Genomic DNA, 55448 nt, shown 5'->3' on the forward strand with positions numbered 1-55448 from the left:
GAAGCTAAGCCTTACAGCGCCGATGGTACTGCAGGGGGGACCCTGTGGGAGAGTAGGACGCCGCCGAACAATTATTCAGAAGAACCCCCATCCGGATCCCGGATGGGGGTTCTTCGCGTTTCCGGAAGTTTCCGGAAGTCTCCGGAACTCAGTTTCCGGGGAATCAGTTGCCCCGGCGGGACAGCCAGCTTCGTCGGCGCGGTGCCGCCACCGTGCCGACGGGCGGCAGGTGGAGGGTGGCCACGGCGCTGCGGATCAGGATGCGGACCCCCTCGGCGGCCGTCTCGGCCGACATCGAGGCGCTCTGCTCCCGGCCGGAGGCCTGGCTCGGCAGGTACGGAAGGCGCGCGAACCCGCCGCGCAGCTCCGGGCGTTCGGTGGCGATCAGGTGCGCCAGCCCGTAGAAGACGTGGTTGCAGAGGTGGGTGCCGGCGGTGTGCGAGACGGTGGCCGGGATCCCGGCCTGCTGGACCGCCTCCACGCAGGCCTTCACCGGCAGGGAGGAGAAGTACGCGGCCGGGCCGTCCGGCACGACCGGCTGGTCGAGCGGCTGGTGGCCCTTGCGGTCGGCTGTCCGGACGGCGTCGTCGAGGTTGATCGCCACCCGCTCGACCGTGAGGTCCGGCCGGTTGCCGCCCTGGCCGGTGGCGATGACCAGGTCCGGCTCGAACCGGGCCACCGCCCGGCGCAGTTCGGCGATCGAGTCGCCGAACGCCCAGGGCAGCCCGGCGAACTCCAGGGCCACCCCGGCCGGCGGACCGGCGGCGACCAGTCGGCCCGCCTCCAGGGACGAGTTCAGGGGATCGCGGCCGAACGGTTCGAAGGCGGTCAGCAGGACGCGGATGATGGCGGACCTCCGAGCGTGCGGGAACGTACGGACCCGATTTGTGCCGTTCGAGCGTAGGGCCGTCCCGAATGTCCCGGCAAGCCCCGCCGCTTTCCGGTGGACACGATGACCTGATTCCTCGTCGTGACCTGACCTCTCGTGACCTGAATTCCCGTCATGTGCGGCGCAGTGCGCCGTCCGCGCGGAGGGAGGTGAGGGTGGGGTAGCCGTCGACGGCCATCAGGAGGTCGGCCTCGGCGAGCAGGGAGCGCAGTACGTGGACGATGCCGTCGGTGCCCTCCAGGGCCAGGCCGTAGGCGTACGGGCGGCCGACGCCGACGGCGGTGGCGCCGAGGGCGAGGGCCTTGACGACGTCGGTGCCCGAGCGGACGCCGGAGTCGAAGAGGACGGGCAGGCCGTCGGCGGCTTCGACGACGCCGGGGAGGGCGTCGAGGGCGGCGAGTCCGCCGTTGGCCTGGCGGCCGCCGTGGTTGGAGCAGTAGACGCCGTCGACGCCGCCGTCCCTGGCGCGGCGGACGTCCTCGGGGTGGCAGATGCCCTTGAGGAGGATCGGCAGGTCGGTGAGCGAGCGCAGCCAGGGCAGGTCGTCCCAGGTCAGGGGGTTGCCGAAGACGCCGGCCCACTCCAGGACGGCCGCCTGCGGGTCCTCCTCCGGGGCCTTGGCGAGGCGGGCGCGGAACACCGGGTCGGAGGTGTAGTTGGCCAGGCAGTGGCCGCGCAGCTGGGGGAAGTTGGCGGTCGCCAGGTCGCGCGGGCGCCAGCCGGTGACCCAGGTGTCCAGGGTGACGACGATGCCCCGGTAGCCGGCGGCCTGCGCCCGGTGCACCAGGCTCTCGGCGAGCGCCCGGTCGGTGGGGGTGTAGAGCTGGAAGAAGCCGGGAGTGTCGCCGAACTCGGCGGCCACCCGCTCCAGCGGATCGACGGTCAGGGTGGAGGCGACCATCGGCACACCGGTCCGGGCGGCCGCGCGGGCGGTGGCCAGGTCCCCGTGACCGTCCTGGGCGCACAGGCCGATCACCCCGATCGGAGCCATGAACAGCAGGGTCGGCAGCCGCATCCCGAACAGGTCCACCGAGAGGTCCCGTGCACGCGCGCCGACCATCATCCGCGGCACCAGGCCCCACCGGCCGAAGGCGGCGACGTTCGCCCGCTGGGTGGACTCGTCGCCGGCCCCGCCCGCCACGTAGGAGAGCACGGAGGGCGCCAGCGCGGTGCTCGCCCGCGCCTCCAGTTCGGCGAAGGCCATCGGCATCGTCGGCAGCACGCCGCCGAGCCCGCGCAGATAGATCTCGTTCTGGTAGTCGCCGAACCGCCCCTGGAACGCCGGATCCATCCGCTGGCTGTCCATCCGTCGGCCGTCCTCTCGTCCTCGGCCACCCGGGACCGTCCCGGCCGGCGGTGCCGTCCGCGGCTCCGTCGTACGGACGGACGGGCTGACGGCACCCCGGCATTCTCACCGCGGACGGAGCGGACGGCCAGGGTCCGGCCGGGGGTGTGTCACCGCGTCGGCCGTCTCACGGCGTCGGTTCGGGACGGACCCGGTGGCCGTGCCGCCACACGGCGGCCGCGGCGAGCAGGGCGACCGTCCCGCCGAGCAGCATGACCGTGCCGGGGGAGGAGTGGTCCACCGCCAGGCCGCCGGCCAGCGCGCCGATCGAGAAGGCGGCCTGGAACGCCGAGGTGAAGACCACACCGGCACCCTCCGGGGCGTGCGGGGCCGCGGCGAGGAACCAGCTGAGCGCGCAGACCGGGACGGCCCCGTAGGCGGTGCCCCAGAGCGCCAGCAGGACGGCGGCGCCCGGACCGCCGGTGCCCAGCAGCGGCAGCAGCAGCGCCGCGGCGGCGAGCAGGACGGCCGCCGTGCCGAACACCGGGCGCAGTGCCCCGGCCGCCCGGCCCCCGGCCAGGAGGTTGCCGAGCAGTCCGGCGGCGCCGTAGAGGAGCAGCAGGGCGGTGATCAGGCCGGGGCCGGCGTGGGTGGTGTCGGCGAGGAAGGGGGTGACGTAGGTGTAGCTGCCGAAGTGGGCCGGCACGATCAGGAAGGTCACCAGGATGCCGGTCCGGGTGCCCCGGCCGGCCAGCAGACCGCGCAGCACTCCCAGCCCGGTGACGGTCAGCGGGGGCAGCGGCGGCAGCGACCGCAGGAGGGCGGCCAGGGCGAGCAGGGTCAGCGCGGCCATCGCGAGGAAGGCCGTCCGCCAGCCGGCCAGGGAGGCGAGGAACACCCCTGCCGGGACGCCGAGCACCGAGCCGAGCGGGACGGCGGAGAAGATCACCGTGTTGGCCCTGGCCCGCCGGTGCTCCGGGACGAGGCGCGGGGCGAGCCCGGAACCGATCGACCAGAACGCCCCGATGACCAGGCCGAGGACGATCCGGGCGGTCAGTACCGCCCAGTAGGCGGGGGCGAGGGCGCTGAGCAGGTCCGCCAGGGTCAGCACCAGCAGCAGCGCGCAGAGCATGGTCCGCCGGTCCGCGCGCCGGGTCAGGACGGTCACCAGGGGCGCGGCCACCGCGGCGACGATGCCCGGCAGGGTCATCATCAGCCCGGCCGTGCCGTCGGAGATCCGGAAGGTGGCGCCGATCGGCGTCAGCAGGCCGATCGGGAGGATCTCGGTGGTGACGATGGAGAACACGCCGGTCGTCACGGCGAGGACGGCGAGGGTGCCGCCGTCCCGGGGGCGCGGGCCCGGGGCGGTCGGGCCCGGGGTGGTCGGGGCTGGATGGAGGGTGGTGCCGGTCGGCATGCCGGAGGTCCCGTCGCTGGGTGGTGGGTTCGTGAACCGAAGTCCAGCAGTACGAAGGGGGGTTGGGCTGGCGTGAATCCGACGTCAACGCTTCCTTGCCGGGTCCGCGGCCCGGCCTTCCCCGGCGGCCGGGGGTTCCTCGGCGGGGCGGCCTTCCTCGGCGAGATGGCGGCCTTCGGCAGGAATGGGGCCTTCGGCGAGGCGGCGCTCTTCGGCGAGGCGGCGCTGCTTGGCGCGGTGGGCGAGCACGCCGAGGATGCGCTGCCAGGTCGGCGAGGCCTCGGCGAGCCGGGAGAAGATCACCGCCTGCTTGCCGGGCCGGCTGCTGTCCCGCCCGTGGGCGGCCTCCCAGGCGTCCAGGTCGTCGATCAGCCGGTCCACACGGGGGTCGTCCGGTTCCCAGTCGAGCGACTGGTCGCAGAGCAGGAACAGCCGCATCGTCTCGGCGTCGCCGAAGCTGGCGTTCTTCTCCCGGATGCCCCGGCGCATGGCCTCCGGGTCCAGGGCCTGGTGCAGGATCCAGGTGTCCCGTTCGAGCAGCACCGACCGCTCGCTGACCCCGAGCGCGCGCATCCGGTCCAGGATGGCGACCACCTCGGGCGGCAGCGCGAGCCGCTCGCCGCTCGCCAGGTCGGCGATCCGGCGGCGGTGCTCGGCGAGTTGGTCGATCCGGTGCCGCAGTTCGGCGTCGAGGTCGGTGATGGCGGCGGCGAACTCCTCCGGCTGCGCGTGCAGCAGCGCGTCGATCCGGGCCAGCGGCACCCCGGCGTCGGCGAGCGTCCTGATCCGGATGAGGTCCACGGCGGCCTGGGCGCTGTACCGGCGGTAGCCGGAGCGGTCGCGCTCGGGCTCGGGCAGCAGCCCGACCTGGTGGTAGTGGCGGACGGTGCGCACGGTCACGCCCGCGGTCGCGGCGAGTTGACCGATCGTCAGCACCGTCCGGCTCCGGTTCCGTTGAGGATTCGTGGCTGTGGCTGTGGCTGTGGCTGTGGCTGTGGCTGTGGCTGTGCGTGGCCGTGGCCGAAGTCTAGGCGCGGCCCGCCCGGTCCACGACATCGCGGATCGCCCGGACCACGACATCGGTCCGCTCGAAGACGAACTGGCTGTGGCCGGTGTCGGCGAGGAGGCGCTGCTCGCCGTTCGAGACCCTGGCCACCATGTCCGCGTACAGCCGCGTCTTGCCGTCGTGCATCGCCTGGAGGAGCTCCTCCGACATCAGCGCCTGCTGGCCGGGGTCGACGCCCAGCGGGGTGAGCGCGATCAGCGGGACGTCGGGGAGGTCCGCCCCGGCCCGCAGTTCGACGGCCAGTTCGGGCATCGAGGCGCGTTCGGCGATGCCGGCGTGGATCCAGCGCTCGCTCACGTGGTACTCGGTCACCGCGTCGCGGACGTCCGCCGGGTAGTCCACGAGCAGCTCCTCGCACAGCTGCCGGATGGCGGGGAGCGCCTGCCGCAGCTGCTCCTCGGTGGGCGACAGGCGCCGGGTGGCGGCCAGGCTCGCCTCGGCGGGCATGTAGTCGTCCCAGTCCCGGTGAAAGGCGTCCAGCCAGACCAGTCCGGCCACGTCCTGCGGGTACCGCTGGGCGAACCCGTGGGCGTACGCGCCGCCGAGCGAGTGCGCGACCAGGACGTACGGGCCGGGCACGGCCTGGGCGCGCAGCAGTTCGCGCAGTTCGGCCGCGACCTCGGCGGCGGTGCGGGGCAGCGCGGCCTCGTCGCTGAAGCCGGTGCCGCCGCGGTCGTACACCACGGCGGTGGTGAACTGCGCGACGCCCTGCTGGACACCGAAGTAGTCCAGGCCGATGGCGCTGGCGCCGGGCAGGAGGACGACGGCGGGCCCGCCCGTGCCCTGGCGGTGCAGGTAGAGGCGGCGGCCGTCGACCTCCTGGAAACCGCCGACCGGGGGGTGGAGCGGGGCGGTGGAAGTGCTCTCGTTCGTCATGCGGCAAGCCTCCAACCCTGACGTAGCGTCAAGGTCAAGCGTTCGTCGCGGGGAGTCTGGCGGGTGCTCGGGTGGGCAGGTTCTCGGGTGCTCGGCTGGGCAGGTGCTCAGGGGTCTCGCCTGCTTGAGCGCCGGGGCCGATGGTCGTGGTGAAGCGGTTGCGGTACTCGGTGGGCGTGGTGCCCAGCCGGCGGGCGAAGGCGCGGCGCAGGGTCTCGTCGCTGCCCAGGCCGCTGAGCCGGGCGGCGGCGGTGATGCTGTGGCCGTCGAGGAGCAGCTGTCGGGCGCGGTCGAGGCGGACCCGCTCGACCCAGCGGGCCGGCGTGGTGTGCAGCTCGGCCTGGAAGAGCCGGGTCAGGTGGCGGGTGCTGACGGCGGCGGTGGCGGCCATCGCGGGCAGGCTGTGGTCGGCGCCCGGGTCGGCGAGGACGGCGTCGGTGAGGGTGCGCAGCAGGTCGCCGCGGGCGGGCGGGGTGGCCAGGGCGGTGGAGAACTGCGACTGGCCGCCCGGGCGCTGCATGAAGACGACCAGTTCGCGGGCGATGGTACGGGCGGTCTCGGCTCCGTGGTCGTGCTCGACCAGGGCGAGGGCGAGGTCGATGCCCGCGCTGATGCCGGCGCTGGTGTGGTAGCGGCCGTCCTGGACGTGCAGGGCGTCGGGTTCGACCAGCACCCCGGGGTGGCGGAGCGCGAGGGTGGGGGCGTGGCGCCAGTGGGTGGTGGCCCGGCGCCCGTCGAGCAGCCCCAGCGCGGCGAGCACGAAGGCGCCGCTGCACACCGAGGCGACCCGCCGTGCCGGTCCGGCGAGGCGTTCCGCGGCGGCCAGCAGGTGTGCGTCGGGGCCCCGGGCGGCCAGGTGGTCGGCTCCGGCGACGACCAGGGTGTCGAGGGGTTCCCGGCTGTCCCGGGGTGCGGCGGTGTCCGCCAGGGCCACGCCGTTGGAGGCGGTGACGGTGCCGCCGTCCGGGGAGACCAGGGCGGTCCGGTACGGGTGGCCAAGCCGTCCGGCCTGGTGGAAGACCTCCAGCGGACCGCTGACGTCGAGCAGCGTCACCCCGTCGAACACGAGGAAGGCGACCCGGCGCGTCATGTCCGGATCCGAGGCCCGGCTGTCTGTACCGACATGGCGGCAGCCTACGCCCGGGGGCGAGGGTGGAGGAGTCGACCGAACCGCTCCTGCAGACGGAGGAACCATGACGAACGAGACGATCGCGGGCGTGCGCATCCCGGACAGTGCCCTGGCCCGGGAGGCGACCGAGCTGGTGCGGGAGGCGGCGTCGCCGCTGCTGTTCGACCACTCGCGCCGGGTGTTCCTGTTCGGGGCGTTGCGCGGCGCCGAGCAGGGGCTGGAGTTCGACCCGGAGCTGCTGTACGTGGGCGCGATGTTCCACGACCTCGGCCTCACCGGGCGCTTCGCCAGGACCGACCAGCGGTTCGAGATCGACGGCGCCGACGAGGCCCGTCGCTTCCTGTCGGCCCACGGCATCACCGGGGAGCCGGCGCAGCGGGTCTGGACGGCCATCGCCCTGCACACCACGCCGGAGGTCCCGCTGCACATGGCGCCGGAGATCGCCCTGGTCACCCGGGGCGTGGAGCTGGACGTGCTGGGAATCGGCTACCACACGATCTCCGCCGGGCAGCGGGCCGCCGTGGTCGCGGCCCATCCGCGGCCCGACTTCAAGAACCGCATCCTGGCCGCGTTCACCGAGGGTGTCGAGGGCCGCCCGGAGACGACCTTCGGCAACGTCAAGGCGGATGTGCTCGCCCACTTCGTGCCGGGCTTCGAGCGCGGCGACTTCGTGGAGGTGATCAGGGGCTCCGAGTGGGCGGAGTGAGCCGGATCGGGGGTTCGGAGAGCAGCCCGAAGGCCCGGCCGGCGTCGGCCGGCCGGGTTTGACGGCGGGTCCGGCTTCCACCACCCTTCCACTAATCAAATAGTGAAAGGGTACTTTGCCGATGCCCGCTTCCGTCTCCCCGCCGCGAGCCCTGCTGTCCGCAGCCTCCGCGTCCCCCGTTCCCTCCGCTGCTTCCTCCCCTTCGGCCCCTTCCACCGCTTCCTCCCCTTCGGCCCCGACCACCTCGTCCGCGCTTTCCGCGCCCTCCGCCCGGTTCACGACCCTGCTGGCCCTGCTCGCCCGCCGCCCCGCCGCGCTCGCCTGGGGCCTGGCGGCCGGGTTCGCCGCGCTCTACATCTGCGTCGCCGTCAACCGGCACCGGCGCGGCCTCACCAAGGCCTACGACCTGGGCATCTTCGAGCAGGCCGTCCGGGCGTACGCCCACGGGCAGGCGCCGATCGTGCCGCTCAAGGGGACCGGCTACCACCTGCTCGGGGACCACTTCCACCCGCTGATCGCCGTCCTCGCCCCCGCCTACCGGGCCTTCCCGAGCCCGCTCACCCTCGTCGTCGCCCAGGCGCTGCTGATGGCGCTGGCCGTCGTCCCGCTGACCCGCTGGGCCCACGAGGTGGCCGGGGCGCGGGCGGCACTGGTCGTCGGCTGCGCCACCGGGGCCTCCTGGGGGATCGTCCGGGCGGCGGCCGACGACTTCCACGAGATCGCCTTCGCCGTCCCGCTGCTCGCCTTCGCCGCCACCGCACTCGGCCGGCGCCGGCCGCTCGCCGCCGCGCTCTGGTCGCTGCCGCTGCTACTGGTCAAGGAGGACCTGGGGCTGACGGTGGCCGCCGTCGGTGTCCTGATCGCCTGGCAGGCCCGGCGGGAGCGCCGCCGCAGCCCGCTGCCCGGGCTCACCCTCGCCGTCGTCGGCCTCGCCGCGACCGTGCTCACCGTGCTCGTCGTGCTGCCGGCCTTCAACCCGAGCGGGGGCTTCGACTACTGGCAGCAGCTGGACGGCGGCGGGCAGGGCTGGCAGGCCTCGCTCCGGGCGCTGCCGCTGCGGCTCGGCTGGCCGCCGGTCAAGTGGCTGCTGCTGTTCCTGCTCGCCGCCACCGCCGGCTTCGCGGGTGTGCGCTCGCCGCTCCTCCTGCTCTGCGTGCCCACCCTCGCCTGGCGGCTGCTCTCGGCCAACCCGCACTACTGGGGCGTCAGTTACCACTACAGCGCGGTGCTGATGCCGATCGCGCTGGCGGCCCTGGTCGACGTCCTGCGGCGTTGCGACGCCCGCCGCGTCCGCCGCGCGCTCGCCGTCAGCGCCCTGGTGACCGCCGTGACGCTGCCGCTCTACCCGCTGCACGAGCTGGTGATGCCCGAGGCCTGGCGCACCTCGCCCCGGCTCACCGAGACCCGGGCGATGCTCCACCGGATACCCGACGGCGCCGCCGTGGCCGCCTCCAACCGGCTGGCGGCGCAGCTCACCGGCCGGGCCGAGGTCACCCTGGTCTGCCGGGCGCCGGTGGGCCCCGGACCGCAGTGGGTGGCCGTCGACCTGCGCGACCCGAGCGTGCAGGCCCCGTGCGCCACCGCCGACACCGCCCGGATGCTGGCCCTCTACCGGGAACGCGGCTACCGACCGCTGGTCGAGCAGGACGGCCTGCTCCTGCTGCAACGTCCCTGAAGGACCTCTGTCGGGCACCCTCCGGGGGTCCGGCTTGACCCACGTGCCGCCGTGGGCCACTATTCCACTATTGAACTAGTGAAAGGCCGAAACGCCGGTGATCGAGTACCGCATTGAGCGGCGCAGCGGCGTCTCCACGTACCAGCAGATCGTGCAGCAGACCAAGCAGGCCCTGCGACTCGGACTGCTCCAGCCCGGAGACAAACTGCCGACCGCCCGTGAGGTGGTCGAACTGACCGCGATCAACCCGAACACCGTGCTGAAGGCCTATCGCGAACTCGAACGCGAAGGGCTGGTCGAACCCCGCCCTGGTCTCGGCACCTTCGTCCGGCGCTCGCTCGCCCGGCCGGAGGCGGCCGCGGACGGGCCGCTGCGCGCGGACCTGGTCGGGTGGGTGGACCGGGCCCGGGGGGCCGGCCTGGAGCGCGAGGACATCGCCGCGCTGATGGCCTCCGTCCTGGAGCAGCGCTTCGACACCGGGGTCTCCGGCTCCGACACCGGGGCCTCCGGCTCCGACAACAAGGCCTCCGGCTCCGACACCGGGGTCTGAGGACCCCTCGGCAACACCGAACAGAGAACAGTGGGGGGACCGGGTGGACGACCCGACGACCACGGCGCCCGCGTCGGCGCCGGCCCTGGAGGCCGAAGGCCTCGGCAGGAGGTACCGAGGCGGCTGGGCCCTGCGGGGCTGCGACCTCACCGTCCCGGCCGGGCGGATCTGCGGAGTGGTGGGCCCCAACGGCGCGGGCAAGAGCACCCTGCTCTCCCTGGCCGCCGGCCAACTCGCGCCCACCGAGGGCGGACTGCGGGTGCTGGGCGCCACCGCCGGTGATCCCGGGCTGCGCGCCCGGATCGCCTACGTGCCGCAGGACAAGCCGCTCTACCCGGGCCTCACCGTCGCCGAAACGCTGCGGATGGGCCGCGAGCTCAACCCGGTGTGGGACGCGGACGGGGCCCAACAGATCGTCGACCAGGGCGAGTTGAACCCCAATGCGCGGATCGGCTCGCTCTCCGGCGGCCAGCGCACCCGGGTCTGCCTCGCCCTCGCCCTCGGCAAGCTCCCCGACCTGCTGCTGCTCGACGAGCCGATGGCCGACCTCGACCCGCTCGCCCGGCACCAGCTGATGGGCGCCCTGATGTCGTCCGCCGCCGAGCGCGGCACCAGCATCGTGCTGTCCTCGCACATCCTCCCCGAGCTGGACGGCGTCATCGACCACCTGCTCCTCGTCCAGCGCGGACGCGTCCGGCTGGCCGGCGACCTGGAGGAGATCCTCGACGGGCACCGGCTGCTCACCGGCCCGGCCGCCCAGGAGTCCTCCCTGGCCGCCGAGTCGGTGGTCGAACAGCGCGTCAGCGGCCGCCGGGCCATCGCCCTGGTCCGCACCGACGAGCCGGTGGACGGCGAGTGGGAGAGCGAGCGCCCGAGCCTGGAGGACCTGCTGCTCGGCTACCTCCGCGGACCCGCCGAACCGGCCGACCGCAAGGAACCGAACGAGGTGGCCGCATGAGCACGACCGTCCTGCCCGACCGCACCACCGCTCCCACGGCCTCCACCAAGCCCGCCCTGCGCGGAATCCTCTGGCTGGTGCTCCGCCAGAACCGGCTCCTCCTCTGGACCCTGGGCATCCTGCTGGTCCTGGCGGTCGCCGACCTTCTGTGGATCCACTTCACCAGCAGCCGGATCGTGAGCGAGCTGCACCGGACCGACTGCTACTACCCCGAGAGCTGGGACCGGCGCGAGTGCTGGAACCGCCTGGAGCCGATCGACCGCCCGAACTTCTGGTACCTCCAGGTCCTCCAGCCCGCCGTCACCGCGGTCCCGCTGCTGACCGGAGTGTTCGTCGGCGCCCCGCTGCTGGCCCAGGAGTACGAGCGCGGCACCATCCGCCTGATCCGGGCCCAGTCCGTCAGCCCGGTCCGCTGGCTGGCCGTCCGCCTCGCCGTTCCCGGCCTCGCCGTCCTGGCCGCCGCCGGCGTGCTCGCCTCCCTGATGACCTGGGTGTGGTGGACGGACATCGTGCACGGCCCGGCCGCCTTCGACCCGCCGTTCCAGTTCTTCACCTACCCGGTCCTCGGCCTCGCCCCGATCGCCTGGTCCCTGTTCGCCCTGACCCTCGGCGTCCTGATCGGCCAACTCGTCCGCCGCACCCTGCCCGCGATGTTCCTCACCGGCGCCCTCGTCGCCGCCGCCCACGGCCTCGTCCTCTGGGCCCGCCCCCACTTCTACCCGGCCGTGGAACAGATCGCCGCCGTGGGCACCCCCCAACCCACCAACGCCTGGCTCCTCGGCCGCGGCATCGTCCTGCCCGACGGCACCCACGCCAGCACCGACTCCTGCCTCTTCTCCGCCCGCGCCCCCGGCTGCGACGAGGCCATCGCCTCCTGGGCCCGCTTCCACCCGGCCGACCACCTCGTCCCCATCCAACTCGTCGAGGCCGGCATCCTCCTGGCGCTCACCCTGCTCCTGCTGCTCACCGTCTTCCGCCGCATCCGCGTCTAGGGGCGTGCCTGACACTTCCCGCCGGGTGCGCGGATTGTCAGACACGCCCCGGCGTCACCGCTCCGTCGAGCGGGCGACGACGACCCACGGCCAGGACCCGAGTCACCGACTCGGGTCCTGGCCGATGTGCTCGGAAGGGCTGAGTGCGTCCAGCAGGAGATTCGCGTCCGCCGCGGCCGTCGGTCGGTGGTGGGACCATGGTGCGTCCAGGGGTGTGCGGCGAGGCGGGGGTCGGGCGGTGGGGGAGCGGCGGCGGGGTGGGCGGCGGCCCGGGGTGGTTCTCGCCGAGGCGCGGGGGTTGCTGGCGGCGGCCGGGGCGGTGGTGGCGGACCACCGGGCGGCCGTGGAGCAGGCGCGGTTGGCGTACGTCGGGGAGCGGGACCGGCTGGTGCGGGAGGAGCTGGGGGCCATCGCGGTGGCGCGGCTCCGGGACGTGACCGAGGGCCGGCTGCGGGTCGGGGCGCTGGAGGCGGCCGGGCTGGTGACGGTGCGGCAGGTGGCGGAGGCCTCCGGCTACACCCTGCGGCTGATCCCGGGGGTCGGGGCGCAGACGGCGGCGCAGGCGCTGGCCGCGGCCGGGCAGATCGCCAGGGCGGTCGAGCAGACGGTGGCGGTGCGGCTGGACGTCGAGCGGCAGGACGCGACGAGCACCGCGCTGGTCGTGGCGCTCCAGCGGCTTGTGGCCGCCGGGCCCCAGACGCGGCGGGCCCGGGAGACCGCGGAGCGGGTCCGGGCCGAGGTCGAGCCGCTCGTGGCGGCCGCGCAGCCGGCCGGCGGGCTGCTGCGCGGGCTGTTCGCCGGGCGGGAGCGGCGGGCGCAGGCGCAGGCAGCGGTCGAGCGGCTGGAGAAGGAGCTGGCCGGGTACGCGGCGCTGGAGGTCCCGGTGCTGCTCGCCCAGGCCTCGGTCGACCTGCTGCGTCCGGCGGTCGACCCGGTCGAGGCATGGACGGACTTCGAGCTCCGCTCGGCCGACTACTACGGCGTGCTCGGCGGGATCGTCGAGGAGGCCGGGGCCGAACCCGCCGCCGCCGAGGGGTTCCTGCCGGAGGAGCTGTCGGACCGGGTGCGGGCCGAGCCGCTGGACGACGCCCACTGCCGGGTCTCGCTGCGCGGCTACCAGGCGTTCGGGGCGCGGTTCGCGCTCGCCCAGCGGCGGGTGATCATCGGGGACGAGATGGGCCTCGGCAAGACGGTCCAGGCGATCGCCGTGCTGGCGCACCTGCGGGCGCGGGGGAGCACCCACTTCCTGGTGGTCTGCCCGGCCAGTGTCCTGATCAACTGGATCCGGGAGGTCGAGTCGCGCAGCACTCTGCGGGCGTTGCGGGTGCACGGCCCGGAGCGGGAGGCGGCGCTCGCCGGGTGGCTGCGGGACGGCGGGGTCGCGGTGGTGACCTTCGACGGGCTGCGCCGCCTGGAGGCGGCCGAGGTGGCGGAGGCGGTCACGGTCGGGATGGTCGTGGTGGACGAGGCGCACTTCGTCAAGAACCGTGCCGCGCAGCGCTCCCGGGCGGTGGCCGCCTGGACGGAGCGGGTGGAGCGGGTGCTGTTCCTCACCGGGACGCCGATGGAGAACCGGGTGGAGGAGTTCCGCAGTCTGGTGGAGTACCTCCGGCCCGGGCTGGTGCCGTCGGTCCGGCAGGATTCGGCGGCCGCCGGGCCGGTGGCCTTCCGCAAGGCGGTCGCCCCGGCGTACCTGCGCCGCAACCAGCGGGACGTGCTGACCGAGCTGCCCGAGGTGGTGCACGTGGACGAGTGGGAGGAGTTCTCGCCCGCCGACCTCGCCGCCTACCGCTCGGCCGTCGCGGCGGGCAGCTTCCCGGCGATGCGCCGGGCCGGGTACGCGGACCCGGCGCGGTCGGCGAAGCTGCGCCGGCTGCTGGAGATCGTCCGCGAGGCGGCGGACGGCGGACTGAAGGTGGTGGTCTTCTCGTTCTTCCGGGACGTCCTGGCGGCTGTGCAGGCGGCTCTGGAGCAGCGGGCGTTCGGGCCGGTCGACGGCTCGCTGGACTCGGTGCGGCGGCAGGACGTGGTGGACGGGTTCGCCGCCGCGCCCGGGCACGCGGTGCTGCTCTGCCAGATCCAGGCCGGGGGCGTGGGGCTCAACATCCAGGCCGCCTCGGTGGTGATCCTCTGCGAGCCGCAGGTCAAACCGACCCTGGAGGAGCAGGCGGTGGCCCGGGCGCACCGGATGGGGCAGGTCCGCCGGGTACGGGTGCACCGGCTGCTGGCCGCGGACAGCGTCGACCAGCGGATGCTGGACCTGCTGCGGGTGAAGGGCAGGCTGTTCGACGACTACGCGCGGCGCAGCGAGGTGGCGGAGTCGACCCCGGAGGCGGTGGACGTGTCGGAGCAGTCGCTGGCGGCGCTGATCGTCGAGGAGGAGCAGTTGCGGCTGGCGGTCTCCGACCGATGAGCGACGAGCGACCAGCGATGAGCGACCAGCGATGAACGACGACCGACGAGCGACGACCGACGAGCGACCAGTGGTGAACGGGGCGCCGGGCGCGGGACGGCGGGCGGTCAGCCGTCCGCGAGTGCGCGCAGGTAGGTGAGGACGGCGCGCACCCGGCGGTGTCCGGTGTCGGGGGTGGGCATGCCGAGCTTGCCGAAGATGTTGCCGATGTGCTTGTTCACCGAACTCTCGGCGAGGAAGAGGAGCCGGGCGATGGTCGGGTTGTTGTGGCCCTCGGCCATCAGGGCGAGCACCTCCCGTTCGCGCGCGGTGAGGGCGGCCAGCGGGTCGGGGCCGGTGCGGTGGGCCATCAGCTGGGAGATGACCTCCGGGTCCATCGCGGTGCCGCCCTCGGCGACCCGCCGCAGCGCCTGGAGGAACTCCTCGGCGCGGCCGACCCGGTCCTTGAGCAGGTAGCCGACGCCGGTGGCGCTCTGGGCGAGCAGCTCGGCGGCGTAGGCGCGTTCGACGTACTGGGAGAGGATCAGGACGGGCAGTGCGGGCAGGCGGCGGCGGGCCTCGACGGCGGCGCGCAGTCCCTCGTCGCGGAAGTCCGGCGGCAGCCGGACGTCGACCACGGCGACGTCGGGGCGGTGGTCGAGCAGGGCGGGCAGCAGGTCGTCGCCGTGCTCGACGGTCGCGCACACCTCGTGTCCCTCGCTGTGCAGCAGCAGGACGAGGCCCTCGCGGAGCAGGGCGTTGTCCTCGGCGATCAGGATCCGCACGGGATCTCCACTTCCAGGATGGTCGGGCCCCCGGGCGGGCTGGACAGGCGGGTGGTGCCGTCGAACGCGGCGACCCTGCGGCGCAGGCCGGGCAGGCCGCTTCCGGCGCCCTCGACGGCGCCGCCCCGGCCGTCGTCCTCGACCCGGACGGCGATGGCGGCCGCGGTGATCCGCAGCCGGACCAGGGCGCTGCGGGCTCCGCTGTGCCGGGCGACGTTGGCGAGCGCCTCGGAGACCACGAAGTAGGCCGCGGCCTCGGCGGCGGCCGGTGCGCGCGGTGGCGGGGCGGTCGGGGAGGGGGCGCCCCGGCCGCCCCCGGGGTCCGGCTCGACCCGGGTGGGCACGGCGCAGCGGGCGGCGAGCGACCGTACGGCCTCGGCGAGACCGCGGTCGGCGAGCAGCGGCGGGTGGATGCCGCGGACCAGGGCGCGCAGCGACTCCAGGGCCTGCTCGGCGACGAGTTGGGTGGAGTCCACCAACGCGGCCGCCTGCTCGGGACGTTGGTCCAGCGCGCGGCGGATCATGCCGAGCCGGAGCGAGACGGCCACCAGGTTGGCCTGGGCGCCGTCGTGCAAATCCCGTTCGATCCGGCGCAGTTCGGCGGCATGGGCGTCCAGCGCCTCGGACCGGGTGGTGGTCAGCTCCTGGACGCGCCGGGCCAGCGACGGGCGGGGCCGGGCGACCAGCAGCCGGCGGGAGGCCCGGGCGTGCAGGTCGGCGGCGGGCGCCAGCACGGCCAGGGCGACCAGCGCGTAGCCGACCCCGCCGACCGCCGCCGCGACGGCCACCGGCCAGGAGTCGACGGTCAGCAGGATGATGCTCCCGCGCTCGTCCGGCAGGAGCCGCCACCACACCGGCGCCGTCAGCCAGTTGACGGCGTGGCTGCACAGGGTGAGGGCGGCGGCCGACAGGGCCGTCCCGGCGGTGGCGTGGGCGAGCAGCCACACCAGGTCCTTGCGGACGGCCGGGTCGCGCAGGGACGCCCGGTCGCGGTACGGGGTGCGCGGCCGGTCGCCGCCCAGCCACCGGCCGGCCCGCCGGCGGTGGAACTCGGCGAACCGGCGCAGCAGTCGCAGGGCCGGCGGCAGGAGCGGCAGGCCCGGGCCGACCGGGCAGAGGACGAGGACGGCGAGCAGCAGGCAGAGCCCGACCAGCGCGACCGCCCCGGTGCCGAGGCAGAGCAGGAGGTGGCCGGCGGCGGCGGGGGAGCGGCGCACCGCGGACCGGACGGCCGACCGGGTGGCCGACCGGACCGTGGACACGGCAATCCTGGTTGCCCGCACGATGGTTCAGCCCTCCGAGCCTCCGAGCCGACTGTTCGATCACCCTAACACCGGCCCCGGAACCGGCCCGGAGGCCGTCACGGGGCGCGGCTCTTCCGCCGCCGTGCCGGACACCTCCACAATGGGGCGGGTCGATCGCGGAAGTGGGGGAACCGGGGTGGAGTGGCTGCTGGGGATCGGTGGGGCCCTGCTGCTCGGGGTGGTGACCAATCTGGTGTACGACTTCGCCAAGTTCGGCGGCTCACGGCTCGGTTCCCGGGTGCCGGTGCCGCGGGTCCGGCGGGCGAGCCTGACGGCGGCGGCCCGGGCGCACGACGTGCGGGCGGACGGGCTGGCGCCGCTGATCACCTGGTCGGCGACCCGGCCGCTGGCGCCGAGCACGCTGGTGACGGCGCACCGCGGGAGGGTCGAGCGCCCGCACGTGCTGGACGCGGTCGGGTGGGCCGAGGAGGTGGTGCGCCGGAGGGCGGCCGGTGCGGCGGGCCGCACCGCGTACATCTCGCGGCTGACGGTCGATCACGGCGAGCACGGTGGTGCGCGGGTCTGCGAGGTGGACATCGCGGAGAGCGACTACGCGGAGTGCATGGCCACCACCGGGATGGGCCGGGAGGACCCGGAGGCGGCCCGGCTGCTGCACGAGGCGCTGGACCAGGGCCTGACGAGCTTCGTGGCCGTCGCGCCGCCCACGATGGTCAGCGCCTGCGTCGCGGTGCGGGACCGGCTGGGCCGGCTGCTGCTGCTCCGCCGCTCGCTGGCGGTCCACACCTTCCCGGCGCAGTGGACGGTCGGGATCAACGAGACGATGAAGTACCGCGACGAGCCGGGCGCCGCCGAGGACTTCTACGGGCTGGTCCGGCGGGCGCTGGAGGAGGAGTTGGGGCTGCTGCCGGACGACGTCGGGCCGACCGTGATCACCTGGCTGGGCTGGAGCGAGCCGGCCTCCTGCTACACGCTGGTGGCCACCGTCCGGTCCCGGCTGGACGCGGCCGAGATCGACCGCCGCCGCGAGGCCTGCCACAGCACCTTCGAGCACGACATGGCCGTCTGGGTGCCGTTCACCCGCCGGACGGTCTCCGAGCTGATCGAGGGCGGTACCTGCCCGGACGGCTCGCGGCGCTGGTCGTACCTCGCGCCGCTGGTGGCCTGGGAGGCCTGGCGGGCGGCGCAGCAGGAGCGGGCGTAGGCCGGAACTCGCCTCGCCGGGACGGGCGTTCCGCGCGGAGCGGGCACCGTTGCGCGCGGGGAAGTGCGGGGAAGTGCGGGGAAGTGCGGCCCAGGAGGAACCGGCGTGCCGGGCCCGGCCGCCAGGTCAGCCGACGGCGGTGCGCCAGTCCGCCGGCCCGCTCGCCGGGAGGTGCCCGGGCAGGCCCGGGGTCCAGCGCTTCGAGCCGTCCGGCAGTACGGCCAGGGCCTCGATGCCGGGTCGGCGGGCGGCCCAGGCGAGGGCGCGGTCCGGGCCCATGGCGAAGGCGGCGGTGGCCCAGGCGTCGGTGCGGGCGATGCCGGTGCCCGGGGCGCCGACCAGGGTGAGCGAGGCCAGGGCGCAGGCCGGGCGGCCGGTGTGCGGGTCGAGGATGTGCGCGCCGCGCTCGGCGGTGCCGGAGGTGGCAACGGCCAGGTCGTGGCCGGCCAGGACGGCGGCCAGCAGACCCGGTCGCCGGGGGTCGGCGATGCCGATCCGCCACGGTCCGCCGGCGCTCTGCACGTCTCCGCCGCCGCTGACGCAGTACTGCCGGGAGCCGGAGGAGCGCAGCAGGGCGGCCGCCTGCCCGACCGCCCAGCCCTTGACCCAGCCGCTGGGGTCGAGCCGGCCGCCCGGCCGCTCGGTGAAGTAGCCGTCGGTTTCGGCGGCCACCTCCCGGCAGGCGGCCAGCACGGTGCGGACCTCCGGATCGCAGTCGTCCAGGGCGAGTTCGCCCCGGTCGAGGCGGCTGATGTCGCTGTCCGGCCGGTACGTCGAGAACACCGCGTCGATGCGGTGCAGCCGTTCCGCGATCCGTTCCAGCGCGGCCGGGGTCCCGGGGACGGGGTCGCGCACGGTGACCGAGAAGACGGTGCCCATCACGGGCTCGGCGTGGCGCAGCACGGGCGCCTCAGCCCTTGTCCCGGTCGAGGGCGCTCTGCAGGGACCGGACGTAGCCGTCGCTGGTGTACGTCGCGCCGCTGACCACGTCGATCCGGGCGCTCTGCGCGGCTATCGCCTCCTGGTTGAGGACCGGCAGCGCGGAGGTGTTGATCTCGCGGTCGCGCCGTTCGGCGCTCGGGTACTTGACCACGTCGACGGCGGTGATCCTGCTGCCGGCCAGGGTGACCTGGACCTGCACCGGGCCGTAGCGGGTGTTGACGGTGTCCCCGCTGACCTTCCGGGTGGCGCCCGCGGCGGGTGCGGGTGCGGACGCGGAGGCGGAGGCGGAGGGCGCCGGGGCGTTCGACGGTGCCGAGACCTCGGACCCGGTGCCGGAGTCGGTGCTGGAGCCGGCGCCGGTGCCCGGCCCCGAGCCGATCACCGGGGCGGGCCCGGCGGCCTCGTGCGGTTTGAGGGACAGCAGCAGGACCACCCCGGCCGCGGTGGCGGCGCTGGTGACGACGGCTCGGCGCATGGAATGGACGCTCCTCGGGTGCTCGGGTGCTCGGGTGCTCGGGTGCTCGGGTGCTCGGGTGCTCGGGTGCTCGGGGGCGAGCCGAACGGGCTCAGAAGGAAAGGCTTCAGAAGGAGAAGCTCTCGTGGTGGATGCGCCCCGGCCGCACCCCCGCCGCCCGCAGCGCGCGGACGGCCTCCTCGGTCAGGGCGTCCGGGCCGCACAGGTAGACCTCGTGCTCGGCGAGGTCCGGGACCAGCCGGGCCAGCGCGGCCCCGAGGTCGCCGACCTGCTCGCGCGGGCCGAGCAACTCGTGCACCGCCGCGCCGCGCCGCCGGGCGACCTCGGCCAGTTCCGCCCGGAACAGCACGTCCTGCGGCCGCCGGGCCCGCTGGATCAGCGTCAGCTCGCCCGGCAGGGTTTCGAACAGGGCGCGCAGCGGGGTGATCCCCACCCCGGCGCCGAGCAGCAGCACCCGGCGCTGCCGCAGCCCCCGCCCGGTGAACGCCCCGTACGGGCCCTCGGCGCGCACCCGGGTTCCCGGGCGCAGGGCGGCCACCGCGGCGCTGTGCCCGCCGAGGTCCTTGACGGTGAAGCGCAGGAAGTGCGGGTGCGGCGGCGCGGACAGCGAGTACGGGTTGGCGGCCCAGCGCAGCCCGGGCGCCTGGAACTGGAGCCGGAAGAACTGGCCGGGCTCGGCGCGGAGTTCGTCCAGCCGCCGCCCGCGCAGGAACAGCGACACCACCCCGGGGCCCTCCGGCCGTACCTCGGCGACGGTCAGGCCGTGCCGCCGGTCGAGCAGCCACGGCCGCAGCAGCCGGTACCAGCCGAGCAGCGCCGCGGTGCCGAAGTAGAGCGCGTACCAGGCCGCCCGGCCGGGGCCGCCGCCCAGGTCGGCGCCGGTCGCCAGCTGGTGGGCGAAGGCCAGCGCCACCGCGAGGTAGGTCGCCAGGTGCAGGTAGTACCAGGCCTCGTACGGGAGACGGCGGCGCGCGATCCGGGCGGAGACGGCGCCGGTGCCGAGCAGCAGCAGGGTGCCCAGGGTGGCCTTGAGCATCTCGGGGTAGTGGAGGACGATCTCCACGCCCTCGCCGATCGGCCCGCGTCCGTCGGTCAGCGCGTAGCCCTGGACGACCGTCAGCACGTGCACCGTGACCAGGGCCACCGTCCAGCGCCCGCCGAAGGCGTGCCAGCGCGCCAGCCGGTCGGCGCCGACCCCGCGCTCCACCGGCGGCAGCCGGGCCATCAGCAGGAGCAGCACCGGCGCGGCACCGCCGGCCAGCAGCCCGGTGATCCGGCCGGCGCCGGTCAGCCAGCCGTCCGCGCCGACCACGGCCGGGGTGCCCGTCCACCACAGCGCGAGCACGCCGAGCACGCCCGCGGCGATCAGGCCGAGCGCCGCTCGCGGGTCGAGGGCGAACGGCGGACGCGGCGCCGCCCGGTGGCCCGGGCGTTCGGGTGCCCGCCGGGGCCCGGGCCGCGGCTTCGGGGCGGCGGCAGTGGTCATCGGATCCTCCTCGGAGCCCGGCGGCGAGTGCCGCCGAGGCCGTCCACGATCGCACCGCAAGCTCTGAGCGGGCTCTGAACCGGGCCGGCCCCGGCGCCCGCCGGTCAGGGGAAAAGGGCAGGTCAGGGCAAGTGTGTCGGCTTGCGAACCGTTCTCCGGGGTCTCACCGGTTTCTCATCGGGACCGGCCAGGATGACCACCGCGCAGCACCCGACGCGAGGAGCCCCATGGACGAGACCGCCGACCGCCCGGACTGGCGGGTCCTGGTCGTCGACGACGAACCGGACCTGGTCGAGGTGGTCTGCGGAGCCGTCCGCTACGAGGGCTGGCAGGCCCGCGGCGTGACCACCGGCCTGGCCGCCGTCGAGGCCGCCGCGGCCTGGCAGCCGCACGCCGTGGTGCTCGACGTGATGCTGCCCGACCTGGACGGCCTGGAGGTGCTGCGCCGCGTCCACGCCGAGCAGCCCGAGGTGCGGGTGCTCTTCCTGACCGCCCGGGACGCCGTCGAGGAACGGATCGCCGGCATCGCGGCCGGCGGCGACGACTACGTGACCAAGCCGTTCAGCCTGGCCGAGGTGGTGGTCCGGCTGCGCGGACTGCTGCGCCGGGCCGCCCCGCCCGCCGCGGCCGGGCAGCCGCCGCCGCACGCGCTGGTGCTCGGCGACCTCGTGCTGGACGACCGGGCCCGCGAGGTCACCCGGGGTGGGGAGACGGTCGAGCTGAGCCCGACCGAGTACGCGCTGCTCGCCCACCTGATGCGCCATCCCCGGCAGGTGCTCAGCAAGGCGCAGATCCTGGACGCCGTCTGGTCGTACGACTTCGGCGGGCAGGCGCACATCGTGGAGCTGTACATCAGCTACCTGCGCAAGAAGGTGGACGCGGGCCGCAGCCCGATGATCCACACGGTGCGCGGCGCGGGGTACCTGATCAAGGCCGCGACATGAAGCCCTGCACGGGGCGCTCCCGTCCACGGCCGGCCCGCCGCCCGGGCGAACGCCGTCCACGGTTGACCCCCCGTCCGGGCAGACGCCGTCCACGGATGGCCCCCCGCACCCTGCGCGCCCGGCTGATCGCCGGCCTGCTGGTGCTGCTCGTCGCCACCTGCGCCGCCGTCGGCCTCGCCACCACCGCCGCGCTGCGCCACTTCCTGGTCGACCGCCTGGACCAGCAGCTCGCCGAGTCCGGCGGCCGCTACGCCGCGAGCCTGGAGCACACCGGCCACGGCGCCGGCCCCGACACCCGGGCCCAGACCCCCGGCACCCTCGGCGTACGGCTGCTGGGCGGACGGGTCACCGCCGCGGGCGTGGTCGACGGGGACGCCGACGACGTGGACGACCCCGGGAACGAGGACGACCGGGTCGCCTTCGCCCCCGACCGGGAGCACGCCCTGGCCGCCCTGCCCGCCGACGGCCCGGCCCGCACCCTCGACCTCGGCCGGGCCCTCGGCCACTACCGGGTCCGCGCGGTCGCCGGGCGGGACGGCGACGTGCTGGTCAGCGGCCTGCCGCTGCGCCCGGCCGAGGACACCGTCGAGCGGCTGGAGACCCTGGAACTCACCGTCTTCGCGATCTCCGTCGCCGCGGCGGGCGCGGCCGGGGCCGCCTGGGTCGGCTTCTCGCTGCGCCCGCTGCGGCGGGTGGTGGGCATGGCCGAGCGGGTCAGCGCGCTGCCGCTCGCCAGCGGCGAGGTGCTGCTCGCCGAACGCGTGCCGGACGACGACCCGCGCACCGAGGTCGGCCGGGTCGGCGCCGCGCTCAACCGGATGCTCGGGCACGTCGGCGACGCGCTGGCGCGCCGGCACGCGGTGGAGGAGCGGCTGCGCGGCTTCGCCGCCGACGCCAGCCACGAGCTGCGCACCCCGGTCGCGGCGGTCCGCGGCCACGCCGAGCTGGCGCTGCGCCACCCCGGGCCGGTCCCGGCGCCGGTACGGCACTCGCTGGAGCGGATCGACGCCGAGGCGCTGCGGATGGGGGCGATCGTCGAGGACCTGCTGCTGCTCGCCCGGCTGGACGCCGGCCGCCCGCTGGCCGAGGAGGAGGTGGACCTGACCCGGATCGCCCTCGACGCGGTGGCCGACGCCCGCGCCGCCGGGCCGGAGCACCGCTGGCGGCTCGCCCTGCCCGAGGAGCCGGTGCTGGTGCGCGGGGACGAGCACCGGTTGAGCCAGGTGGTGGCGAATCTGCTGGCCAACGCCCGGACCCACACCCCGCCCGGCAGCGAGGTCCGGCTCTGCCTCGAACAGCCGGACGGTCAGGTGGAGTTGAGCGTCACGGACGACGGTCCGGGGATCGCGCCGGAGCTGGCCGACCGGGTCTTCGAGCGCTTCGTCCGGGGTGACCGGGCCCGCTCCCGCGCCACCGGCTCGACCGGGCTCGGTCTGGCGATCGTCCGGGCCGTGGTCGGGGCGCACGGCGGCACGGTGGCGGTGGCGAGCCGGCCCGGCCGCACCGTGTTCACCGTCCGGCTGCCCTGACGGTCGTCGCCGTCGCTGCGGCCGTTGCCGTTCCCGTCGCTGTTGTCACCGCTGTCGCTGTCGCCGCCGTCGTGGTACGGAAGCGCTGCCGGTAGTCGGTCGGCGTGGTGCCGAGGCGGCGGCGGAAGGCGCGCACCAGGGTGTCGACGGTGCCGAAGCCGCAGGCGGTGGCGATGCGGTCGAGCGTCGCGTCGGTGGACTCCAGCCGGTGGCGGGCGAGTTCGACCCGGGCGGACTCGACGTAGGCGCTCGGGGTGGTGCCCAGCTCGGTCTTGAAGATCCGGGTCAGCTGCCGTTCGCCGACGTGGGCGTGGGCCGCGAGGTCCGGGACGGTCAGCGGCCCGGCGAGATTGCGCAGGATGTGGTGGCGCAGCTCCTCGATCCGCCGGGTGGTTGAGACGGGTTCCAGCGGGACGCTGAACTGGCTCTGGCCGCTGGGGCGTTTGAGGTACATGACGAGCTGGCGGGCGACCCGCAGGGCCAGCTCCTCGCCGAAGTCCTCGGCGACCAGCGCGAGCGACAGGTCCAGGCAGGCGCTGATGCCCGCACCCGTCCAGACCTCGCCCTCGCGGATGAAGATCGGGTCCGGATCGACCTCGATCTCCGGGTGCTCCTCGGCGAGTTGGCCGGCCGTGGACCAGTGGGTGGTGGCGCGCCGCCCGTCCAGCAGCCCGGCGGCGGCGAGCAGGTGCGCGCCGACGCAGACGCTGGCCACCCGGCGCGAGCGGGCGGCCAGCGTGCGGACCCGGTCGACCACCGCCGGGTCGGCGAGCGCGCGGACCCGGCGGCTGTCGTCCACCTCGACCGAGCCGGGCACCAGCAGGGTGTCGATCCGGCTCCGGGCGGCCTCGTCGAAGGTGAGGTCGGGCAGGATGCGCACGCCCGCCGCGGTGGTGACCGGCTCCGCCGTCTCGGCGGCGAGGACGACCCGGTAGCCGGTCGCGTCGCCGGTCTCCCGGCGGACCAGCGAGAACACCTCGGGCGGGCCGGTCACGTCGAGCAGGTCGACGCCCTCGAACAGCACGATGACGATCAGCCGTTGCGCAGCGGGTGCGGACACCGCTTCCCTCCTCGTCGTCCCTGCTCGATGTCGGAATCTGCAGGTTAGCCGACATTGCCGACACCCGAGCGCCGCCCGTAGCGTTCTCAGGGCCGGCCGCACCCGCAGTGGCCCGCGAGATCCCCGACTCCCGACCGTGAAGGCGGTAACCCGTGCCCACCACGACCCTGCGCACCCTCAACGGCCTCGACGAGAAGCCCGCCGTGATCGGCGACTCGACCCTGATCATGATCGACTACCAGAACACCTATGTGCGCGGCGTGATGGAACTGGAGGGCTGGCAGGAAGCGCTGGACGCCGGCGCCGACCTGCTCGCCCGGGCCCGGGAGGCCGGCTCCACCGTGATCCACGTGATCAACGACGGTGGCGAGGGCACCCCGTACGACATCCGGGCCGAGATCGGGCGGATCCACCCGAGCGTGGCCCCGGCCGAGGGCGAGCGGGTGGTGGTCAAGCAGGCCCCGGACGCCTTCGTCGGCACCGACCTGGGCGAACTGCTCGACGCGGCCGGCCACCGGGACGTCGTCGTCGCCGGATTCATGACCCACATGTGCGTCGCCTTCACCACGGCCGGCGCCTTCCTGCGCGGCAACCGCCCGACCGTCGTGGCCGCCGCCTGCGCCACCCGCCCGCTGGAGTCGGCCGGCACCGGGCTGACGGCCGCCCAGGTCCACCGCGCCGCGCTGGCGACGATCGGCGACCTGTACGGCGTGGTGGTGGAGTCCCCGGCCGACCTCGGCTGAGCCCGGGCGGGATCCGGGGCGGATTCGGCGCGGGCCCTCGGCGGGCCCGGGCGGAGCCTCGGCCGGACCGCCCGCCGAAGCGGTCCACCGTGGCGGTCCGCCGTGATGGTCCGGGGCGTCGAGGGCGCCCGGAAACGCCACCGATCCGCCCCCGCCTCGTTGACCAGTCCGCGCACGGTGTCGGCGGAGGGCGGGGAACGGGCATGGCGGGGAACGGGGCGGCGGCCGTGGGCGGCCCGCCGGAGCTGGCGGAGTCGTACCGGGTCTGCGAGCAGGAGGTGGCCGGCCACCAGGCCTCGCTGCGGGCGATCAGCGACACACTGCCGCCCGAGGTGCGGCCGTACTTCCACGCCGTCAACGGCTTCGCCTCCCGGTCCGACCGGATCGCCGACGACGCCGACATCCCTGACGCCGACGCCCGCGACACCGGTGCCCGCGACGGCGAGGCTCAGGCCGCTCCCGCCGAGCGGCTGCGCCGGTTCGCCCGCTGGCGGGACGAGACCCTGGCCGAACTGGCGGCCGGCCGCAGCGAGCACCCGCTGCGCCGGGCCTTCATGGACACCGTGCGCCGGTGGGAGCTGGACCCGGCGCTGGTCGAGGAGTTCCTGGACGCCACCCGGGCCGACGGGGCCCACCCTCCGGTCTTCGAGACCCGTGCGGACCAGCGCCGCCACCTGCGCGGCGTCGCGGGGACGATCACCGAGCTGTGGGCCCCGCTGCTGGGGGCGCGGGGCCCGCGGGCGGCGGAGGCGCTGTCCGCGCTGGGGGAGGCCTGCCAGCTGGCCGACATCCTGGAGGACCTCCCGCTCGACCTCGCGGCCGGCCGCTGCTACCTGCCGCAGCAGGAGCTGCGCCGGCTCGGCCTGACCGTCGCCGACCTCGGCCGACCCGATCCCGGGGGACGCCACCGGGCCGCCCTGGACACGCTGGTCGAGGGTCAGCAGGCACAGCTGCACCGGCTGTTGGAGCAGGCCCTGCCCGTCACCTGGCTCGCCGCCCCCGGCTGCCGCCCGTTCCTGCACACCCTGCTGCTCGGCGCCCAGCTGCAGTACGACGAAGTGACCCTGGCGCGCTCGCGTGTCCTGTCCGAGGGCCTCACTCCGCTGAGCTCCGACGGCGCCACTCCCGGCCGTCGCGCCCGGCCCGTGCCCGCCGAGGGGGCGCCCGCCCACGTCGCCGTGATCATGGACGGCAACCGCCGCTGGGCCGAGGCCCGCCGACTGCCCGCCCGGCACGGCCACCAGGCGGGGCAGCGGGCCGCCCTGCGCCTGGTCAACGCGGCGCTGCGGCTGGGCATCCGCCACCTGAGCCTGTACGCGTTCTCCACCGAGAACTGGGACCGCCCGCCCGAGGAGCTGACCGCGCTGTTCGACTCGCTGGCCGACGGCCTCACCCGCGGCGCGGAGGGCCTGCACGCGCTCGGGGTGCGGATCCGGTGGTGCGGTCGGCGGGACCGGGTGGACGAGTCGCTGGCCTCCGCGATCGCGCTGGTGGAGAGCATGACGTCCAACAACGGCACGCTGACCCTGACGGTCTGCGTGGACTACGGCGGACGGGAGGAACTGGCCGCCGCGGCCCGGGGCCTGGCCGCCGAGGCGGTGGCCGGGAGGATCCGTCCGGAGGCGATCGGCCCGGCCGACCTCGCCCGGCACCTGTACCTTCCGGACCTCCCGGACGTCGACCTGCTGATCCGCACCTCGGGGGAGCAGCGGATCAGCAACTTCCTGCCCTGGCAACTCGCCTACGCCGAGCTGCTGTTCGACCCCGCGCCGTGGCCCGACTACGACCTGGCCCGGCTGCGCGGTGCCGTCCGCGCCTACGCGGCCCGCGAGCGCCGCTTCGGCGGGGGCGTGCCCGCCCAGTCCCGGCAGTCGCAGCAACCCGGGCAGTCGCAGCAACCCGGGCGACCGCAGCCGTCGGGGCAACCGCAGCCGTCCGCGCCGTCCGCGCCGTCCCAACGGTCCCAGCAGTCCCGGAAGCCCCCTACGAGTGCTGCTCCTGCGCTGCCGCCGGGGGAGGAGGGGTGTACGTTCCCTGGGCCGTGACGTACGCCAGCACCGTGTCCACGGTCACGGGGTGCGCGCCGAAGTTCGCGGTGTACGCGTCCACCGCCTCCTGGGTGGGGCGCAGCGGCACCCCGGTGAGCCGGACCTTGATCGGGTGCCCGGCCGGTACCGGATCGGCGGTCAGCTTGCCCTCCGTGAGGCCGCAGCGAAAGGCCGAGCGGTGCCCCATCTCCGCCCCGCCGACCTCGCACCGGCCGGAACCCAGGCCGTCCTTGATCGCGCCGGCCAGGTTCACCACCCGGTAGTCGCCCCGGGAGGTGCGGACGGACACCCCGCCGTCCAGTGCCCCGTCGCCGTGCGCCTTCGGCGGGTTCGCGAGGGACGGGTCGCCCACGGCCGAGCGGATCGGCAGGTGGACGGCCGGGCCGTGGCGGTCCATCACCATGCGGGCCGGGGCGACGACGTCCACCATCGCGTGGAAGCGGTCCAGCTGGGCCTGTGCCTCGGGGGTCCAGCGCACCTCGACCCAGCCGTTGGAGAGCGTTCCCAGGCTTCCGGAGCGGTCGGCGCCGCCGTCAACGGCACCGGCCGCCGTCCCGGTGAGCCACCCCAGTAGCGGGGCGCCCAGCGCCGCGCCCAGCAGCGAACGCCGCGTCGTGCTCATCGTCCCGAACCGTCCTTCCCGGGCCGTCCAGCACGGCCATGGGACGGATCATCCGTCCACCGACCGTCTCCGAGGCCATTCCGGAGAACGAAACCACTCGCACGGGGGGAGCGGGACGCAGCCACGGGTGGTCCGTTCGGGGACATGAGCCCCCCGGGACGGCTGCCCGCCGGGTGTCCGGTCCGGCAGCCGGGCACTCCGTGCGGTCCCGGCCGTTCGCGTACCCCCGCCGTACCGCCCCCACCCTGAGTTGAACGTGTTCAAAGTCGTGCGCCATGATGAGGGCCGCGAGGACACCCCACCGCGGCCTGCGGCGGAAGGCGGTCCCGTGCTGCCCCGTCACGCTCCGAACCCCCCTACCCGACCCCGGAGTCGACCGTGCGACACCTGCTGCAACGCCACCCCTTCGCGATGCGCACCCACTTCGCGCACTCGCTCGTCCTCACCTACGCCCTGCCGCCCCGGCTGCTCGCCCCGCTGGTGCCGCCCGGCCTCGCCCTCGACACCTACACCGACCCCGACGGCACCGAGCACGGCTTCGTCGCCGCCGCCGTCGTGGACACCCGGGCACTGCGCCCGGCCGCGCTGCCCGCCCGCCTCGGCCGGGACTTCATCCTGACCGGCTACCGGGTCTTCACCCGCTTCCCGACCCCCGGCGGCCGCACCATGCGCGGCCTGCGCATCCTGCGCTCGGACACCGACAGCCGGATGATGGCGCTCGGCGGCAACGCCTTCTCCCGCTACCACTACCGGCACGCCCGGATCGGCACCCGGGTGGTCGGCGACACCCTGGAGTTCAAGGTGGTCAGCGGCGACGGCCGCGCCGACCTGCACGTGCGCGCCGACCTCGGCGGCGCCCCCGCCGCCCTCCCGCCGGGCAGCCCGTTCGCGGACGCCCGGGCCGCGCGGCGCTTCGCCGGCCCGCTGCCCTACACCTTCGAGTACGAGCCGCAGACCCGCTCGATGATCGTGGTCAAGGCCACCCGCGCCCACTGGGACCCGGTCCCGGTGGCCGTCGAGGTGCCCCGGCTCACCTTCTTCGACCACGGCCCGCTGGCCGGCAGCCGGCCCCTGCTCGCCAACGCCTTCCACGTCGCCGGCCTCGACTACGGCTGGCACGCCGGAGAGCGCCGCCACCTCACCGGAGCCGCCCGATGACCGCCCCCGCCCCGGCCGGGCCCGGCCGGTCCGCCCCCGGCCCGTCCGCCGCCCGCCCGTTCGCCGTCGGCCCGTTCGCCGCCTGCTCCGCCGTCCTGTGCCCGTCCACGGCCCGGCCCGACGGCCCCCGCCCGTCCGGCGTGCGCGAGGTCGTCCGCTACAACTGGCCGATGTACGCCGCCGGCGCGCTCACCGTCGCCGTCGGCGGGGCGCTGGCCGGCCGGCTGCCGGGCCCCGCCGCCGTGCTCGCCCGGACGGTCGCCGCCACCGCCGCCGGATACCTCGCCGTCAGCACCCTCGCCACCTGGTGCGTCTACGACCGCTCCGCACTCCACCGCTACGACTGGCTGCCGGAGCTGCTGCCCGACGGCCCCGGCGACCACCTGGTGATCAGCACCGGCCTGGACGAGGCCAGCCGCCCGATCGCCGCCCGCCACCCCGGTGCCCGCGGACGGCTCGCCGACCTGTACGACCCCGCGCTGACCGCGAGCGGCTCGATCCGCCGCGCCCGCCGCCACGCCCCGCCCGCCCCCGGCGGGATCCCGGCCCGCCCGGACGCCCTGCCCGCGGCGACCGGCGCCCTGGACACCGTGTTCGCCGTCTTCGCCGCCCACGAGCTGCGCCGGCCCGCCGACCGCACCGCCCTGTTCGCCGAGGCCGCCCGCAGCCTGTGCCCCGGCGGCACCCTGCTGCTGGTCGAGCACCTGCGGGACGCCGCCAACACGGCCGTCTACGGTCCCGGCGCCTGGCACTTCCTGCCCCGCGCCACCTGGCTGCGGCACGCCGCCGAGGCGGGCCTGCATCCGGCCGCCGAGCGCCGGATCGCCGGCCTGGTCACCGCCTTCGCCTTCCGGAAGGCCGCGTCATGACCGGGCTGGTCACCCTGGAGGCCCAGCTGCGCCTGGTCGGCGCCGCCCTCGTGACCCTCGGCCTGGTCCACGCGGTGCTGCCCCGCGCCATCGGCTGGCCCGCCGACCTGTCCGGCACCACCCTGCTGACCCGGCAGGTCTCCTACGCCCACCTCTTCTTCATCGGCCTCGCCTGCGCCCTGCTCGGCCTGCTCCCGCTCTGCCTGGCCCCCGACCTGCTGGCGGGCGGCCGGCTCGGCACCGCCCTGCTGGCGGGCCAGACGCTCTTCTGGGGCCTGCGCTGGCTCTTCGAGTTCGCCTACTTCTCGCCCCGGCTGTGGCGCGGAGACCGCCTGCGCACCGTCGCCCACCTCGGCCTCAGCGTGCTGTGGACCTGGGTGACGGCGGTCTTCGCCGGAGCCCTCTGGCACACGGTCTAGGATCAGTCGCGACCCCAGGAGCCCACACACCCCTCAAGGATCATGCGGTGACCGTTGCTTTCCCCCGTGCTCGCGCCGTGCGGTCGGCCCTGTCGGCCGGCGCCGTCCTGCTGGCGGCCACCTCCTGCTCCGGTTCGTCCGACGCGGCGCTGACCAGCGCCCAGGCCAAGCAGAAGACCGACCAGTACTTCTCCGAGACCTTCCTGGCCTTCCCGAAGCCGATCTCGCCGGTGGTCGACCGCGACGGCGAGGAGAAGTGCTTCAAGAAGGGTGCCCCCTCGGAGCCGGACGGCCGGGTGAAGGCCGTCACCTACCGCTTCCTGCGGGACATTCCGGCCGATCACCACGACACGATCTTCGACGCCTTCCGCGGCCACCTCGTCGTGGCCGGGTTCCGGGTCACCGACAGCAGGCCCGGTGTGATCGTCCTCACCAACCCGGACAACGGCTTCAAGGCCTCCATCTCGGACGGCGACAACTGGCCGGCCACGTTGAAGGTCGGTTTCGAGTCCCCCTGCGTCTCGCCCGACGGGGCCAAGGCTGCCACCGGCTGAGCACGCCGGCACCTCCCCGCCCGGTACCGCCGCTCCGCGGGGCCCGTCCCGTCAGACGTTCGCCGGCAGGGCCGGCGCGCGGCGCGGCTGGGGCGGGAGGGCGAGGGTGAGGGCCTCGCGGGAGGCGGTCGGGAGGGCGAGGGCGGAGGCGGTCTCGGCGGGGAGCGGCTGCAGGCCGAGCAGGGCGGTGGTCAGCCGGGTGGTGGCGCGGTGCCAGTCGGGGATCCGCCGGAGCATGGCGTGGCCGCTGCCGGTGACGGTGTATCCGCAGACCCTGGCGCCCGCGGCGCGGCTGCGGGCGGCGAAGGCGCGGGTGTCGGCGGGCGGGGTGACGGTGTCGCGGTCGCCGTGCAGCATCAGCACGTCGCGTCCGGCGAGCTGCTCGCACGGGTCCTCGGCCGGGCACCACGGTGCGAGGGCGACCAGGCCGGTGACGGACGGGTGCCCGCCGGCCCGGAGCGCGGCGCGCCCGCCCATCGAGTGGCCGACCAGCACCGTCGGCACCGGCCCGAGCAGCGCGGTCAGTTCGTCGAGCGCGGCGGTCGCGTCCTGTGCGGCGTCGGCCCGTTCGCCGTTCCAGCCGCGGTGGCGGTAGCGGACGGTCCCGATGGCGACGCCGGCGTCCGCGGTCGCCCTGGTGAGCCCGCGCAGGAAGCCGTGCATCCGCAGCAGCGGGAGGTTGAGGCGTCCGGGCCGGGAGAAGTTGTGCTCCTCGCCGCCGTGCAGCACCAGGACGGCGGCCCGGGCCGCGTCCGGCCGGACCTGCCAGTGCAGCGCCCGGTGGCCCACCGCGCGCTCCGCCGCCGTACCGCTCACTGCCGCACCGTCCCGTCCGTCCCGCCCGTGGCCCGTCCCCCGGACCGCCACTGTACGCGTGCGGACGGCCGGACCGTTCACCCGAGGGAACCATCCCGGACACCGGGCGCGCGCGGCCGGAGCGGGCGCCTGCTATTCACGAAGGGTGGGGGGCCGCAAGCGCCCGCTCGTGGCGCCGTGTCACCGAGTGGAGGACTCCGTGGCTCAGCAGCTCGCTCTGTCCGTCGACTTCGGGTCGGGCTTCACCCAGGCCTGGTCCAAGATCGCCAAGGTCATCCCGCAGTTCATCGCCTTCCTGGTGATCCTGTTCATCGGCTGGATCGTGGCCAAGGCCATCGCCAAGGTCCTCGACCGGGTGATGCGCAGGCTCGGCTCGGAACGGGTCGCCGAGCGGTCCGGGATGGCCGCCCGGCTGGCCGGCTCCAAGTACGACATGACCGGCATCGTCTGCAAGGTCGTCTACTACATCGTCCTGCTGATGGCCCTGCAGCTGGCGTTCGGAGTCTTCGGCCCGAACCCGATCAGCGTGATGATCCACAGCATCGTCGCCTGGCTGCCCAGGGCCATCGTCGCCGTCGTGATCCTGGTGGTCGCGATGGCCATCGCCAACGGCGTGCGGGACATCGTGGGCAACTCGCTGTCCGGAGCCTCGTACGGCCGGGTGGTCGCCACCGCGGTCTGGGCGTTCATCGTCGGCCTCGGTGTGATCGCCGCGCTGGGCCAGGTCGGGATCGCCACCGCGATCACGACCCCGGTGCTGATCGCCGTGCTCGCCACCATCGCCGGCGTGCTGGTGGTCGGCGTCGGCGGCGGCCTGATCCTGCCGATGCGCCAGCGCTGGGAGCGGTGGCTGGACGGCGCCGAACGGGAGACCGCCCGGCTGCGCGGCAGCGCCTACCAGGCCGGCCGCTCCGACGCGCTGTCCAACCAGCCGGTCCGGCCGACCACCCAGACCGGTCCGGGCACCCCGCCCGCGCCGGGCATCGAGGGCGACCAGAACCGGTAGCCGCCACCACCGGACGCCGGGCAGGGCCTGCCGGGGCTCAGACCTCCAGCAGGCCCTGCTCGCGCACCAGCCAGCAGATCGCGGTGAGCCGCATGACGGCGTAGTCGTAGCCGACCGGCTCCCGCCAGCCGATCTCGTCGAGCGCGTCGACGAAGCCCAGCGCGTAGTCCGACAGCTCCTCACGGTCCAGGGGCCGGGGCGCCAGCTCCGGTCCCTGCGCGTACAGCAGCTCCCGCAGCATCGCCGCGTGCTGGTCGACCGCCGCGACGAAACCGGGCTCGAAGGCGAACTCGGCCAGGCGGGGCGTGAAGGCCGTCACGATGCCGGGCAGCGGACAGCCGGCCGGCTCGTCGGGGGAGCGCCGGAAGGAATCGTCGGAGGTGGCGAACATCCGTCCACGTTAGGCGAGCCCCGGAGCCGGAACGGACGCCCGTGACGGTTCCGTGCTGAGACCTTGGCCACCCCGCCCGCGCCACCGCCCGCCGCGGCGACGGTCCGTGTCCCGTCCGGTTCGCTCTGCCGATCACGGGGTGCTCCGTACCAGAATGGCCGGCATGGACCTCCGCATCTTCACCGAACCCCAGCAGGGCGCGAGCTACGACACCCTCCTCAAGGTGGCCCGCACCGCCGAGGAGCTCGGGGCCTTCAGCGCCTTCTTCCGCTCCGACCACTACCTGAAGATGGGCGACGTCGACGGCCTGCCCGGGCCCACCGACGCCTGGATCACCCTGGCCGGCCTCGCCCGCGACACCAGCACCATCCGCCTGGGCACGCTGATGACCGCCGCCACCTTCCGGCTGCCCGGCGTCACCGCGATCCAGGTCGCCCAGGTGGACGCGATGAGCGGCGGCCGGGTCGAGTTCGGCCTCGGCGCCGGCTGGTACGAGGCCGAGCACACCGCGTACGGCATCCCCTTCCCGAAGGAGAAGTTCGGTCGGCTGGAGGAGCAGCTGGCGATCATCACCGGGCTGTGGCGGACCAAGCTCGGCGACACCTTCGACTTCGCCGGCGAGTACTACACGCTGACCGACTCGCCCGCGCTGCCCAAGCCCGTCCAGGAGCACATCCCGGTGCTGGTCGGCGGGCACGGCCCCCGGCGGACCCCGGCCCTGGCCGCCCGCTTCGCCGACGAGTTCAACGTGCCGTTCGCCTCGGTGGACGACACCGCCGCCCAGTTCGGCCGGGTCCGCGCCGCCGTCGAGCACGCCGGGCGCGCGGCCGACGAGCTGGTCTACTCCAGCGCCCTGGTCGCCTGCGTCGGCCGGGACGACGCCGAGGTCGCCCGCCGCGCCGCCGTGATCGGCCGCGACGTCGACGAGCTCAAGGAGAACGGGCTGGCCGGCACCCCGGACGAGGTCGCCGAGAAGATCGGCCGGTACGCGGCCGTCGGCAGCGAGCGGATCTACCTCCAGATCCTCGACCTGGACGACCTCGACCACCTGGAGCTGATCGCCTCCCGGATCGCCCCGCAGCTCGCCTGAGGCGCGCCCGGGCCCGCCGGCGGCCCGGACGCCCGGCGGCCCGGACCCGGCCGGGGTCGTCCGTACCCGCCCCGACCTCCGCCCTTTACTCGTTCTTGGGAATGCGCCATGCTCCTTGGACGGGAACGGCGGGGGGAGACCGGGTGAGCGGGACGAGAGCGGTGCGGACGGCGGCGGCGCCGAGGGTGCCGCCGCCGCGCACCGCCGGGGAGCGCGTCGTCCTGCCCGCGCCGCACGACCCGCCCGCCCGGCACGAGCTGCGCGGGCCCGGGCCGGCGGTCCTGCGCTACCCCGCCGGGGACCTGCTGGTCGTCACCGGCCTGCCCGGCAGCGGCAAGAGCACCCTGATGCGCCGCTGCGTCCGCGCCCCGCTGATCGACTCCCAGCTGGTCCGAGAGGAGTACGCGGCCAGGCTGCCCGGCCGCCTGCCGTACGCGCTCTACCGCCCGCTGGCCCGGCTCGCCCACTACCGGCGGCTGCGCCGCGCCGTCCTGGACGGCGGGCCGCTCGCCGTGCACGACTGCGGCACCCAGCCCTGGGTGCGGGCCTGGCTGGTCCGCGCCGCCGCCCGGCAGGGCCGCCGGGTGCACCTGCTGCTGCTCGACGCCGACCCGGCCGAGGCCCTGGACGGGCAGCGGCGGCGCCGGCGCGGCGTCTCGCGCTACGCCTTCGCCCGGCACCTGGCCGCGGTCGCCCGGCTGCGCCACCGGATCCTGGAGGCCGGCCGGCTGCCGGCCGGCTGTGCGTCGGCCGTGGTACTCGACCGGGCCGCCGCGCGCGCCCTGCGGGAGATCGACTTCACGGCGTCGTAGTCTCGGCGAGTCCGCGCCGGGCGCCGGCGGGTCCGGCCGGAGCAGGCCCGGCACGCGGCCGAGACCACGTCAACTCCCCCGTCAGGAGCGCTGATGCGCCGTACTGCCCGGGTGCGCTCGCGTGCCCCCCGCCTGTTCCCCTGCGCTGCCGCGCTGGTCGCCGCGGCCGGCCTGAGCCAGTTCGCCGCTCCGGCCGCACACCGCGCCACCGCGGCTCCGGCCGCCGCGGTGGCCGGGTGCGCGGACGGCGGCGCCGATGCGGCCGGGGCGGCCGGTGCCGCCGCCCGGCGGCCCGCCGGCAGCCGGCCGGGCGGGGACCCGAACGCGGTCGGCGCCGGGCAGGCCCGGGCGATGCAGGCCGACCTCGACCGGCGGCTCGCCGAACTGGGCGCCGGCCGGCGCCGGGCCGCCGCCCCGACCACCGTCCCGGTGTTCTTCCACGTGATCCACGACGGCGCCGCCGGACGGCTGGACCGGGCCGCCGTCACCGGCCAGATCGACCACCTCAACGAGAGCTACGGCGGCCGGGGGCAGGGCAACGCCGCGAGCCCGTTCCACTTCGAGCTGGTCGGCGCCGACTGGACCGACAACCCGTCCTGGTACACCGGCATGACCCCGGGCTCGTCGGCCGAGCAGGACATGAAGACCGCCCTGCGCAAGGGCGACCAGGGCGCCCTCAACCTCTACACGGCCCGTCTCGGCGACTCCCTGCTCGGCTGGTCGACGTTCCCGGACGCGTACCGGACGAACCCGACCGACGACGGTGTGGTGGTGCTCGACGCCTCCCTGCCCGGCGGCGCCGCCACCCACTACGACGAGGGCGACACCGCGACCCACGAGATCGGCCACTGGCTCGGCCTCTTCCACACCTTCCAGGGCGGCTGCCGGGCCCCGGGCGACTACGTGGACGACACCCCGCCCGAGCGCACCGCCGCCTCCGGCTGCCCCGAGGGCCGCGACACCTGCGCCGGCCCCGGGCTCGACCCGATCCACAACTTCATGGACTACAGCTACGACTCCTGCATGACCGGGTTCACCCGGGGGCAGGTCCAGCGGATGGCCAACGCCTGGGCCGCCTACCGGAGTTGAGCGGAGGCGGCGCGGCAGGACGGCACGGGGCTCAGCAGAACACCACGAGGTAGAGCAGCGTCCGGCCGCCGGAGGCGCGGAACTCGTAGGCCAGGTGGTCCAGCTCGCAGGCCTCCCGCCAGACGGCCGGACGCTCCTCGGGGGTGAGCAGGGCGGGCACGAAGACCCCCGGGGAGACCTCCTCCAGCTCGCCCCGCAGACCCAGCGTCATCTCGTCCGCGCCGACCGCCAGCCGCTTCGCCAACCGCCGGTCCACCGGGCCGCGGGCGAGCCGCCAGTAGCGCCCCCCGGCGTCCACGAAGCCGCCCGACGCGAGCGGGTCGTCGAGATTCCGGCACTGGCGCTCCTCCTGCGACGGCAGGGCGGCAAGGACGTCGGCGAAGCCGCCCGTGCGGCGGCGGGGCTTGCTCGGCATCCGGGCATCCTCCCAGGCCTGGAACCCCGGCCGCGATCGAATTGAATGCGGCGGGTCGCTTTCGGCGTGGCAATACCGAGCGTTTGTCCGATTTGATCTATGTTCGGAGGGTCGGGACCGATCAGGAGCAACCGAAGGAGCAAGGCCATGAGTGCCAATCCCCGGATCGTCGTCGGCGTGGACGGCTCGCCCGCCTCGGAGCAGGCGCTGCGCTGGGCGATCGACTACGCGCGGGCCGTCGGCGGGACGGTCCACGCGATCGCCGCCTGGGAGTACCCGGCCTTCTACGGGTGGGCCGGGCAGGGCGTGCCGACCGTCGAGGCCTTCAACCCCGAGGAGCTCGCCGGGAAGACCCTCAGCGAGACCATCGCCAAGGTGGCCGGCGACGACGCCGGCGTCGCGATCGCCGAGAGCGTGATGCCCGGCAACGCCGCCCAGGCGCTGCTGGAGGCCGCCAAGGGCGCCGCGCTGCTCGTCGTCGGCAGCCGCGGCCTGGGCGGCTTCTCCGGCGTGCTGCTCGGCTCGGTCAGCCGCCACCTCACCGAGCACGCGCCCTGCCCGGTGGTCGTGGTGCGCGAGGGCCAGGCCGCCCCGGGGCAGTCGGCGTAACGCACCGGGGCCGGTGTCCCGCCGGGCCGCCGCGCGGACCAGAATGGAGACATGCCAGAAGGTGACTCCGTCTACCGCGTGGCGGCCCACTTGCGCGAGGCCCTCGCCGGACAGCCGCTGACCAGCGCCGACCTGCGGGTGCCCGCGCACGCCACCGCCGACCTCACCGGCCGCCGGGTGCTGGAGGTCGCCCCGCGCGGCAAGCACCTGCTCACCCGCCTCGAAGGCGGCCTCACCCTGCACACCCACCTGCGGATGGACGGCCGCTGGGAGGTCTACCGCCCCGGCGAGCGGTGGACCGGCGGCCCCGACCGGCAGATCCGCGCCGTCCTCGGCACCGACCGGGGCACCGCCGTCGGCTACCGGCTGCCCGTCGTCGAACTGCTGCGCACCGCCGACGAACGGCGGATCGTCGGCCACCTCGGCCCCGACCTGCTCGGCCCCGACTGGGACGCGGTCGAGGCCGTCCGCCGGCTCCTCGCCCACCCGGGCCGCCCGGTCGTCGAGGCCCTGCTCGACCAGCGCAACCTCGCCGGGATCGGCAACGTCTACGCCAACGAGCTGTGCTTCGTCGCGGGCGTCACCCCCTGGACCGAGGTCGGCGAACTCCCGCACCCCGACCGGCTGGTGGAGCGCGCCCGGCAGATGCTGGAGGCCAACAAGCTGCGCCCCGGCCACATCACCACCGGCGACACCCGGCCCGGCTACCAGCACTGGGTGTACGGCCGGGCCGGACGGCCCTGCCCGCGCTGCGTGACCCCCGTGGTCGCCGGCCGCCAGGGCTCGCCGCCGCGCGACCGGGCGGTCTTCTGGTGCCCCTATTGCCAGCGCGGCCCGGCCCCGGAGGTCACGGCCGCTCGACCAGCGCGGGGTGGCGCGGGTCGTCCACCCGGACGGTGACGTCGGCGGCCTCGGCGGGGACGGTCTGCGCCTCGTAGCGGGCGAAGGCGGGCAGCGTCCACTGCTGGTCGGCCGGGGTGCGGCGGGCCAGCGCGGCCGGACCGAGCGCCAGGTGGACGGACAGCTCCAGCGGCAGCCAGCGGCCGAGCAGCAGCGCGCCGTCCAGCAACAGCACGCCGCCGGGCGGGAGTTCGGTGTACGGGGCGCGGGTCGAGCGGTCGGTGACCGGGTCGCGCAGCGAGGGCAGGACACGGCCGCTGCCGCCCGGCTCCAAGGGGTCGAGCACCTCGCGCGCCAGGGCGCCGTCGTCCAGCCAGAGGTCGTGGAAGGCGTCCGCGTCCTGGTGGCCGTACTCCAGCCGGACCGAGGCCGGACGCAGGAAGCCGGAGGCCGAGACCCGCAGCGTCGGGTGGCCGCGCAGCCGCAGCGGCTCCACCAGCGCGTCGGCGAGCGCCTCGGGGCGGGCCGCCGCCGCGCCGTCCACGGCCACCCGCAGGCGCCGGTCGCGGGCGCCGGGCAGGGCGGCGATGCGGTCGGCGAGCAGCTCGGCCAGCTTCTCGGGGGAGATCGGGCGTACCTGCATCGGGCCCTCCTGCCGGGTCGTCGGGACGTTCAGTGTCGTCGGGTCGTCGGGACGTTCAGTGTCATCGGGACGTTCAGTTCAGCGGAAGGGCGTGCAGGACGTCGTCGTGGCCCGCGTAGAGGCGGGTTCCGTCGTACTGGTGGGTCGCGTCGGTGGCGAGGGTCCAGACGTCCTTGCCCGGACCGGAGTCGTGGAAGGTCCACCCCAGCTCGCCGGTCGCCGGGTGGATCGCGCTGACCCCGCCGACCGACGTACCCGGGACGAACAGCGTGCCGTTGGCGACCAGCGGACGGCTGCGGCGGTCCAGCGGGAACGGCAGCCGGCAGGACCACAGCTCGGCGCCGTTGGACACGTCGAGGCAGCTGACGACGCCCTGGTCCCACGGGATGTACACCCGGGTGTTCTGCGCGACGGGCGGCAGCGCCCGCCAGGACTCACGCCGGTGGGGCGAGTGGGTCCAGCCCGGCTCGCCGGTGGGGAGCAGCATGCGCACGCCGCCGTTGCCGTCGGGGACGTAGACGCCCGTCGCGCCGGTGACGCACCAGCGCAGGTCCTCCTCGCCGGGGGCGGTCCACAGCTCGCGGCCGGTGGCGGCGGCCCGGGCCACCAGCTCGGTGCGGCCGTCGACGAATCGGATGCAGGCGAGGAGGCTGCCCCCGCCGAAGGTGGCGGGCGTGACGGGCTGCTCCGTCCGCTCGGTGCGGACGGACCAGAGCAGGGCGCGGTCGATGACCCGCAGGGCGAAGAGGCGGTTGTCCGTCGAACTGCCGTCGGCCCGCGGGTGGCCCCAGGAGTAGCCGTAGAGGATGCCGGGGTCGCGGTCGTAGCCGGCGAGGCGGACCTGCCCCTGCAGTTCGTCGGGCAGCGGCAGGCTCCAGTCGGCGGCGGGGTCGGTGAAGTGGCGGGCTTCGAGGTGGCCCTGGTAGGTGGCGGTGAAGAGGTGGTCGGGCCCGACCACCACCTTGCCGAGCATGTCGAGGTCGCTGGGCCAGCTGCGGTTGGTCGGCGGGTCGAAGACCAGGAGCCGGGCGGCGGTGCCCTTCGCCGGGTCGAGGACCTGCAGACCCTTCCGGGAGAGGAAGACGGGGCGGCGGGGCGGGTCGGTCAGCCGCTCCGGGGTCATCGCCTCCGGTCCGCGGTAGGTCCAGAGCGGCGTCGGGCCGGACAGCGCGGTCGGCGGCGGCCCGGTCGGCCCCGGCGTGGGACGGGCCCCGCTGCCACCCGAACGGCCGAGCGCCCAGGCGGCCCCGCCCGCTGCTAGCGCCCCGGCCCCGAGCAGCAGCCGGCGCCGGCTCGGCCCGGTGCGCTCCCCGCCGCCCGCGATCACGTCCTCGGTGGCCCCGCCGCCGTCCGTCTCCTCGTCCCACTGCCACGACGTTCCGCGCGCGGGCCCCCCGGACGACGACTGCATACGGCTCTCGCTTCCCCACCGGCGGCCCCACGCCGCCACCCGTCCGGAGAATATCGAACAGTCCCCGAACCGTCCGAAACCGCCGCAACGCTCGTACGAGGGCTCGTACTAGGCTGTGGCACACAGAGTGAGGCCCGCTCAGCAGCCCAGGGGAGGTACGCCGTGACGGCCGAGTCGATCGCACCCGAGTGGATGCACCGGCAGATCACCAGTGAGCAGTACGACTCCTGGACCGAGGAGCAGTGCGCGGGCATCGAGATCGTCGACGGGATGGTGGTCGTGTCCCCAAGCGCTTCCAAGCGGCACAACCGGCTCGCCCGGCTCCTGGCGAACGCCTTGGACGACGCGGGCGGCGTCGAATGGAACGCCGACACCGACTTCGACGTCCGGCTTCAGGACGTGCCGCTGAACAACCGCCGGCCGGACGTGGTGGTCTACCGCGCGGACACCATCGACGAGTCGCCGACCAGGCCCGACCACGTCCTGCTGGTGGTCGAGGTGGTCTCGCCGGGCTCGGAGACCACCGATCGGACGGTCGAGCCGGACCAGTACGCCGAGGCGGGCATCCCGTTCTACTGGCGGGTCGAGCAGGCCGCCGGCCGCGTGCCGATCGTCCACACCTACGTGCTGGACGAGGCCGAGGCCGCGTACCGGCCGGGGGAACCGTTCACCGGGCTGGTCAAGGTCGCGGTGCCGTACCCCGCGACGGTGGACCTCTCGGGACTCTGAGCCGCCCGGCCTCAGTCCGGCGGGTGGTCCGCGAGGTCGGCGAGGACGTCGGCGTGGCAGGGCAGCGGGGCGCACCAGCAGCCGAGGCGGTGGCCGCGCAGGGGCGGGACGAGGGCGAGCAGGCCAGGGCGGGCGAGCAGGTGCTCGCGGTACTTGACGACCATCTCCTCGCGGGTGAGGTCGGGGCCCGGACGGTACGGGCAGTGCAGCGGGGACTCGGCGAGGTGCCAGCCGCCGCGGTGCATCGCGCGGCCGACGTAGACGACGTCCGCGTACCCGGGGTCGTCGCGGTGGCCCTTGAGGTTGACCACGGTGGTGCGGCGGGATCGGCTCGGCATGCCGTCCATGCTGGTGCACTCCGCGCCCCGGGGCAGCCCGGGGCCGGTGCGGGCTCGCCTTGACACGGTTGCGGGCCGGGCGTAGCAAAAGAGCATGCGCCATCCGCACGCGACCGATGGGGCCCCTGGTACGCGGCCCGGTCCGGACCGGACGCCGGAGCCCGGGGCCGGCGCGGAGGCGGACCGGGCGTTCCCGCCGTCCGTCCGGGACCCGGCCCCGCAGACGGACCAGCGGCGGGACGAGCTCCTGGCCGACGCGGTGCGCCGGGCGCTGGGGACGACCGGGGTGTACGGAGTGATGGTGTACCTGCGCTCGCGGGACCGCCGCTCGCTGGTGCTGCGCACGATCGCGGGCGTGCCGCTGGCGGTGATGAGCCCGTTCCGGCGGGTGGCCGCCGCCGGCCCGCTGCCGGTCGCGGTCTGCTTCCGGACCGGGCACGTGATCACCCTGACCGACACCGAGGACACCATGCGGCGCTTCCCGCAGCTCGCGGTCGGCCTGCCGTACGACTTCGCCTCCGTCTGCGTGCCGGTGGCGCACGGCGAGGAGCGCTTCGGCGTGCTGAGCGGGTTGTGGCCCGCCTCGGACGACGGGCTTCCGGAGCCGGCCGCCCGGCAGCTGGCCGAAGCGGCCGCCCGACTGGGCGAGCAACTGGCCGAGCTGGCCGGGACCGGGCAGTCGGTGGAGCCGGGCGGCGAGGTGGCCGTGGTGGAGCTGCCGCCGCCGTCGTCGGTACCGACCACCCGGGTCGGGCTGTTCGACTGGGACGTGGCCACCGGGGCGCTCGCCGCCGACGAGCAGTTCCGGGAGATCTTCGGCTTCGGCCCGGGCGAGTTCGACGGCACGGTGGCCGCGCTGAACCACCGGGTCGCCCCCGGTGACCTGCCGGCGTTCCGGGCCGCCGCCCGCGTCGCGCTGGAGCGCGGCGAGGTGCTGGCCGCCCGGGTCCGGGTGCTCGGGCCGGAGGGCCTGCCGTACCCGGTGGAGCTGTGGGCCCGGGTGCCCGTGGCGATCTCCGACGGCCGGACCCACCTGGTCGGCGCGGTGCTGGACGTGCGTGACCTGACCGCCGCCGCGGCCGCCGTCGAGCGGCTGCAGGAGGGCGTGCTCTCGCTCGACCCCGACGGCCGGATCAGCTACGCCAACCGCGCCACCGAACCGCTGCTCCGGGCCCGCCGCGAGGACCTGCTCGGCCGCCACCCCTGGGACGTGCTGCCCTGGCTCGCCGACCCGGTCTACGAGAACCGCTACCGCGCCGCCCTGTTCTCCCAGCGGCCCACCGCCTTCCTGGCCGCCCGCCCGCCGGACGGCTGGCTCGCCTTCTCGCTCTACCCGGACCCGCACGGCGTCACCGCCCGGGTGGTCGCGGCCGAGCCGCCGCCGGGCGCCGCCGAACCGCCCGCCACCCCGCCGCCCGCCGGCCGCACCGGGGTCGGCGGCACCCACCACCTGCTCCAGCTGGCCAGCGCCCTCACCGAGGCGGTCACCGTGCGGGACGTCTGCCGGGCGGTGGCCGAGGAGGTCCTGCCGTCCTTCGGCGGCCAGGAGCTCGCCATCTACGCGGTGCGCGACCAGCAGCTGCACCTGCTCTCCCAGGCCGGCTACCCGGACGGTTTCCTGGAGGCCTTCGAGGGCACCCCGGTCGATGCCCGGGTGCCCGGCGCGGAGACGCTCAGCACCGGCACCCCGGTCTTCTTCGAGTCGGTGCGCGAACTCGCCGCCACCTACCCCGGCCTGGCCCTGGACGGGATGGGCGCCTGGGCCTTCCTGCCGCTGATCGCCTCCGGCCGTCCGGTCGGCACCTGCATCATCGGCTTCGACCGGCCGCGCCCGTTCACCGTGGAGGAGCGCGCCCTGCTCACCGCGCTCGGCGGCTTCATCGCCCAGGCCCTGGAGCGCGCCCGGCTGTACGACGCCGAGTTCGTGCTGGCCCGCGGCCTGCAGCAGGCACTGCTCCCGCACCGGCTGCCCGAGGTGCCCGGCATCCGGATCACCGCCCGCTACCTGCCCGGCACCCAGGGCATGGAGATCGGCGGCGACTGGTACGACGCGATCGTCACCGGCGGGGACGTCACCCTGGTGATCGGCGACGTCGAGGGCCACAGCGTCGGCGCGGCCGCCACGATGGGGCAGCTGCGCAGCGCCGTGCGCGCCTTCGCCTCCGGCGGCGACCCGCCCGACGCGGTGCTCGCCCGCACCAACCGGCTGCTGCTCGACCTCGACCCCGGGCTGCTCGCCAGCTGCTGCCTGGTCCGGCTGACCCCGGCCGTCGGCCTCGCCCGGATCGCCCGGGCCGGACACCTCCCGCCGGTGCTGCGCCACCCCGGCGGGCGGGCCGAGGCGCTGTACGTCCCGGGCGGTCCGCTGCTCGGGGTGGACGACCTGGCCGACTACCCGGTCAGCGACCTGCGGCTGGGCAGCGGGGCGCTGCTCGCCCTCTACACCGACGGACTGGTCGAGGACCCCGCGGTGGCGATCGACCAGGGCGTGGACCGGCTGCGGGCCGCGCTGGCCCGGGCCGCGGCGGGGGAGGGGCTGGAGCAGGCGGCCGAGCGGCTGCTGCGCGAGGTCGGGTCGACCCGCCGGGTGGACGACGTGGCGCTGCTGCTCACGGCCTTCGGCTGAGCGGCCGGCGGGCGGTCGGTCCGGCGGTCGGTCCGGCGGGTGCTCCGGCGGGTGGTCCGCCGGGCCGACCAGGCGACTTTCGTCGGCGGGGGCCGCGACGAAGGAGGACGGCGGACGCCCCGGCCGGACCGATAGCCTCGACGCGTGGAAGCGATCGCGCGGGCCTGGAACACGGTGGTACGGACGGCGCTGCCGGGGCCCTGGCGGCCCCGGCGGGTGGTGGGCGAGGCGGTGGCCGCCCTGCTGATGGGCGGGTTCGCCGCGCTGTTGGAACTGCTCGCCAACACCGGCCTGGCGCTGCCCCTCGGCCTCGCCGTCGCGGTGCTGTGGGTGCTGCGCAAGGGGCTGCCGGCCACCGTGCTGCTCGCCGCCGCGGCCCTGGCCGGCTGGTCGGTCGGACCGATGCCGCTGCTGGTGTGCGCGGGCTGGACGGCCGGCGCGCGGATCCGCCGGGTCTGGTCGCTGGTCGGCGCCTTCGTCGTGGGCTGGGTGCTGTTCACGGTGACGGGAGTGGTGAAGGACGTCGCCTCGCTCTCGCCGAAGCTGGTGCTGTCGCTGTCGCTCGGCTTCTTCCTCGTGATCGCCGTGCTGCCGGCGCTCTACGGCCGCTACCGGGCGCAGCGCCGCGCCCTGCTGGACGCGCTGCGCGAGCGCAACGAGCAGCTGCTGCGCGAGCGGGTCATGGTGGTGCACCAGGCGCGGCTGCGCGAACGGCACCGGATCGCCCAGGACATGCACGACAGCCTGGGCCACCAGCTGGCGCTGATCTCGGTGCACTCCGGTGCGCTGGAGGTGGACCGGACGCTCACCGACCGGCAGCGCGAGGCGGTCGGGGTGCTGCGGCAGGCGGCGGTCGCGGCGATGCGCGAGCTGCGCGAGGTGGTCGGGGTGCTGCACGACGAGTCGACGGCGGTGCCGCCGACCGCCGGGACGGCCGCCGCCGGCCCGCCGGCCCGGGGCGGGGTGGACGGGATCGGCGGCCTGGTGGAGTCCTCCCGGGCGGCCGGGGCGGAGGTCGACCTCACCGTGGAGGGCGGCCGGCGTCCGCTGGCGGCCGCCGTCGACCACGCGGCGTACCGGATCGTGCAGGAGGCGCTCACCAACGCGCACAAGCACGCCCCGGGCGCGCCGATCGCCGTCGCGCTGCGGTACGAGCCGGACGCGCTGGTGGTGGAGGTGAGCAACACCCGCGCGCCGGAACTCGTGGGCGCACGCGGCGGCGCGGGCGCGGCGGTCAGCGGCGGCCAGGGGCTGACCGGCCTGCGGGAGCGCGCGAGGCTGGTCGGCGGCATGGTGCACGCCGGGCCCACGCCGGAGCAGGGCTTCCGGCTGGCGGCCGTGCTCCCGTACGAGGGAGCGGAGCAGGACGCGGCGGCGACGGGCGGGGCCGAGGACTGGATGCTGGACGGCCTGCCGCCCGTCGAGGAGCCGGAGCGCGGGCGGCGCAGCCCGGCGATGGGCTGCGCGCTCGGGGTGGTCGCGGTCGCGCTGATCGTGCTCGGCCTGGTGGTCTGGGGCGTGATCGCCTTCGTCCGGGGCACCAACGACGCGACCGTGCAGAAGCCGATGTACGACCAGATCAGGGTCGGCACCGCCGAGGCCGAGGTGCTGCAGACGCTGCCGCGCGGCAACAACTTCTTCACCGACACCTATAAGGGGACGGGGCCCGAGGTGCCGGCGGGCGCGCACTGCCGCTGGTTCGTCCTGAACGGTGCGCCCGGCGCCGGCTGGAACGAGGAGCACGTGGCGCGATTCTGCTTCCGGGACGGGGCGTTGGTGGAGAAGCAGGAGTACGTCGCCAGGGGCTGAGTGCCCCCGTGCGCGGGCGGGTGCCCCGGCGGGGCGGGCCGGGCCGGTTTCGGAGCACGGTGGTCCGGATCGGGGTGGTTCGGAGCGGTCCTGCCGGGATGTGAGGATGGTGCCGCAGCCGAAGCACCGTTCGAGGGGAATGACCAGCGTGATCCGAGTCCTCGTCGCCGACGACGAGCCGCTGATCCGGGCCGGGATCAGGATGATCCTCGGCTCCGCCGCCGACATCGAGGTGGTCGCGGAGGCCGCCGACGGGCGCGAGGCGCTGGAGCTCGCGCGGGCGCACCGGGTGGACGTGGTGCTGCTGGACATTCAGATGCCGGTGATGGACGGGCTGACGGCGCTCGGGGAGCTGGCGAGGGTCGCCCCCGGCGCGCGGGCCCTGATCCTCACCACCTTCGGGGAGCGCGAGAACGTCCTGCGCGCCGTGACCGAGGGCGGCGCCGGCTTCCTGCTCAAGGACACCGCGCCGAACGAGCTGATCCAGGCCGTCCGGGCGGCGGCGGGCGGCAACGCCTTCCTCTCGCCGGCCGCCACCCGGCACATCGTCGACTCGCTGGCCTCCGGCCGCAGTGCCTCGCTGGCTGCCCGCGCGGTGGCGGCGCGGCGTCGGCTGGAGGTGCTCACCCAGCGCGAGTTGGAGGTGTTGGCGCTGCTCGGAGAGGGTCTGTCCAATGCCGACGCGGGGGCGCGGATCCACATGAGCGAGGCGACGGTGAAGACCTACGTCAGCCGGATCCTGGCCAAGCTGGGCTGCGAGAACCGGGTCCAGGCGGCGTTGTTGGCCCGGGACGCGGAGCTCGACGGCGGTCACTGAGAGTCCCTTTCCGATCGCGGTGCGTGCCGGGCGTGACGGATGCCACTCGGCGGCGGCGCGGAACCGGGAACTCCGGACCGGATGGTGACGGTGCGTCAGCTGGCGATTCCTCCGCGTGGATGGCCTGTGAGCTTTCTCGGAGGGATAGGTGTGAGCGAGGGCACGGATTTCGATCATTCGATCTTGGAAATTCGGTCAAAAGTATTCAAATCAGGCACAGCTTCTTGATCAATACCGCCGGTAACAGTCAACTGACCTGCGACGTCCAAGAATTGCTTGCTGCGTCCGGGTGATGCCCCCTAGCTTCATTGGCGGCGCAACGAGCGCCACCCGGGTCCACCCCGACGCACTGCCCGCCGACTGACCAGCGGCGCGAGGGCGGTGCCCGCCGACGAGGCCGGCTCCAACAGGCCGTCGGCGTGCGGAGGTGACCGGGGCGGCACGGCACGTCCGACACGTGTCCGGCCGCCCGTCGAGTGAGGTGAGCGAAAAACTGCCGGCCCATGTCCCGGGCCTGGTTCCGCATGCCCACCCGGGACTTGTCGAGAGGACCTGTATGAATCCCCGTCACGAGACCGCCGCTGCCACCGACACCACCGCCACCCCCAAGCGCCACCGCGTTCGGATGGCGGTCGTCGCGGGAGCCGCTGTCGCGGCCCTGCCGGTGGCCGGCCTCGTCACGGCCACCTCGGCCTCCGCCGCTACCGCCTCCACCTGGGACGCCGTCGCCCAGTGCGAGAGCGGCGGGAACTGGAGCATCAGCACCGGCAACGGCTTCCACGGCGGTCTGCAGTTCTCCCCGTCCACCTGGGCCGCGTACGGCGGGACCGCGTACGCCTCCCAGGCCAACAAGGCGAGCAGGGCGCAGCAGATCACCGTCGCGGAGAAGGTCCTCGCCTCGCAGGGCCCGGGCGCCTGGCCCGTCTGCTCGCAGAAGGCGGGCCTGGGCAGGGGCGGAGCCCCGGCCGCCGTCGACACCTCGGGCGGCGCGGAGGCCAAGCCGGCCGCGAAGGCGGCCAAGCCCGCCAAGCCCGCCGCCGCGCCCGCGGCCAAGCCCGCCAAGCCCGCCAAGCCCGCCGCCCCCAAGGCCGCCGCCGCGCAGCAGGCGCCCCAGGGGCAGCCCTCGGCCAAGCCCGCGCAGTCCGCGCCGGTCGCGCCGAAGAACACCGCCGCGGGCGGCTACACCGTCAGGAGCGGTGACACCCTGAGCGAGATCGCGGCCAAGTTCGGCACCGACACGGACAGCCTCTACCGGAAGAACGTGCGCACCATCGGTGGCGACCCGGACCTGATCTTCCCGGGCCAGACGCTGACGGTCTGACCCTTCGACGGGAGGCCGCCCGGCGGGGAGCCGCCCGACGGAGCCTTGCCGACCGGCCGGAGCGGCCGCCCTGGACGGGGCGGCCGCTCCGGCCGGTTCCGGTGCGTTCGCGGGCCGTCAACGGCCCGTTACGGGCCGCTGCGGGCCCTGGTGGGCCCCGGCAGGCCCTTGCGGGGCCCCGTCCTCCGCGTGCGGTCGGCCGTCGCGCCCCTCGCCGGTAGGGTCGGCCGATGGTCCGACTGATCGATGACAGTGAGCTCACCGCCTCCCCGGTGGTGGCCAACAGCACGATGAACCGCGAGCGCGGGCTCAGCGGGGTGAACAGCTACGCCCGCGAGCTCGGCTTCGACCCGCTCGCCTGGCTGGCGGAGCACGGGGGTGCGACGCCGGGGTGGCTGGACCTGTGCAGCGGCGAGGGCCGGGCGCTGCTGGCGGCGGCCCGGAGCCGGACCCCGGGGGCGGTCGTGGAGCTGACCGGTGTGGACCTGGTCGGCCCGCCGGCCCCGCCGCCGGACCTGGCGGAGCTGCCGCACCTGCGCCTGGTCACGGCGGCGGTGGCGGACTGGGAGCCGGAGCGGTCCTACGACCTGATCACCTGTGTGCACGGGCTGCACTACCTCGGCGACCAGCTCGGCGCGATCACCCGCGCCGCCTCCTGGCTGACCCCGGACGGCCGGTTCGCCGCGCACTTCGACCCGGAGTCGGTGCGCCGCCCGGACGGCTCCGGCGCGGCCCGCGCGGTGGTGGCGGCGCTGCGGTCGGCCGGCTTCGAGTACCGGGCGCGCCGGCGCCTGCTGCTCCTGGACGGCGGGCGGGAGGTCGCGCTGCCCTTCGCCTACGCCGGAGCCGACCCGGCGGCCGGGCCCAACTGGACGGGTCAGCCGGCGGTCGGGTCGTACTACCACTAATGGGTGTGCGCCGGGGTGCGGGGGCGCCGCATGGCATTGTTGAATCTTGAACGCAACGTCCGAATACCGCCGGAGGTTTGAAGCCCGCCGGACCAGGATCGAGTCATGTCCGAGATCGGAACGAGGAGTTCTGGAGATATGACGATGAACGGTGCGATGGTGCTCGACGGCAAGGTGGCCCTGGTGACCGGCGGCAGCCGGGGGATCGGGGCGGCGGTCGCCCTGCGGCTGGCCGAGGACGGCGCCGACGTGGTGGTGACCTACCAGGGCGGTGCGGAGCGGGCCGAGGAGATCGCCGTGAAGATCACCGCGATGGGGCGGACCGGCTGGGCCGTACGGGCGGACAGCGCCGACCCGCAGGCGGTGGAGGGCGTGGTCGAGGCCGTCGTCGAGCGGTTCGGGAAGCTGGACGTCCTGGTGAACAACGCGGGGGTCGGCGTCCTCGGCCCGATCGGCGACCTCACCCTGGCGGACGTCGACCGGGTGCTGGAGGTGAACGTCCGGGCACCCTTCCTCTACGCCCGGGCGGCCTCCGCGCACCTGGCCGAGGGCGGACGGATCGTCACCGTCGGCAGCTGCATCGCCCAGCGCGTCGCCTTCCCCGGCGCCACGCTGTACGCGACCAGCAAGGCCGCGCTGATCGGCCTGACCAAGGCGCTGGCCCGGGAGCTCGGGCCGCGCGGGATCACCGCCAACCTGGTCCACCCGGGGCCGATCGACACCGACATGAACCCGGCCGACGGCCCGTCGGCGGAGTTCCAGAGCGGGCTCACCGCGCTCGGCCGCTTCGGCACCGGCGCGGACGTCGCCGCCGCCGTCGCCTACCTGGTGGGCGAGGACGGCCGGTACGTCAGCGGCGCCGAGCTGGCGGTGGACGGCGGCTTCGCCGCCTGACGCGCGGGGCCCGGCGGGCACGGTGTCGTGCCGGGCGGTTGTCGGCGCCCGCGCTTACGATCGCCCGGCACGACCCGTGCTCCCGTACCGGGACCCCGTACCGAGAGGTGTGCCATGACCGCAGCGGAAGACCCGATCGGGCTGCTCGCCCGGGCCCTCGCGCAGACCGCCGGGCTGATCGACGGCACCGGCGTCGAGCTGGCCGGCCACCCGACGCCCTGCCGCTCCTGGGACGTCGGCGACCTGATCAGCCACCTCCTGCACGACCTGCGGCAGTTCACCGTACGGGCGAAGGGCGGGCAGCCGGACTGGTCGCAGCCCTTCGAACGGGTCGAGGAGGACTGGCTGCACGCCTTCGAGGCCGGGGCGGAGGAACTGGTCGACGCCTGGCGCGCGGCCGGCGACCTCGGCGGCACCCTGGAGCTCCCCGGCTTCGGCGCCCTGCCGGCCCGCTTCCCGGTCGACCAGCAGACTGCCGAATTCGCCGTCCACGGCTGGGACCTGGCCCACGCCACCGGCCAGTCCACCGAGGGCCTGGACCACGAGGTCGCGCTCGCCGCGCTCGCCTGGGCCGGCGGTGCGCTCAAGCCCGAGTACCGCGGCGCGGAGGAGGAGCGGCACGCCTTCGGCCCCGCCGTCGCCGTCCCCGACGACGCCCCGGCGTACGACCGGCTCGCCGCCTTCTTCGGCCGCGACCCGGCGGCGGGCCCGACGAGTTAGGCAGAGCCTGCCTCCGGACCCCCGGCCGCGGGGAGGCGCGCACCCCGGCGCCGCACCCCGGGCCGCGCACCGGCGCCGGCGGCTCCTACGAGTGGCTCCAGCGGAACTCGATCTCCGGGTGGCGCGGGGACGGGGCGTCGAGGAGCGGGGCGGGGCGGCCGCGGAGGAAGTGGTCGGCGAAGGCCCGGACGTAGGTGCGGGTGAGCGCCGTGGCGCGGGCGGGGGCGATGGTGCCGAGCAGGGTGGCATAGACCTCGGGGGGCAGGTGGGCCGGGAGGTTGCCGGGGACGGCGGCGTGCGGCAGGTCGGTGAAAGTGAGGTGGCCCGCGCCCAGGGTGCGCAGTTGGCGTCCCCAGGCGTGGTGGTGCTCGCGCCAGCGCTGCCAGGTGCCGTGGTCGTCGATCGAGGTGAGCAGCAGGAACGGCCGGTCCAGCCCGAGCTCCGGGACAGGGGAGCCGAACAGGCCGCCGTCGAGGTCGAGGCCGATGCGGAAGCGCGGGTCCAGGCGCAGTGCCTCGGCGGCCGCGGCTCCGCCCATGGAGTGGCCGAGCACGCCGATCCGCTCCTCGTCGACCCGGAACGGCAGTCGGCCGTCGGTCAGTTCATCGGTGACGAAGCGCAGGTCGCCGACCCGCGCGGCGATCTCCTTGCGCTCGGCGGCGTCCCAGTCCGGCGGGTCCTCCGGCAGGACGCTGCGCACCAGCCGGCCGTCCGGGAACTCGACGGCGGCGGCGTCGTAGGTGTGGTCGACGGCCGCGACGAGGTAGCCGTGCGCGGCCAACTCCTCGGCCAGCGCGGTGCAGTTGCTGCGTCCGCCCGTGCGGCCGTGGCCGAGCAGCAGCAGGGGGAGCGGGCCCGGGTGGGCGGGTGCGTCGGCGCGGGCGGTCGGGCGGACCAGGTCGAGGGTGCCCGGGTCCAGCGGCAGGATCCGCTCGATCGCGGCCGCGACCCGGGGGGTGGTGTAGGGCGCGCGGGGCCGGCCGGCGGTGCCGCGCGCCGGGTACCAGAACTGCACCATCAGCTCGCGCGGGCCGGGGGCGGGTGCGAACGGGTCGGGTCGGTCGTGGTCCACCAGGTGCAGGCTCGTGGTGCCGACCGGCCGGCCGACGGTGGGCGCGGGCAGGTCGACGGTGCGCGGCGGGGCGGGCAGGTCGACGGTCCGCGGCGGGGCGGCGAGGGCGGGCCCGGCGGGCAGCAGGGCGGCGGACCCGCCCAGGCCCGCGAGGGCGAGCAGTGAACGGCGCCTGATCATGCGTCATCCTTGCCGGCTCGGCGACTGGGTCCGGCAAGCCTAGGTGCTCCGGGCCGGCCGGGCCAGGGGCCGCGGGATGCCGATCGGCCCAGGGCGGCCCAGGGCGGTCCAGGGCGGCCGAGGGCGGTTCAAGCCGACTCGGGCGGCTCAGGGCTTGGCGGCCTGCCGCGCGGCGGCCTGCTTGATCGCCTCGCGGATCCGCGGGTAGGTGCCGCAGCGGCAGACGTTCTGGATCCGGTCGATGTCCGCGTCCGTCGGGTTCGGGGTGCGGCGCAGCAGGGCGACGGCGGTCATGATCTGGCCGGGCTGGCAGAAGCCGCACTGGGCGACGTCGCAGGCGAGCCAGGCCTCCTGGACGGGGTGGAGGACCTCGCCGTCGGCCAGGCCCTCGATGGTGGTGACGGTGTGGCCCTCGCAGTCCTTGACGGACCGGGTGCAGGGCTGGAACTCCTCGCCGTCCAGGTGGCTGGTGCAGGCGCGGCAGACGCCCACCCCGCAGCCGTACTTGGGGCCGGTGACGCCGAGCTTGTCGCGCAGGACCCAGAGCAGCGGCATGTCGTCCGGGGCCTCGACGCTGACGGGCCGCCCGTTGAGGACGAAGGTGTGGGTGGGCATGGGGAGTCGGGATTCCTCAGCAGGTGGTCGGATGGTGCCGGGGGTCAGAAGGCGATCGGGAAGGAGCGGGGGCTGGTGCCGGTCGCGCGGGCGTAGGCGTTGGCGACGGCGGCCGAGGCGGCCGGGACGCCCAGCTCGCCCGCGCCGCCGGGCGGTCCGCTCGGCGGCATCAGGTGGACCTCGACCACCGGCGGGGTGTGCCGCTGCCGGGCGTAGTGGAAGTCGCCGTAACTTCCTTCCCGGAAGGCCCCGTTGTCCAGGTGGTTGCCGGCCTGCAGGATCACCGAGATGCCGTCGACCAGCGCGCCGGTCAGTTGGGCCTCCAGGCCCCTGGGGTTGATCACCCGGCCGACGTCGGCGACGACGACGGCCTTGGTCACCCGGGGGTTGGCGCGGTCGGTGGCGTCCAGCTCGACCAGGTACCCGGCGCTGGCGCTGTGCTCGTCGTGGTAGCCGATGCCCTGGGCCTGGCCGGGAGGCATCGGGCGGCCCCAGTCGCCGCGCTTGGCGAGTTCGTCCAGCACCGCCCGCCCGGCGGCGCTGCGCATCCGGTCGCGGCGGAAGCCCAGCTCGTCCTGGCCCATCCGGCGGGCGAGTTCGTCCATCATGATCTCGTCGGTGACCCGGACGGTGCCCGAGTAGACCGAGCGCCAGCTTCCGGTGTTCAGCTCCAGCGGCACCTCGGCGAGCAGCTGGGTGGGCACTCCGACGTCGTACGGGATCTTCTCGGTGAGCAGGAAGAACAGTTCGGAGGCGGTGAGCCCGGCCAGCGGGAGGTTGTAGCCGGCGGCGGTGAGCATGTCGCCGAGGCCGTGCCCGAGGTCGGTCCGGACGCCGGCCACGTGGTGCTCCCAGCTGAACACCTGGCCGAGGCCGTAGGTGGCCCGGACGACGTGGTGGCTGGCCGGGCGCACCCGGCCGTGGCGCATGTCGTCGTTGCGGGTCCACATCAGCTTGACCGGGCGGCCGGCGGCCTTGGAGACCTGGGCGGCCTCCAGGGCGGCGTCGAAGAACAGCCGGCGGCCGAACGAGCCGCCGCCGCGCACCACGTGGACGGTGACGGCGTTCTCCGGCAGGCCGAGTTCGGCGGCGATGGTGCCCTGGGCGAGGATCGGGCTCTGCGAGGCGAACCAGAGCTCGGCGCGGTTCGGCCGGACGTCGGCGACGGCGGTGAGCACCTCCATCGGGGCGTGGTTGACGAAGGCGAAGTCGAACTCCGCCTGCACCCGGTGGGAGAGCAGCGGCGGCGGGAGCGAGGGCAGGTGGGCGGCGCGCAGCCGGGACCGGACGTCGGCGTCGGACAGGCCCGCGACCGGGCCCGGGTTCCAGGTGGTGCGCAGCGCGTCGCGGGCCTTGAGCGCCTGGTCGAAGGTCTCGGCGAGGACGGCGACGCCGGTCGGGATCCGCACCACGTTGAGCACCCCGGGCATGGCGCGGGCGGCGGAGGCGTCCAGGGACTTGAGGGTGCCGTTGACGGTGGTCGGCCGGGCGACCACGGTGGGCACGGCGCCCGGGATCTGGAGGTCCCCGGCGTACTTGGCGCGGCCGGTGACGATGTCGCGGGCGTCGATCCGGCCGGTCGGCCTGCCCACCAGGCGCAGCTGGTCGGGGGTCTTGGGGACGGCCGGGACGGCGGGTACGGCGACTTTGGCCGCCTCGGCGGCGAGGTCGCCGTAGCCGAGGCGGCGGCCGTCGGGGGCGAGGACGGCGGAGTCGGCGGTGCGCAGGGTGGCCGCGGGAACGTTCCAGCGCTTGGCGGCGGCGGTCACCAGCCGGGCGCGGGCGGCGGCGGCCGCGGCGCGCACCGGGTCGTACAGCGAGCGGATCGAGTTGGAGCCGCCGGTCAGCTGGTTGAAGAGCAGCTCGGGGCGGGAGTCGCAGAGCGGGACGTCGACGTCGGAGAGGCGGGCGTCGAGCTCCTCGGCGACGATCATGGCGATCGAGGTGGTGAGGCCCTGGCCGACCTCCAGCCGGGGCAGGTGCAGCGCGGCCCGGCCGGCGGGGGTGACTTCGAGGACCAGCAGGTGCGCGGTCGGCAGGCCGGCGATGATCATCGCGTCGCCGAGGTCGACGATGTCGGGGATGCCGGGCAGGCCGATCAGCTGATGGGGGAGGGCCGTCTCCCGGACGGGTACGGCGGCCGCCGCGGGCCGCGGGACGGGGGTCGGGGCGGCGGCCCGTGCGGGGGCGGGCGCGGCGGCGTCGGGGCCGGGACCGGCGGCGACGGTGAGGGTGGGCGCGGCCAGCAGGTAGGTGAGGAAGCGCCGGCGGCGGGTGGCCCCGTTCGGTGCCGCGGTGTCCGGGGCGGTAGGGGTGTCCGGGGCGGCGGTGTCCGGGCCGCCGGGGAGGGCGCGGGTGTGCGGGTGGCCGGTGCCGCCGGGTCGGCTGGGGGAGTCCGAGGGGGCGGTGGAGGTGCTGATGGGGGGCCACCCTTCGAGCCGGGGACGGCGACGGGAACGGGTGGGCGGCGTGGCCCCGGCCCGGTGCCGGATCGCGAACGCCGTTGAGCATAAAAGGGCGCTACTGACGGGTCAACACGGTCAAAGTTGGCCCTTGGTCTGCCCGATCGCGGTTTCGCGGCGGGCGGCCGGAGCGGATTCGGAGCGGGTACGGACGGCGCTTCGGAGGCGCGGGCGAGGCCGGGGCGAGCTCGCCCGGAAGGGCTCGGAGGCGCCAACTGGCGCCTCTCGCACGCGGGTTCAGGGGTCGGTCGGCGGTGCGGCGGCGCGACGGATTGGCCCAGGGAATTCCTTGATCACTGGACCGTTCCACTGGGCCGGTTTTTCCCTAGAGTGGGGGCGTGCCGGCACCGGCGGTCGCGGAGATCGGCTCCGCGCGCCGCCCGTCCGGCGGTCGCGGGCAGGGGTGACGGTCCGTGAAGACGTTTACGCAGGTGGACGCGTGTGGGTGACCGCCCGGATGCGTCCGGCGGGTGACACCGCACACCGGAGAAGGAGGAGCATGCCGACCGACCGAGCCGCCCGTTGGGACGCCCTGCCGCCCGCCGGGCCCCAGCGGACCCTCGCGGCCGCCCAGTTGGCCGCCGCCGTGGGCGACGGCGCCTACTACACCTGCTCCGCGCTCTACTTCACCCGGGTCGTCGGGATGTCGCCGACCGCCCTCGGGCTCGGCCTCACCCTCGCCTGGGCACTCGGCTCCGTCGCCGGCGTCCCGCTCGGCCACCTCGCCGACCGGCGCGGCCCGCGCCGCACCTCGGTGGCGCTCGCACTCGGCACGGCGGCCGTGGTCGCCGCCTTCCTGGTGATCCGCTCCTACCCGCTGTTCCTGCTCGCGGTCTGCCTCTACGCCACCGCGCAGTCCGGCCTGACCGCCGCCCGCCAGGCGCTGGTCGCCGCCCTGGTGCCGCCCGCGCAGCGCACCGCCCTGCTCGCCCACATCCAGTCGACCCTCAACGGCGGACTGGCCGTTGGAGCGGCGATCGGCGGCATCGCGCTCGGCGTCGGCACCCGCGCCGCCTACCTTTCGGCCTTCGCCGTCACCGCGTTCGGCTTCCTGCTCAGCGCGCTGGTCCTGCGGCGGCTGCCCGAGGCCCCGGCCCCGGCGGGGCCGTCGGACGCCGGGCCGCGGCTCGCCGTGCTGCGCGACCGCCGGTACGCCGCCGTCACCGCGGTCAACGCCGTCCTGCTGCTGCGGATGCCCCTGCTCAGCCTGATCATCCCGCTCTGGATCGCCGCGCGCGCCCCCGGGATCGGCTGGCTCGGCTCGGCGCTGTTCGTGCTCAACACCCTCGCGGTGCTGGCCTTCCAGGTCCGGGCGGCACACGGCATCACCGGACTGGACCCGGCCGCCCGGGCGGTCCGCGCCGCCGGGCTGCTGCTGCTCGGCTCCTGCGCCGTCTTCGGGCTGTCCGCGCTGGACGTGCCGGTCTGGGCGGTCGGCGCGCTGCTGGTCGCCGCCTCCGTCCTGCAGGTGGCCGGGGAGATGAAGCAGTCGGCCGGCAGCTGGCAGATCGCCTTCGACCTCGCCCCGGCCGGGCGGATCGGCCAGTACCAGGGCTTCTTCGGCACCGGCGTCGCCGTCGCCCGCACCCTCGGGCCGCTGCTGCTCACGACGCTGCTGCTGGACGGGGGCCTGGCCGGCTGGCTGGTCCTCGGCGGGGTGTTCCTCGCGGCGGGGTACGCGATGGGGCCGGTCGCCCGCTGGGCGGCACGGGACCGCGGCCCCGCGGTGCCACCGCCGTCGCCGGTGGCCGCGGGCGCGCCGCCGGGGGCCTGACGGCGAACGCCGCGGTGGCGGCCCAC

At 75.4% G+C, this 55448-nt stretch carries 52 protein-coding genes; 30 read left to right on the forward strand and 22 right to left on the reverse strand.

All coding sequences use genetic code 11. From position 1 onward, the window contains the following. Positions 1 to 163: 163 nt before the first annotated feature. The 6 genes from pcp to ACGFSC_RS39845 form a co-directional block, all read right to left on the reverse strand. Positions 164 to 847, reverse strand: a complete 684-nt coding sequence (gene pcp, locus ACGFSC_RS39820) for a pyroglutamyl-peptidase I (protein ID WP_359910899.1) — start codon at positions 845 to 847, stop codon at positions 164 to 166. Positions 848 to 1001: 154 nt separating this feature from the next. Further along, positions 1002 to 2195 carry an alpha-hydroxy-acid oxidizing protein gene (locus ACGFSC_RS39825; protein WP_359910894.1) on the reverse strand — a complete coding sequence of 398 codons (1194 nt, stop codon included), beginning with the start codon at positions 2193 to 2195 and terminating at the stop codon, positions 1002 to 1004. 166 nt (positions 2196 to 2361) lie between these two features. Continuing rightward, positions 2362 to 3591, reverse strand: a complete 1230-nt coding sequence (locus ACGFSC_RS39830; protein ID WP_359910891.1) for an MFS transporter — start codon at positions 3589 to 3591, stop codon at positions 2362 to 2364. Between the two features lie 84 nt (positions 3592 to 3675). Then, complete coding sequence (locus ACGFSC_RS39835; protein WP_359910889.1) at positions 3676 to 4527, reverse strand: MerR family transcriptional regulator; 852 nt, start codon at positions 4525 to 4527, stop codon at positions 3676 to 3678. A 91-nt stretch (positions 4528 to 4618) separates the two neighbouring features. Further along, entirely contained in the window at positions 4619 to 5533 is a 915-nt protein-coding gene (locus ACGFSC_RS39840; protein WP_359910886.1) for an alpha/beta hydrolase, read from the reverse strand. Between the two features lie 34 nt (positions 5534 to 5567). Next, the gene (locus tag ACGFSC_RS39845; protein WP_359910883.1) at positions 5568 to 6623 is read right to left on the reverse strand and encodes a helix-turn-helix domain-containing protein; all 1056 of its coding nucleotides are present in this window, start codon (positions 6621 to 6623) and stop codon (positions 5568 to 5570) included. Positions 6624 to 6726: 103 nt separating this feature from the next. Here ACGFSC_RS39845 and ACGFSC_RS39850 point away from each other — a divergent pair, with 103 nt between their 5' ends. The 6 genes from ACGFSC_RS39850 (at position 6727) to ACGFSC_RS39875 (ending at position 13956) form a co-directional block, all read left to right on the forward strand. Beyond that, complete coding sequence (locus ACGFSC_RS39850) at positions 6727 to 7368, forward strand: HD domain-containing protein (RefSeq protein WP_359910880.1); 642 nt, start codon at positions 6727 to 6729, stop codon at positions 7366 to 7368. Positions 7369 to 7489: 121 nt separating this feature from the next. Next, positions 7490 to 9043 carry a DUF2079 domain-containing protein gene (locus ACGFSC_RS39855; protein ID WP_359910877.1) on the forward strand — a complete coding sequence of 518 codons (1554 nt, stop codon included), beginning with the start codon at positions 7490 to 7492 and terminating at the stop codon, positions 9041 to 9043. A 97-nt stretch (positions 9044 to 9140) separates the two neighbouring features. Further along, a complete protein-coding gene (locus ACGFSC_RS39860) occupies positions 9141 to 9593 on the forward strand; it encodes a GntR family transcriptional regulator (RefSeq protein WP_359910874.1) in 453 nt (150 codons plus the stop codon). Positions 9594 to 9636: 43 nt separating this feature from the next. After that, complete coding sequence (locus ACGFSC_RS39865; RefSeq protein ID WP_359910871.1) at positions 9637 to 10551, forward strand: ABC transporter ATP-binding protein; 915 nt, start codon at positions 9637 to 9639, stop codon at positions 10549 to 10551. Further along, positions 10548 to 11543 (forward strand): hypothetical protein, encoded by a 996-nt coding sequence (locus ACGFSC_RS39870; RefSeq protein ID WP_359910868.1) that lies wholly within the window; start codon positions 10548 to 10550, stop codon positions 11541 to 11543. The genes ACGFSC_RS39865 and ACGFSC_RS39870 overlap by 4 nt, the downstream gene beginning before the upstream one ends. Before the next feature lie 274 nt (positions 11544 to 11817). Next, complete coding sequence (locus tag ACGFSC_RS39875; RefSeq protein ID WP_359910865.1) at positions 11818 to 13956, forward strand: DEAD/DEAH box helicase; 2139 nt, start codon at positions 11818 to 11820, stop codon at positions 13954 to 13956. A gap of 107 nt (positions 13957 to 14063) precedes the next feature. Here ACGFSC_RS39875 and ACGFSC_RS39880 read toward each other — a convergent pair whose 3' ends face one another. Together ACGFSC_RS39880 and ACGFSC_RS39885 are read right to left on the reverse strand one after the other, a co-directional pair. Continuing rightward, a complete protein-coding gene (locus ACGFSC_RS39880; protein ID WP_359910863.1) occupies positions 14064 to 14720 on the reverse strand; it encodes a response regulator transcription factor in 657 nt (218 codons plus the stop codon). After that, positions 14708 to 15982, reverse strand: coding sequence for a sensor domain-containing protein (locus ACGFSC_RS39885; protein ID WP_359910860.1), 1275 nt, complete (start codon positions 15980 to 15982; stop codon positions 14708 to 14710). The genes ACGFSC_RS39880 and ACGFSC_RS39885 overlap by 13 nt, the downstream gene beginning before the upstream one ends. A gap of 178 nt (positions 15983 to 16160) precedes the next feature. Between ACGFSC_RS39885 and ACGFSC_RS39890 the strand changes: the two genes are divergently transcribed. After that, positions 16161 to 17186, forward strand: coding sequence for a hypothetical protein (locus ACGFSC_RS39890; protein ID WP_359910857.1), 1026 nt, complete (start codon positions 16161 to 16163; stop codon positions 17184 to 17186). A gap of 126 nt (positions 17187 to 17312) precedes the next feature. On the opposite strand, the gene ACGFSC_RS39895 is transcribed toward ACGFSC_RS39890, so the two are convergent. The 3 genes from ACGFSC_RS39895 to ACGFSC_RS39905 form a co-directional block, all read right to left on the reverse strand. Continuing rightward, a complete protein-coding gene (locus ACGFSC_RS39895; protein ID WP_359910896.1) occupies positions 17313 to 18065 on the reverse strand; it encodes an FAD:protein FMN transferase in 753 nt (250 codons plus the stop codon). Between the two features lie 31 nt (positions 18066 to 18096). After that, complete coding sequence (locus ACGFSC_RS39900) at positions 18097 to 18603, reverse strand: FMN-binding protein (protein ID WP_359910854.1); 507 nt, start codon at positions 18601 to 18603, stop codon at positions 18097 to 18099. A gap of 106 nt (positions 18604 to 18709) precedes the next feature. Continuing rightward, positions 18710 to 20089, reverse strand: a complete 1380-nt coding sequence (locus ACGFSC_RS39905) for a ferric reductase-like transmembrane domain-containing protein (RefSeq protein ID WP_359910851.1) — start codon at positions 20087 to 20089, stop codon at positions 18710 to 18712. A gap of 227 nt (positions 20090 to 20316) precedes the next feature. Here ACGFSC_RS39905 and ACGFSC_RS39910 point away from each other — a divergent pair, with 227 nt between their 5' ends. Then, positions 20317 to 21033 carry a response regulator transcription factor gene (locus ACGFSC_RS39910; protein WP_359910849.1) on the forward strand — a complete coding sequence of 239 codons (717 nt, stop codon included), beginning with the start codon at positions 20317 to 20319 and terminating at the stop codon, positions 21031 to 21033. 95 nt (positions 21034 to 21128) lie between these two features. Continuing rightward, positions 21129 to 22562, forward strand: coding sequence for a HAMP domain-containing sensor histidine kinase (locus tag ACGFSC_RS39915; protein WP_359910846.1), 1434 nt, complete (start codon positions 21129 to 21131; stop codon positions 22560 to 22562). Here the strand turns inward: ACGFSC_RS39915 and ACGFSC_RS39920 are convergent. Next, positions 22543 to 23622, reverse strand: coding sequence for a DJ-1/PfpI family protein (locus ACGFSC_RS39920; protein WP_359910843.1), 1080 nt, complete (start codon positions 23620 to 23622; stop codon positions 22543 to 22545). The genes ACGFSC_RS39915 and ACGFSC_RS39920 overlap by 20 nt on opposite strands. Before the next feature lie 152 nt (positions 23623 to 23774). Here ACGFSC_RS39920 and ACGFSC_RS39925 point away from each other — a divergent pair, with 152 nt between their 5' ends. Further along, positions 23775 to 24365 carry a cysteine hydrolase family protein gene (locus ACGFSC_RS39925; protein ID WP_359910840.1) on the forward strand — a complete coding sequence of 197 codons (591 nt, stop codon included), beginning with the start codon at positions 23775 to 23777 and terminating at the stop codon, positions 24363 to 24365. A gap of 203 nt (positions 24366 to 24568) precedes the next feature. Continuing rightward, on the forward strand, positions 24569 to 26410 hold the full coding sequence (gene uppS / locus ACGFSC_RS39930) for a polyprenyl diphosphate synthase (protein WP_359910837.1): 1842 nt from the start codon (positions 24569 to 24571) through the stop codon (positions 26408 to 26410). Here uppS and ACGFSC_RS39935 read toward each other — a convergent pair. Then, positions 26349 to 27035, reverse strand: coding sequence for a hypothetical protein (locus ACGFSC_RS39935; RefSeq protein ID WP_359910834.1), 687 nt, complete (start codon positions 27033 to 27035; stop codon positions 26349 to 26351). The two genes, uppS and ACGFSC_RS39935, sit on opposite strands and share 62 nt — an antisense overlap. A 378-nt stretch (positions 27036 to 27413) precedes the next feature. Between ACGFSC_RS39935 and ACGFSC_RS39940 the strand changes: the two genes are divergently transcribed. Genes ACGFSC_RS39940 through ACGFSC_RS39955 form a run of 4 tightly spaced genes read left to right on the forward strand, consistent with a single transcriptional unit; the run spans position 27414 to position 30035 of the window. Continuing rightward, complete coding sequence (locus ACGFSC_RS39940; RefSeq protein ID WP_359910831.1) at positions 27414 to 28193, forward strand: DUF2071 domain-containing protein; 780 nt, start codon at positions 27414 to 27416, stop codon at positions 28191 to 28193. Further along, positions 28190 to 29062, forward strand: a complete 873-nt coding sequence (locus ACGFSC_RS39945; RefSeq protein WP_359910828.1) for a class I SAM-dependent methyltransferase — start codon at positions 28190 to 28192, stop codon at positions 29060 to 29062. Before ACGFSC_RS39940 ends, ACGFSC_RS39945 begins: the two co-directional genes overlap by 4 nt. After that, entirely contained in the window at positions 29059 to 29481 is a 423-nt protein-coding gene (locus tag ACGFSC_RS39950; RefSeq protein ID WP_359910825.1) for a hypothetical protein, read from the forward strand. The genes ACGFSC_RS39945 and ACGFSC_RS39950 overlap by 4 nt, the downstream gene beginning before the upstream one ends. Before the next feature lie 47 nt (positions 29482 to 29528). After that, positions 29529 to 30035: a hypothetical protein gene (locus ACGFSC_RS39955; protein WP_359910822.1), complete on the forward strand. Its 507-nt coding sequence runs from the start codon at positions 29529 to 29531 to the stop codon at positions 30033 to 30035. Between the two features lie 51 nt (positions 30036 to 30086). Here ACGFSC_RS39955 and ACGFSC_RS39960 read toward each other — a convergent pair whose 3' ends face one another. Then, positions 30087 to 30851 (reverse strand): alpha/beta fold hydrolase, encoded by a 765-nt coding sequence (locus ACGFSC_RS39960; RefSeq protein ID WP_359910819.1) that lies wholly within the window; start codon positions 30849 to 30851, stop codon positions 30087 to 30089. Positions 30852 to 31050: 199 nt separating this feature from the next. Here ACGFSC_RS39960 and ACGFSC_RS39965 point away from each other — a divergent pair, with 199 nt between their 5' ends. Continuing rightward, positions 31051 to 31857 carry a hypothetical protein gene (locus ACGFSC_RS39965; RefSeq protein ID WP_359910816.1) on the forward strand — a complete coding sequence of 269 codons (807 nt, stop codon included), beginning with the start codon at positions 31051 to 31053 and terminating at the stop codon, positions 31855 to 31857. A 37-nt stretch (positions 31858 to 31894) separates the two neighbouring features. Here ACGFSC_RS39965 and ACGFSC_RS39970 read toward each other — a convergent pair whose 3' ends face one another. Beyond that, on the reverse strand, positions 31895 to 32248 hold the full coding sequence (locus ACGFSC_RS39970) for a DUF6401 family natural product biosynthesis protein (protein ID WP_359910813.1): 354 nt from the start codon (positions 32246 to 32248) through the stop codon (positions 31895 to 31897). Positions 32249 to 32411: 163 nt separating this feature from the next. Here ACGFSC_RS39970 and ACGFSC_RS39975 point away from each other — a divergent pair, with 163 nt between their 5' ends. The 3 genes from ACGFSC_RS39975 to ACGFSC_RS39985 all read left to right on the forward strand — a co-directional run bounded on the left by ACGFSC_RS39975 (position 32412) and on the right by ACGFSC_RS39985 (position 35239). Then, positions 32412 to 33338, forward strand: a complete 927-nt coding sequence (locus ACGFSC_RS39975; protein ID WP_359910811.1) for an LLM class F420-dependent oxidoreductase — start codon at positions 32412 to 32414, stop codon at positions 33336 to 33338. A 143-nt stretch (positions 33339 to 33481) separates the two neighbouring features. Further along, the gene (locus ACGFSC_RS39980; protein WP_359910808.1) at positions 33482 to 34150 is read left to right on the forward strand and encodes an AAA family ATPase; all 669 of its coding nucleotides are present in this window, start codon (positions 33482 to 33484) and stop codon (positions 34148 to 34150) included. 93 nt (positions 34151 to 34243) lie between these two features. Beyond that, positions 34244 to 35239, forward strand: a complete 996-nt coding sequence (locus ACGFSC_RS39985) for a zinc metalloprotease (protein WP_392865062.1) — start codon at positions 34244 to 34246, stop codon at positions 35237 to 35239. A gap of 31 nt (positions 35240 to 35270) precedes the next feature. Here ACGFSC_RS39985 and ACGFSC_RS39990 read toward each other — a convergent pair whose 3' ends face one another. Continuing rightward, complete coding sequence (locus tag ACGFSC_RS39990) at positions 35271 to 35654, reverse strand: hypothetical protein (protein ID WP_359900204.1); 384 nt, start codon at positions 35652 to 35654, stop codon at positions 35271 to 35273. A 147-nt stretch (positions 35655 to 35801) separates the two neighbouring features. Between ACGFSC_RS39990 and ACGFSC_RS39995 the strand changes: the two genes are divergently transcribed. Then, positions 35802 to 36263 (forward strand): universal stress protein, encoded by a 462-nt coding sequence (locus ACGFSC_RS39995; RefSeq protein WP_359900206.1) that lies wholly within the window; start codon positions 35802 to 35804, stop codon positions 36261 to 36263. Between the two features lie 51 nt (positions 36264 to 36314). Next, on the forward strand, positions 36315 to 37163 hold the full coding sequence (locus ACGFSC_RS40000) for a DNA-formamidopyrimidine glycosylase family protein (RefSeq protein WP_359900208.1): 849 nt from the start codon (positions 36315 to 36317) through the stop codon (positions 37161 to 37163). Here the strand turns inward: ACGFSC_RS40000 and ACGFSC_RS40005 are convergent. Continuing rightward, positions 37111 to 37746, reverse strand: coding sequence for a uridine kinase (locus ACGFSC_RS40005; RefSeq protein ID WP_359900210.1), 636 nt, complete (start codon positions 37744 to 37746; stop codon positions 37111 to 37113). The two genes, ACGFSC_RS40000 and ACGFSC_RS40005, sit on opposite strands and share 53 nt — an antisense overlap. 73 nt (positions 37747 to 37819) lie before the next feature. Next, positions 37820 to 39157, reverse strand: a complete 1338-nt coding sequence (locus ACGFSC_RS40010; protein WP_359900212.1) for a PQQ-binding-like beta-propeller repeat protein — start codon at positions 39155 to 39157, stop codon at positions 37820 to 37822. Between the two features lie 162 nt (positions 39158 to 39319). On the opposite strand from ACGFSC_RS40010, the gene ACGFSC_RS40015 reads away from it, so the two are divergent. After that, positions 39320 to 39886: a Uma2 family endonuclease gene (locus tag ACGFSC_RS40015; protein ID WP_359900214.1), complete on the forward strand. Its 567-nt coding sequence runs from the start codon at positions 39320 to 39322 to the stop codon at positions 39884 to 39886. A gap of 11 nt (positions 39887 to 39897) precedes the next feature. Here the strand turns inward: ACGFSC_RS40015 and ACGFSC_RS40020 are convergent, their stop codons facing one another. Then, positions 39898 to 40224 carry a DUF4326 domain-containing protein gene (locus ACGFSC_RS40020; protein ID WP_359900216.1) on the reverse strand — a complete coding sequence of 109 codons (327 nt, stop codon included), beginning with the start codon at positions 40222 to 40224 and terminating at the stop codon, positions 39898 to 39900. A gap of 94 nt (positions 40225 to 40318) precedes the next feature. Here ACGFSC_RS40020 and ACGFSC_RS40025 point away from each other — a divergent pair, with 94 nt between their 5' ends. The 7 genes from ACGFSC_RS40025 to ACGFSC_RS40055 all read left to right on the forward strand — a co-directional run bounded on the left by ACGFSC_RS40025 (position 40319) and on the right by ACGFSC_RS40055 (position 49319). Then, on the forward strand, positions 40319 to 42850 hold the full coding sequence (locus ACGFSC_RS40025; RefSeq protein ID WP_359900218.1) for a SpoIIE family protein phosphatase: 2532 nt from the start codon (positions 40319 to 40321) through the stop codon (positions 42848 to 42850). A 144-nt stretch (positions 42851 to 42994) separates the two neighbouring features. After that, on the forward strand, positions 42995 to 44659 hold the full coding sequence (locus tag ACGFSC_RS40030) for a histidine kinase (RefSeq protein ID WP_359900220.1): 1665 nt from the start codon (positions 42995 to 42997) through the stop codon (positions 44657 to 44659). Positions 44660 to 44807: 148 nt separating this feature from the next. Next, a complete protein-coding gene (locus ACGFSC_RS40035) occupies positions 44808 to 45476 on the forward strand; it encodes a response regulator transcription factor (RefSeq protein WP_359900361.1) in 669 nt (222 codons plus the stop codon). Between the two features lie 556 nt (positions 45477 to 46032). Continuing rightward, the gene (locus ACGFSC_RS40040) at positions 46033 to 46797 is read left to right on the forward strand and encodes a transglycosylase family protein (RefSeq protein ID WP_359900222.1); all 765 of its coding nucleotides are present in this window, start codon (positions 46033 to 46035) and stop codon (positions 46795 to 46797) included. A 230-nt stretch (positions 46798 to 47027) separates the two neighbouring features. Beyond that, on the forward strand, positions 47028 to 47705 hold the full coding sequence (locus ACGFSC_RS40045) for a class I SAM-dependent methyltransferase (protein WP_359900223.1): 678 nt from the start codon (positions 47028 to 47030) through the stop codon (positions 47703 to 47705). A 138-nt stretch (positions 47706 to 47843) separates the two neighbouring features. Next, on the forward strand, positions 47844 to 48599 hold the full coding sequence (locus ACGFSC_RS40050; RefSeq protein WP_392865069.1) for an SDR family NAD(P)-dependent oxidoreductase: 756 nt from the start codon (positions 47844 to 47846) through the stop codon (positions 48597 to 48599). A 114-nt stretch (positions 48600 to 48713) separates the two neighbouring features. After that, positions 48714 to 49319 carry a TIGR03086 family metal-binding protein gene (locus ACGFSC_RS40055; protein ID WP_359900225.1) on the forward strand — a complete coding sequence of 202 codons (606 nt, stop codon included), beginning with the start codon at positions 48714 to 48716 and terminating at the stop codon, positions 49317 to 49319. A gap of 85 nt (positions 49320 to 49404) precedes the next feature. On the opposite strand, the gene ACGFSC_RS40060 is transcribed toward ACGFSC_RS40055, so the two are convergent. The 3 genes from ACGFSC_RS40060 to ACGFSC_RS40070 all read right to left on the reverse strand — a co-directional run bounded on the left by ACGFSC_RS40060 (position 49405) and on the right by ACGFSC_RS40070 (position 53240). After that, positions 49405 to 50571 (reverse strand): alpha/beta hydrolase, encoded by a 1167-nt coding sequence (locus ACGFSC_RS40060; RefSeq protein ID WP_359900227.1) that lies wholly within the window; start codon positions 50569 to 50571, stop codon positions 49405 to 49407. 147 nt (positions 50572 to 50718) lie between these two features. Further along, positions 50719 to 51186 carry a (2Fe-2S)-binding protein gene (locus tag ACGFSC_RS40065; protein ID WP_359900229.1) on the reverse strand — a complete coding sequence of 156 codons (468 nt, stop codon included), beginning with the start codon at positions 51184 to 51186 and terminating at the stop codon, positions 50719 to 50721. Between the two features lie 44 nt (positions 51187 to 51230). Next, positions 51231 to 53240, reverse strand: a complete 2010-nt coding sequence (locus tag ACGFSC_RS40070; RefSeq protein WP_359900231.1) for a molybdopterin cofactor-binding domain-containing protein — start codon at positions 53238 to 53240, stop codon at positions 51231 to 51233. A gap of 907 nt (positions 53241 to 54147) precedes the next feature. Between ACGFSC_RS40070 and ACGFSC_RS40075 the strand changes: the two genes are divergently transcribed. Beyond that, on the forward strand, positions 54148 to 55422 hold the full coding sequence (locus tag ACGFSC_RS40075) for an MFS transporter (RefSeq protein ID WP_359900233.1): 1275 nt from the start codon (positions 54148 to 54150) through the stop codon (positions 55420 to 55422). The last annotated feature ends 26 nt before the right edge of the window (positions 55423 to 55448 follow it).

This window comes from Kitasatospora sp. NPDC048715 (assembly GCF_043198905.1).
Lineage (GTDB): Bacteria > Actinomycetota > Actinomycetes > Streptomycetales > Streptomycetaceae > Kitasatospora > Kitasatospora lactacystinica.

What these genes read in the sequence shown, in the direction of transcription:
- ACGFSC_RS39840 (WP_359910886.1), bottom strand. Translation starts at nt 5,533, where the DNA reads ATGACGAACGAGAGCACTTCCACCGCCCCGCTCCACCCCCCGGTCGGC.
- ACGFSC_RS40020 (WP_359900216.1), bottom strand. Translation starts at nt 40,224, where the DNA reads ATGCCGAGCCGATCCCGCCGCACCACCGTGGTCAACCTCAAGGGCCAC.
- ACGFSC_RS39895 (WP_359910896.1), bottom strand. Translation starts at nt 18,065, where the DNA reads ATGGGCACCGTCTTCTCGGTCACCGTGCGCGACCCCGTCCCCGGGACC.
- ACGFSC_RS40040 (WP_359900222.1), top strand. Translation starts at nt 46,033, where the DNA reads ATGAATCCCCGTCACGAGACCGCCGCTGCCACCGACACCACCGCCACC.
- ACGFSC_RS40010 (WP_359900212.1), bottom strand. Translation starts at nt 39,157, where the DNA reads ATGCAGTCGTCGTCCGGGGGGCCCGCGCGCGGAACGTCGTGGCAGTGG.
- ACGFSC_RS40075 (WP_359900233.1), top strand. Translation starts at nt 54,148, where the DNA reads ATGCCGACCGACCGAGCCGCCCGTTGGGACGCCCTGCCGCCCGCCGGG.
- ACGFSC_RS39935 (WP_359910834.1), bottom strand. Translation starts at nt 27,035, where the DNA reads ATGAGCACGACGCGGCGTTCGCTGCTGGGCGCGGCGCTGGGCGCCCCG.
- ACGFSC_RS40065 (WP_359900229.1), bottom strand. Translation starts at nt 51,186, where the DNA reads ATGCCCACCCACACCTTCGTCCTCAACGGGCGGCCCGTCAGCGTCGAG.
- ACGFSC_RS40050 (WP_392865069.1), top strand. Translation starts at nt 47,844, where the DNA reads ATGACGATGAACGGTGCGATGGTGCTCGACGGCAAGGTGGCCCTGGTG.
- ACGFSC_RS39845 (WP_359910883.1), bottom strand. Translation starts at nt 6,623, where the DNA reads ATGACGCGCCGGGTCGCCTTCCTCGTGTTCGACGGGGTGACGCTGCTC.
- ACGFSC_RS39945 (WP_359910828.1), top strand. Translation starts at nt 28,190, where the DNA reads ATGACCGCCCCCGCCCCGGCCGGGCCCGGCCGGTCCGCCCCCGGCCCG.
- ACGFSC_RS40005 (WP_359900210.1), bottom strand. Translation starts at nt 37,746, where the DNA reads ATGCAGGTACGCCCGATCTCCCCCGAGAAGCTGGCCGAGCTGCTCGCC.
- ACGFSC_RS40070 (WP_359900231.1), bottom strand. Translation starts at nt 53,240, where the DNA reads ATGATCATCGCCGGCCTGCCGACCGCGCACCTGCTGGTCCTCGAAGTC.
- ACGFSC_RS39950 (WP_359910825.1), top strand. Translation starts at nt 29,059, where the DNA reads ATGACCGGGCTGGTCACCCTGGAGGCCCAGCTGCGCCTGGTCGGCGCC.
- ACGFSC_RS39905 (WP_359910851.1), bottom strand. Translation starts at nt 20,089, where the DNA reads ATGACCACTGCCGCCGCCCCGAAGCCGCGGCCCGGGCCCCGGCGGGCA.
- ACGFSC_RS40045 (WP_359900223.1), top strand. Translation starts at nt 47,028, where the DNA reads ATGGTCCGACTGATCGATGACAGTGAGCTCACCGCCTCCCCGGTGGTG.
- ACGFSC_RS39975 (WP_359910811.1), top strand. Translation starts at nt 32,412, where the DNA reads ATGGACCTCCGCATCTTCACCGAACCCCAGCAGGGCGCGAGCTACGAC.
- ACGFSC_RS40000 (WP_359900208.1), top strand. Translation starts at nt 36,315, where the DNA reads ATGCCAGAAGGTGACTCCGTCTACCGCGTGGCGGCCCACTTGCGCGAG.
- ACGFSC_RS40060 (WP_359900227.1), bottom strand. Translation starts at nt 50,571, where the DNA reads ATGATCAGGCGCCGTTCACTGCTCGCCCTCGCGGGCCTGGGCGGGTCC.
- ACGFSC_RS39985 (WP_392865062.1), top strand. Translation starts at nt 34,244, where the DNA reads ATGCGCCGTACTGCCCGGGTGCGCTCGCGTGCCCCCCGCCTGTTCCCC.
- ACGFSC_RS39910 (WP_359910849.1), top strand. Translation starts at nt 20,317, where the DNA reads ATGGACGAGACCGCCGACCGCCCGGACTGGCGGGTCCTGGTCGTCGAC.
- ACGFSC_RS40055 (WP_359900225.1), top strand. Translation starts at nt 48,714, where the DNA reads ATGACCGCAGCGGAAGACCCGATCGGGCTGCTCGCCCGGGCCCTCGCG.
- ACGFSC_RS40025 (WP_359900218.1), top strand. Translation starts at nt 40,319, where the DNA reads ATGCGCCATCCGCACGCGACCGATGGGGCCCCTGGTACGCGGCCCGGT.
- ACGFSC_RS39915 (WP_359910846.1), top strand. Translation starts at nt 21,129, where the DNA reads ATGGCCCCCCGCACCCTGCGCGCCCGGCTGATCGCCGGCCTGCTGGTG.
- ACGFSC_RS39870 (WP_359910868.1), top strand. Translation starts at nt 10,548, where the DNA reads ATGAGCACGACCGTCCTGCCCGACCGCACCACCGCTCCCACGGCCTCC.
- ACGFSC_RS39990 (WP_359900204.1), bottom strand. Translation starts at nt 35,654, where the DNA reads ATGCCGAGCAAGCCCCGCCGCCGCACGGGCGGCTTCGCCGACGTCCTT.
- ACGFSC_RS39970 (WP_359910813.1), bottom strand. Translation starts at nt 32,248, where the DNA reads ATGTTCGCCACCTCCGACGATTCCTTCCGGCGCTCCCCCGACGAGCCG.
- ACGFSC_RS39830 (WP_359910891.1), bottom strand. Translation starts at nt 3,591, where the DNA reads ATGCCGACCGGCACCACCCTCCATCCAGCCCCGACCACCCCGGGCCCG.
- uppS (WP_359910837.1), top strand. Translation starts at nt 24,569, where the DNA reads ATGGCGGGGAACGGGGCGGCGGCCGTGGGCGGCCCGCCGGAGCTGGCG.
- ACGFSC_RS39850 (WP_359910880.1), top strand. Translation starts at nt 6,727, where the DNA reads ATGACGAACGAGACGATCGCGGGCGTGCGCATCCCGGACAGTGCCCTG.
- ACGFSC_RS39825 (WP_359910894.1), bottom strand. Translation starts at nt 2,195, where the DNA reads ATGGACAGCCAGCGGATGGATCCGGCGTTCCAGGGGCGGTTCGGCGAC.
- ACGFSC_RS39995 (WP_359900206.1), top strand. Translation starts at nt 35,802, where the DNA reads ATGAGTGCCAATCCCCGGATCGTCGTCGGCGTGGACGGCTCGCCCGCC.
- ACGFSC_RS39855 (WP_359910877.1), top strand. Translation starts at nt 7,490, where the DNA reads ATGCCCGCTTCCGTCTCCCCGCCGCGAGCCCTGCTGTCCGCAGCCTCC.
- ACGFSC_RS39900 (WP_359910854.1), bottom strand. Translation starts at nt 18,603, where the DNA reads ATGCGCCGAGCCGTCGTCACCAGCGCCGCCACCGCGGCCGGGGTGGTC.